General features: G+C 41.5%; 51 protein-coding genes and 3 pseudogenes (1 of these 54 running past the window's edge). 17 read left to right on the top strand and 37 right to left on the bottom strand.

Annotated elements, in window-relative coordinates; all coding sequences use genetic code 11:
* A protein-coding gene (locus HWQ23_RS11350; protein ID WP_292827906.1) for a hypothetical protein crosses the window boundary here: on the top strand, nucleotides 1-258 show its end. It extends 333 nt beyond the left edge of the window; the window shows 258 of its 591 coding nt (coding positions 334-591); the start codon falls outside the window, past its left edge; its stop codon occupies nucleotides 256-258.
* Nucleotides 259-347: 89 nt separating this feature from the next.
* On the opposite strand, the gene HWQ23_RS11345 is transcribed toward HWQ23_RS11350, so the two are convergent.
* Together HWQ23_RS11345 and HWQ23_RS11340 are read right to left on the bottom strand one after the other, a co-directional pair.
* Nucleotides 348-1,295, bottom strand: a complete 948-nt coding sequence (locus HWQ23_RS11345) for a glycosyltransferase family 2 protein (RefSeq protein WP_292827903.1) — start codon at nucleotides 1,293-1,295, stop codon at nucleotides 348-350.
* Between the two features lie 71 nt (nucleotides 1,296-1,366).
* Complete coding sequence (locus tag HWQ23_RS11340; RefSeq protein ID WP_292827900.1) at nucleotides 1,367-1,567, bottom strand: hypothetical protein; 201 nt, start codon at nucleotides 1,565-1,567, stop codon at nucleotides 1,367-1,369.
* Between the two features lie 369 nt (nucleotides 1,568-1,936).
* Between HWQ23_RS11340 and HWQ23_RS11335 the strand changes: the two genes are divergently transcribed.
* The gene (locus HWQ23_RS11335) at nucleotides 1,937-2,371 is read left to right on the top strand and encodes a ketosteroid isomerase family protein (protein WP_292827897.1); all 435 of its coding nucleotides are present in this window, start codon (nucleotides 1,937-1,939) and stop codon (nucleotides 2,369-2,371) included.
* Nucleotides 2,372-2,562: 191 nt separating this feature from the next.
* On the opposite strand, the gene HWQ23_RS11330 is transcribed toward HWQ23_RS11335, so the two are convergent.
* From HWQ23_RS11330 to HWQ23_RS11320, 3 genes are all read right to left on the bottom strand, one after another.
* Entirely contained in the window at nucleotides 2,563-2,988 is a 426-nt protein-coding gene (locus tag HWQ23_RS11330) for an ATP-binding protein (RefSeq protein WP_292827894.1), read from the bottom strand.
* 3 nt (nucleotides 2,989-2,991) lie between these two features.
* Entirely contained in the window at nucleotides 2,992-4,665 is a 1,674-nt protein-coding gene (locus HWQ23_RS11325; RefSeq protein ID WP_292827891.1) for a SpoIIE family protein phosphatase, read from the bottom strand.
* A 164-nt stretch (nucleotides 4,666-4,829) separates the two neighbouring features.
* Complete coding sequence (locus HWQ23_RS11320) at nucleotides 4,830-5,549, bottom strand: response regulator transcription factor (protein ID WP_292827888.1); 720 nt, start codon at nucleotides 5,547-5,549, stop codon at nucleotides 4,830-4,832.
* Between the two features lie 331 nt (nucleotides 5,550-5,880).
* Here HWQ23_RS11320 and HWQ23_RS11315 point away from each other — a divergent pair, with 331 nt between their 5' ends.
* Nucleotides 5,881-6,636 (top strand): WecB/TagA/CpsF family glycosyltransferase, encoded by a 756-nt coding sequence (locus HWQ23_RS11315; protein WP_292827886.1) that lies wholly within the window; start codon nucleotides 5,881-5,883, stop codon nucleotides 6,634-6,636.
* A gap of 502 nt (nucleotides 6,637-7,138) precedes the next feature.
* On the top strand, nucleotides 7,139-7,885 hold the full coding sequence (ftsE, locus tag HWQ23_RS11310) for a cell division ATP-binding protein FtsE (RefSeq protein ID WP_292827883.1): 747 nt from the start codon (nucleotides 7,139-7,141) through the stop codon (nucleotides 7,883-7,885).
* A 189-nt stretch (nucleotides 7,886-8,074) separates the two neighbouring features.
* On the opposite strand, the gene HWQ23_RS11305 is transcribed toward ftsE, so the two are convergent.
* From HWQ23_RS11305 to HWQ23_RS11295, 3 genes are all read right to left on the bottom strand, one after another.
* Nucleotides 8,075-9,187, bottom strand: a complete 1,113-nt coding sequence (locus HWQ23_RS11305; RefSeq protein ID WP_292827880.1) for an acyltransferase family protein — start codon at nucleotides 9,185-9,187, stop codon at nucleotides 8,075-8,077.
* A 394-nt stretch (nucleotides 9,188-9,581) separates the two neighbouring features.
* Complete coding sequence (locus HWQ23_RS11300; protein WP_292827878.1) at nucleotides 9,582-10,379, bottom strand: armadillo-type fold-containing protein; 798 nt, start codon at nucleotides 10,377-10,379, stop codon at nucleotides 9,582-9,584.
* 182 nt (nucleotides 10,380-10,561) lie between these two features.
* Nucleotides 10,562-11,146 carry a hypothetical protein gene (locus tag HWQ23_RS11295; RefSeq protein WP_292827875.1) on the bottom strand — a complete coding sequence of 195 codons (585 nt, stop codon included), beginning with the start codon at nucleotides 11,144-11,146 and terminating at the stop codon, nucleotides 10,562-10,564.
* 515 nt (nucleotides 11,147-11,661) lie between these two features.
* On the opposite strand from HWQ23_RS11295, the gene HWQ23_RS11290 reads away from it, so the two are divergent.
* A complete protein-coding gene (locus tag HWQ23_RS11290) occupies nucleotides 11,662-12,558 on the top strand; it encodes an alpha/beta fold hydrolase (RefSeq protein ID WP_292827872.1) in 897 nt (298 codons plus the stop codon).
* Nucleotides 12,559-12,783: 225 nt separating this feature from the next.
* Here HWQ23_RS11290 and HWQ23_RS11285 read toward each other — a convergent pair whose 3' ends face one another.
* From HWQ23_RS11285 to HWQ23_RS11275, 3 genes are all read right to left on the bottom strand, one after another.
* Nucleotides 12,784-13,371, bottom strand: a complete 588-nt coding sequence (locus HWQ23_RS11285) for a Uma2 family endonuclease (protein WP_292827869.1) — start codon at nucleotides 13,369-13,371, stop codon at nucleotides 12,784-12,786.
* An 80-nt stretch (nucleotides 13,372-13,451) separates the two neighbouring features.
* Nucleotides 13,452-14,153: an ImmA/IrrE family metallo-endopeptidase gene (locus HWQ23_RS11280; protein ID WP_292827867.1), complete on the bottom strand. Its 702-nt coding sequence runs from the start codon at nucleotides 14,151-14,153 to the stop codon at nucleotides 13,452-13,454.
* A 23-nt stretch (nucleotides 14,154-14,176) separates the two neighbouring features.
* Nucleotides 14,177-15,271, bottom strand: coding sequence for a helix-turn-helix domain-containing protein (locus HWQ23_RS11275; RefSeq protein WP_292827865.1), 1,095 nt, complete (start codon nucleotides 15,269-15,271; stop codon nucleotides 14,177-14,179).
* Between the two features lie 565 nt (nucleotides 15,272-15,836).
* On the opposite strand from HWQ23_RS11275, the gene HWQ23_RS11270 reads away from it, so the two are divergent.
* From HWQ23_RS11270 to HWQ23_RS11260, 3 genes are all read left to right on the top strand, one after another.
* Nucleotides 15,837-16,658, top strand: a complete 822-nt coding sequence (locus HWQ23_RS11270) for a PD-(D/E)XK nuclease family protein (RefSeq protein ID WP_292827862.1) — start codon at nucleotides 15,837-15,839, stop codon at nucleotides 16,656-16,658.
* Complete coding sequence (locus tag HWQ23_RS11265) at nucleotides 16,655-18,925, top strand: Piwi domain-containing protein (protein WP_292827859.1); 2,271 nt, start codon at nucleotides 16,655-16,657, stop codon at nucleotides 18,923-18,925. Before HWQ23_RS11270 ends, HWQ23_RS11265 begins: the two co-directional genes overlap by 4 nt.
* 118 nt (nucleotides 18,926-19,043) lie before the next feature.
* Nucleotides 19,044-19,499 carry a nuclear transport factor 2 family protein gene (locus HWQ23_RS11260; protein WP_292827856.1) on the top strand — a complete coding sequence of 152 codons (456 nt, stop codon included), beginning with the start codon at nucleotides 19,044-19,046 and terminating at the stop codon, nucleotides 19,497-19,499.
* 104 nt (nucleotides 19,500-19,603) lie between these two features.
* On the opposite strand, the gene HWQ23_RS11255 is transcribed toward HWQ23_RS11260, so the two are convergent.
* From HWQ23_RS11255 to HWQ23_RS11245, 3 genes are all read right to left on the bottom strand, one after another.
* On the bottom strand, nucleotides 19,604-19,813 hold the full coding sequence (locus tag HWQ23_RS11255) for a hypothetical protein (protein WP_292827853.1): 210 nt from the start codon (nucleotides 19,811-19,813) through the stop codon (nucleotides 19,604-19,606).
* A gap of 131 nt (nucleotides 19,814-19,944) precedes the next feature.
* A complete protein-coding gene (locus HWQ23_RS11250) occupies nucleotides 19,945-20,637 on the bottom strand; it encodes a hypothetical protein (protein WP_292827851.1) in 693 nt (230 codons plus the stop codon).
* Nucleotides 20,638-20,913: 276 nt separating this feature from the next.
* On the bottom strand, nucleotides 20,914-21,876 hold the full coding sequence (locus HWQ23_RS11245; RefSeq protein WP_292827849.1) for an orange carotenoid protein N-terminal domain-containing protein: 963 nt from the start codon (nucleotides 21,874-21,876) through the stop codon (nucleotides 20,914-20,916).
* A 701-nt stretch (nucleotides 21,877-22,577) separates the two neighbouring features.
* Between HWQ23_RS11245 and HWQ23_RS11240 the strand changes: the two are divergent.
* Nucleotides 22,578-22,727: pseudogene (locus HWQ23_RS11240) on the top strand (high light inducible protein); the annotation flags it as partial.
* Between the two features lie 126 nt (nucleotides 22,728-22,853).
* A complete protein-coding gene (locus tag HWQ23_RS11235; protein WP_292827846.1) occupies nucleotides 22,854-23,093 on the top strand; it encodes a hypothetical protein in 240 nt (79 codons plus the stop codon).
* A gap of 545 nt (nucleotides 23,094-23,638) precedes the next feature.
* Here HWQ23_RS11235 and trpE read toward each other — a convergent pair.
* From trpE to HWQ23_RS11220, 3 genes are all read right to left on the bottom strand, one after another.
* On the bottom strand, nucleotides 23,639-25,153 hold the full coding sequence (gene trpE / locus HWQ23_RS11230) for an anthranilate synthase component I (RefSeq protein WP_292827843.1): 1,515 nt from the start codon (nucleotides 25,151-25,153) through the stop codon (nucleotides 23,639-23,641).
* A gap of 99 nt (nucleotides 25,154-25,252) precedes the next feature.
* On the bottom strand, nucleotides 25,253-25,678 hold the full coding sequence (locus tag HWQ23_RS11225; protein WP_292827840.1) for a photosystem I reaction center subunit II PsaD: 426 nt from the start codon (nucleotides 25,676-25,678) through the stop codon (nucleotides 25,253-25,255).
* A 149-nt stretch (nucleotides 25,679-25,827) separates the two neighbouring features.
* Nucleotides 25,828-27,837: a DICT sensory domain-containing protein gene (locus HWQ23_RS11220; RefSeq protein ID WP_292827837.1), complete on the bottom strand. Its 2,010-nt coding sequence runs from the start codon at nucleotides 27,835-27,837 to the stop codon at nucleotides 25,828-25,830.
* A gap of 1,072 nt (nucleotides 27,838-28,909) precedes the next feature.
* Between HWQ23_RS11220 and HWQ23_RS11215 the strand changes: the two genes are divergently transcribed.
* Nucleotides 28,910-31,201, top strand: coding sequence for an amylo-alpha-1,6-glucosidase (locus HWQ23_RS11215; RefSeq protein WP_292827835.1), 2,292 nt, complete (start codon nucleotides 28,910-28,912; stop codon nucleotides 31,199-31,201).
* A gap of 242 nt (nucleotides 31,202-31,443) precedes the next feature.
* Here the strand turns inward: HWQ23_RS11215 and HWQ23_RS11210 are convergent, their stop codons facing one another.
* From HWQ23_RS11210 to HWQ23_RS11185, 7 genes and pseudogenes are all read right to left on the bottom strand, one after another.
* The gene (locus HWQ23_RS11210; protein WP_292827833.1) at nucleotides 31,444-32,124 is read right to left on the bottom strand and encodes a hypothetical protein; all 681 of its coding nucleotides are present in this window, start codon (nucleotides 32,122-32,124) and stop codon (nucleotides 31,444-31,446) included.
* A 67-nt stretch (nucleotides 32,125-32,191) separates the two neighbouring features.
* The gene (locus tag HWQ23_RS11205) at nucleotides 32,192-32,488 is read right to left on the bottom strand and encodes a hypothetical protein (protein ID WP_292827831.1); all 297 of its coding nucleotides are present in this window, start codon (nucleotides 32,486-32,488) and stop codon (nucleotides 32,192-32,194) included.
* Nucleotides 32,478-32,720 (bottom strand): annotated as a pseudogene (locus HWQ23_RS11200) (BrnT family toxin); the annotation flags it as partial. The gene HWQ23_RS11205 and the pseudogene HWQ23_RS11200, both read right to left, overlap by 11 nt.
* A 244-nt stretch (nucleotides 32,721-32,964) precedes the next feature.
* Nucleotides 32,965-33,177, bottom strand: a pseudogene (locus HWQ23_RS33440) (type II toxin-antitoxin system RelE/ParE family toxin); the annotation flags it as partial.
* Between the two features lie 68 nt (nucleotides 33,178-33,245).
* On the bottom strand, nucleotides 33,246-33,431 hold the full coding sequence (locus tag HWQ23_RS11195) for a hypothetical protein (RefSeq protein WP_292827827.1): 186 nt from the start codon (nucleotides 33,429-33,431) through the stop codon (nucleotides 33,246-33,248).
* 174 nt (nucleotides 33,432-33,605) lie between these two features.
* Complete coding sequence (locus tag HWQ23_RS11190; protein WP_292827824.1) at nucleotides 33,606-33,935, bottom strand: DUF2973 domain-containing protein; 330 nt, start codon at nucleotides 33,933-33,935, stop codon at nucleotides 33,606-33,608.
* 317 nt (nucleotides 33,936-34,252) lie between these two features.
* On the bottom strand, nucleotides 34,253-34,570 hold the full coding sequence (locus HWQ23_RS11185) for a DUF2605 domain-containing protein (RefSeq protein WP_292827822.1): 318 nt from the start codon (nucleotides 34,568-34,570) through the stop codon (nucleotides 34,253-34,255).
* 411 nt (nucleotides 34,571-34,981) lie between these two features.
* On the opposite strand from HWQ23_RS11185, the gene thrS reads away from it, so the two are divergent.
* From thrS to HWQ23_RS11170, 3 genes are all read left to right on the top strand, one after another.
* Nucleotides 34,982-36,865 carry a threonine--tRNA ligase gene (thrS, locus tag HWQ23_RS11180; RefSeq protein ID WP_292827820.1) on the top strand — a complete coding sequence of 628 codons (1,884 nt, stop codon included), beginning with the start codon at nucleotides 34,982-34,984 and terminating at the stop codon, nucleotides 36,863-36,865.
* A gap of 66 nt (nucleotides 36,866-36,931) precedes the next feature.
* On the top strand, nucleotides 36,932-37,348 hold the full coding sequence (locus tag HWQ23_RS11175; protein ID WP_292827818.1) for a XisH family protein: 417 nt from the start codon (nucleotides 36,932-36,934) through the stop codon (nucleotides 37,346-37,348).
* Entirely contained in the window at nucleotides 37,336-37,671 is a 336-nt protein-coding gene (locus HWQ23_RS11170; RefSeq protein ID WP_292827816.1) for a XisI protein, read from the top strand. Before HWQ23_RS11175 ends, HWQ23_RS11170 begins: the two co-directional genes overlap by 13 nt.
* 442 nt (nucleotides 37,672-38,113) lie before the next feature.
* Here HWQ23_RS11170 and HWQ23_RS11165 read toward each other — a convergent pair whose 3' ends face one another.
* The 3 genes from HWQ23_RS11165 to aqpZ all read right to left on the bottom strand — a co-directional run bounded on the left by HWQ23_RS11165 (nucleotide 38,114) and on the right by aqpZ (nucleotide 42,106).
* Nucleotides 38,114-38,452: a hypothetical protein gene (locus HWQ23_RS11165; protein ID WP_292827813.1), complete on the bottom strand. Its 339-nt coding sequence runs from the start codon at nucleotides 38,450-38,452 to the stop codon at nucleotides 38,114-38,116.
* Nucleotides 38,453-38,695: 243 nt separating this feature from the next.
* Complete coding sequence (locus HWQ23_RS11160; RefSeq protein ID WP_292827810.1) at nucleotides 38,696-41,221, bottom strand: AAA-type ATPase lid domain-containing protein; 2,526 nt, start codon at nucleotides 41,219-41,221, stop codon at nucleotides 38,696-38,698.
* Nucleotides 41,222-41,407: 186 nt separating this feature from the next.
* On the bottom strand, nucleotides 41,408-42,106 hold the full coding sequence (gene aqpZ / locus HWQ23_RS11155; RefSeq protein WP_292827807.1) for an aquaporin Z: 699 nt from the start codon (nucleotides 42,104-42,106) through the stop codon (nucleotides 41,408-41,410).
* 266 nt (nucleotides 42,107-42,372) lie between these two features.
* Here aqpZ and HWQ23_RS11150 point away from each other — a divergent pair, with 266 nt between their 5' ends.
* The gene (locus tag HWQ23_RS11150) at nucleotides 42,373-43,008 is read left to right on the top strand and encodes a transaldolase family protein (RefSeq protein ID WP_292827804.1); all 636 of its coding nucleotides are present in this window, start codon (nucleotides 42,373-42,375) and stop codon (nucleotides 43,006-43,008) included.
* Nucleotides 43,009-43,569: 561 nt separating this feature from the next.
* On the opposite strand, the gene modA is transcribed toward HWQ23_RS11150, so the two are convergent.
* Nucleotides 43,570-44,472, bottom strand: coding sequence for a molybdate ABC transporter substrate-binding protein (gene modA, locus HWQ23_RS11145; RefSeq protein ID WP_292827801.1), 903 nt, complete (start codon nucleotides 44,470-44,472; stop codon nucleotides 43,570-43,572).
* Between the two features lie 459 nt (nucleotides 44,473-44,931).
* On the opposite strand from modA, the gene HWQ23_RS11140 reads away from it, so the two are divergent.
* On the top strand, nucleotides 44,932-45,654 hold the full coding sequence (locus HWQ23_RS11140; RefSeq protein ID WP_292827798.1) for an IS4/Tn5 family transposase DNA-binding protein: 723 nt from the start codon (nucleotides 44,932-44,934) through the stop codon (nucleotides 45,652-45,654).
* 12 nt (nucleotides 45,655-45,666) lie between these two features.
* On the opposite strand, the gene HWQ23_RS11135 is transcribed toward HWQ23_RS11140, so the two are convergent.
* From HWQ23_RS11135 to HWQ23_RS11095, 9 genes are all read right to left on the bottom strand, one after another.
* Nucleotides 45,667-45,948, bottom strand: coding sequence for an MFS transporter (locus tag HWQ23_RS11135; RefSeq protein ID WP_292827796.1), 282 nt, complete (start codon nucleotides 45,946-45,948; stop codon nucleotides 45,667-45,669).
* Nucleotides 45,949-46,076: 128 nt separating this feature from the next.
* Complete coding sequence (locus HWQ23_RS11130; protein WP_292827793.1) at nucleotides 46,077-46,817, bottom strand: SDR family oxidoreductase; 741 nt, start codon at nucleotides 46,815-46,817, stop codon at nucleotides 46,077-46,079.
* 391 nt (nucleotides 46,818-47,208) lie between these two features.
* On the bottom strand, nucleotides 47,209-47,676 hold the full coding sequence (locus tag HWQ23_RS11125) for a hypothetical protein (protein ID WP_292827791.1): 468 nt from the start codon (nucleotides 47,674-47,676) through the stop codon (nucleotides 47,209-47,211).
* 510 nt (nucleotides 47,677-48,186) lie between these two features.
* On the bottom strand, nucleotides 48,187-49,503 hold the full coding sequence (locus HWQ23_RS11120) for an efflux RND transporter periplasmic adaptor subunit (protein WP_292827788.1): 1,317 nt from the start codon (nucleotides 49,501-49,503) through the stop codon (nucleotides 48,187-48,189).
* A gap of 270 nt (nucleotides 49,504-49,773) precedes the next feature.
* A complete protein-coding gene (locus tag HWQ23_RS11115) occupies nucleotides 49,774-50,028 on the bottom strand; it encodes a hypothetical protein (protein ID WP_292827785.1) in 255 nt (84 codons plus the stop codon).
* 64 nt (nucleotides 50,029-50,092) lie between these two features.
* Nucleotides 50,093-52,171 carry a glycoside hydrolase family 10-like protein gene (locus tag HWQ23_RS11110; RefSeq protein ID WP_292827782.1) on the bottom strand — a complete coding sequence of 693 codons (2,079 nt, stop codon included), beginning with the start codon at nucleotides 52,169-52,171 and terminating at the stop codon, nucleotides 50,093-50,095.
* Between the two features lie 12 nt (nucleotides 52,172-52,183).
* A complete protein-coding gene (locus HWQ23_RS11105; RefSeq protein ID WP_292827779.1) occupies nucleotides 52,184-52,336 on the bottom strand; it encodes a hypothetical protein in 153 nt (50 codons plus the stop codon).
* Nucleotides 52,337-52,358: 22 nt separating this feature from the next.
* Entirely contained in the window at nucleotides 52,359-52,931 is a 573-nt protein-coding gene (locus HWQ23_RS11100; RefSeq protein WP_292827776.1) for an HdeD family acid-resistance protein, read from the bottom strand.
* Nucleotides 52,932-53,451: 520 nt separating this feature from the next.
* Entirely contained in the window at nucleotides 53,452-53,847 is a 396-nt protein-coding gene (locus HWQ23_RS11095) for a hypothetical protein (RefSeq protein ID WP_292827773.1), read from the bottom strand.
* Nucleotides 53,848-54,869: 1,022 nt separating this feature from the next.
* Here HWQ23_RS11095 and HWQ23_RS11090 point away from each other — a divergent pair.
* Nucleotides 54,870-57,617 (top strand): zinc-dependent metalloprotease, encoded by a 2,748-nt coding sequence (locus HWQ23_RS11090; RefSeq protein WP_292827770.1) that lies wholly within the window; start codon nucleotides 54,870-54,872, stop codon nucleotides 57,615-57,617.
* Nucleotides 57,618-57,671: the final 54 nt, after the last annotated feature.

The following is a 57,671-nucleotide window of genomic DNA, read 5'->3' as shown; positions in this document are numbered from 1 at the left end:
GCTTTTAGACAAGATAGATATGCAGAACTAGAAGATGAGCAGATAAATGCTCTCCAATCAATTTTAGAAGAAGCTAGGCGGGAATTGAATATAGTCAATACGGCTTATACACAAGGGAAACTAAGCTTTTGGAAGACTAACTCTTTAGCGATCGCAGTCCTATCTATAGCCTTAACTCTTGGTACATTCTTTGTGATTAATCAACTGAGATCGAATTCAACTTACCAACCTACCCCAACTATTCCACAAAATAGGTAGATTTGCCAACCCCTTTGCGGTTTTCCTCTAGGCTTTGAATTCTCCCCATTCCCTTGTAGCGAAGGGGGCTGGAGGGTTAGGTTTCATGTCTAACCCCGCACCTGTCGCAGTGCATTAAACGCCTTACTTCGCAACCCAACTGGTAACAGCGATAATCCTAAACCAGTCCAAGCTTTAGGAGTTGAAAAAGACTTTCCTGCTAAAACTAGCTCTCTGCCTTTTTGCGTTTCACCCTTTTCAATTAAACGCAAACCTAATAATAATTGCGTTTCAGCTAAACGATTTTTCCTGATTGTCTCTATTTTTCCAGACTCAAACTTATAACTTTCTAAATACCGGATTTTATCAAATAAATAAGGAATGGCTCGATTGATACCTTGCTGCTCTGCATGGTAGCGATATTCCATCAATAACTCTGGTAAATAATAACCATTTTTTCCAGCCAAAGCCAGACGCACAAATAAATCATTATCCTCACAATTTTGCAGATTTGGCTGCATATATCCTAACTCTTGCAATGTTTTACGGCGGAATAATGTTGCCCCAACTTGAAAGCTTTGTTGAATAAATACAACTTCCAATAAATTATCTACAATACCTGCTGGTAAATTCTTTCTACCCCAGCGATGAGAATTTTCTTGAGTTTTTACCTCATCCCGCACATTATCAATATCAATTATCCAATGGTCTGTACCAACAAAATCAATGCTAGAGTCTTGAGTAAGAATAGCTGCGGTACTTGCGAGAAAATCGGGTGTTAGTCGATCATCATCATCAAACTTAATAAAATACTCACCACTGGCAGCATCAAAGCCAGAGCGCATATTATTGCTTTTACCAATATTTTGCGGATGACGGATATATTTAATCCGGTGGTCTGTATACTGTGATATTAACTCAGGCGTGCGATCGCTAGAACCGTCATCACAGATAATTAGTTCAAAGTCTTCATAAGACTGCTTGAGTACACTTTCAATTGCGAAAGGCAGTAAATTAACTCGATTAAAAGTGGGGATGGAAACAGTAACTTTAGGCATTTTTGCAATATGAGAGTAGACACTGCTCACCAAATAAAGGCATGATGAGCAAGGTTGGGCAAAAGCTAAACTTAGAAAATAATTTGATTAACCTTATCCAAAAGTTTTTTTATTAATCGATTGCTTTTAGCCACTATGGTGGGTGGCTTTATTTGCTTCGGCCTTTCCTCTGGTTGCTTAAAAAAGCGATAGTATAAAAATTCATCTTTGTAAAGAATATCAACATCTTCACCTTTACACAAGCGGGTAAATCCAATAGCAGGATAGCCCATATAGTGATGGCGATGAATTGGTTTTAATCCCTGTGGGTTGTATCTATCAGAAGTAGTCTAGATAGTCAAAGCCCACGACGCTTTGCTTCGCCGCCGAATTTTCCTCAGTCTCAGATTTTCGGTGCGTTAGGACTAATGTGCATAACGCACCCTACTAGATTCAAGCCAATGTGGATAAGGTTTTCCGGCTTGTGTGTACACGGTAGCCTTTTTAAGGAGGGTTAGGACTGCCTCCTGCTAAATTCTGCTGTAAAACTTCCATCATAAGGAAGATTTAGGAATATGTGGCAATCTATCTCAATAGCAGCTTTCTTTTTACCTATTTTTGTATTGAAATTAATATTGAGTTAGGATGATACAGGCAATTTTATGACTTCTAGTGAATTTATATCGCCAGCGCAGTTGAAAGAAGAATTCCAGATTGAGGGAATTACAGAACCAAGTATACTGCGCTATTTTGAAACTTTAAATGCCGGAGAATTTGAGGCAACTGCTGCCTTCTTTGCGGTAAATGGTGTGATGCGTCCACCATTTGAATCTGATATTGTGGGGACAGATGCGATCGCAGCCTACTTAAAACAAGAAGGCCAAAACATTAAAGCTTACCCCAACACCGGAATAGCCGAGACTTTAGAAAACGGTGATATCCAAGTCCAGGTAACAGGCAAAGCACAAACTTCATGGTGTAGTGTGAATGTCTTGTGGCTATTTATCCTTAACCAACAACGGCAAATTTCCTATACCAGAATCAAACTTTTAGCTTCCCCCCAAGAGTTATACCAATTAAAAATTCAAAATTCATAAAGCCTGATTTAATCTGGGTTTCCTTGTTTTGTATCTGTCACATTCTTTGGGGAAATTGGTGTTACTTTTTTTACGTCGTCAAAAGGGCAAATAAGTATAATGGCTTAGGCAATGTTTGATTATACCCAAAACAAAAACTAGGCATCGAAAATTCGGATAAATCACATTACTTGAAAAATAGTCACTTTTGTTTATTTGGCTAATTCGGGTAAAGTAGCTTCTAACTTGAGACAGTTAGCACCATTAACCTGCAACTGATACTCGACCTTATCCATAAGACGATTCATAATCAGCCAACCATAACCACCTTCTTGTTTTTCCATAGGGTCTGGAGCGTAGTACGTAGACATATCAAAGCCTTCGCCGTAGTCCCAAACTTCTAGGGCAAGCTCCCGGTCTTTGAGTTCCAAACGCAGTAAAATTGGCAAATTTGGTTTGTCCTTGTGAGCATGACGGACTGCATTTGAGTAGGCTTCTACCAAAGCCAGTCTCAAACGACTTGATTGCCGTGACCAATCCACAGATTCTCCTAACTGGATTTTCAAACATCCCAGCAACCAGTTTTCGACAATATTAAGAAAATTCAAGTCACTTGGTACATGAAGCTCGCTTTTCATCACTTACAAAATCTCCAGTGAAAGTATAGTTTGATCATCTTCTTGAACGTGGTTATCTGCCTGGATGCGAGCTAGTAAATGGTTAAGAGAAAGCGGTTGTTGCTCTTGTTGTAAGAGTTGCCAAAGACCATCTTGATTCAGCATAGAACGGTTAGCTGGCTCAACACTATACACTGTTTTTGCTGCTAAATCAGGATCATTTGATATCATCGCCTCTGTAATTCCATCGCTGGCTAGTAACAATGTGTCTCCAGCAGCGAGAACCAAACGACCAGACTGTGCTTGCCACTTAGGCAAGATCCCCAAAGGAACGCTGCGGACTTTCAGGTAATTGGGATTGTCGGCTAAAGCACCTTGGCGTGACCATAACAGTGGATAGATATGACCGGCATTAGTGTAGACGAGTTCCTTAGTGGTAGGGGTATAACAGGCTAAGACAAGGGTGATGAAATAATTGTTGCTAATCAAGTCTTCACTGAGAGCGTGGTTGAGGTTCTGCATAACCACATTTGGCTCGGCTGGTGTTTCTTGAGATAATTCCCGACGCAAGACTGAAATAATACTAGCCATAAATAAAGCAGCTGGAACGCCCTTGCCAGAAACGTCACCCACTGCCAACCACAAGTCGCCTTTGGGATGAACAAAAACTTCAAAAAAATCGCCTCCTACTTCCCGCGCTGGGTAACAGCAGGCTTGCACTTTCACACCTTTGATGTCAGGTAAAGTTTGGCGTAGCAGGTTGTATTGAATTTGGCGAGCCACCTCCAACTCAGTGTGAATCTGCTGTTGTTTTTCTTGGAGGCGCTGGTAGAGTTTTGCTTGGGAGAGGGCTAAGGCTGCTTGTTCGGCAACACCTGCAATCAGTTGAATGTCTTCGTCTTGCCAGGGGCGATCGCGTCCCCATTGGTTGAGGACCAGCACAGCCAACATATGCTGCTGGTAGCTAAGTGGTACAACCAAGTGGTGAGAGGGATTACCGTTATATACATCTTCAGCAAGTTGATAATGACGGGTTTCTAGCACCTTTTCAATTAAAACACTGGGGTCGAAGAAGAAATCTGATACATCGGATTCAGGATCGCGGTAAAAAAACTCGTCTTGTGTGAGGCGATCGCCCTCTACTGGTCTGAGCAAGCAACTGGTAGCTTCAAATGTTTGTCCAAGAGTTGCTACAATTTTTTGCAGCATACTGTCGTAGTCTAAAGATTCCCGAATTGCTGTTGTTACCGCATTAAACAAAGATTCTCGCCGTAGGGCGCGACGCAACTCTTGCGTGCGCTTCTTAACTAGGCGATATGTATCAGTGGCTTGCTCAACTAACGCTCTGAGCCGATCCGGATTCCAGGGTTTGGTAATGTATTTAAATACTTGACCGGAGTTAATCGCATCCACCAAATCTTCGACATCAGTAAAACCAGTTAACAAAATCCGAATAGTATCTGGATAGTGCTCTACGGTGCGACTAAAAAATTCAGTGCCACTCATTTCTGGCATTCTTTGGTCAGAGATAATCACTGCCATTTCGCCAAATTTCTCCAAGTTTTCCAGAGCAGCAAAGGCATGATTGGCTTTATATACTTGAAAATCTCGCCTAAAAGTGCGGTAGAGTAGATCTAAGTTATCTGGCTCATCATCTACCACCATGAGCTTAAGTTTTTCCAACCCGATCTCAGACATATTTGACTTCAGTTTTCACATATTTGAATGGCGAGATAGCGTGATGTTTATCCCACCTGATAAATAACAGAAAATTAGAATTGCCATTAACTTTGAAAGTATAACTTTCTCAAAGTTGTGATCTCTTGTTCATCTTAAATAATTACTCCATACCAAAATTAACTTTATCCAACCAATCCAGAACGCAAGGCGCGGACTGCTGCTTGGGTACGGTCATCGGCACATAGCTTATTCAAAATATTGCGAACGTGAGTTTTAACAGTCCCAACAGTGATGTAAAGTCTTTCCGCAATTAGTGCATTACTACAACCTTCGACAATCAACTGTAACACTTCTAATTCCCTTTCTGTCAGGGTGTAAGGTTGAATTCCTTCCAGATTCTCGACATAATCAGGGTTAGAGCCAATAGTCTTGGAATCGGCTTTTGTCGATTCCAACTTTTGGGGATTTTGTTGCGCTTGTTGTAATACAATCCGAGCGATCGCCGGATCGATCCAGGCGTTGCCATTGTAAGTTACTCGCACTGCTTCCAGCAAATTATCGAATTTGATATCTTTCATGCAGTAAGAGTCTGCGCCAGCCGCAAAAGCTGCCAACACCGCTTCTTTGTTATCCCGCAGCGTCAAAATTAATACTTTTGTGACTAGCTGCTGCCCATTAGTAGTAGATTTTACCTCCCGTGTTAACTCAATGCCATCCTTATCTGGTAAACCAATATCTACAATGGCAATATCTGGTTGTACCATTTTTAACATTTTTAGTCCCTCAACAGCATTGGCAGCTTCACCTACAACTTCAATTTCATCCCTTTGCAGTAGTGCTGTCCGAATACCCACACGAGTTAGGTCATGATCTTCAATCAGAGCGATACGAATTTTACTCATAGCCAACTTCAGCCCGTTACACTACCTTAACCGTAAAGTCGAGTTTCGTGACATACTCCCACACTAACTGCAAACAGTATAGTGGGGGCTTGTGTTCTCGGAACCAGAGTTGCGTGTTGAGCGTTTTATACTGAGTGAATATTACACTTTAACAATAATAAAATTTGCACTGGTTCAGTCCAAGTACAAGCGCCCAAGACTAATTAGGTCATTATGCTTTCTATTGTTGCAGGGCAATGGGGAATCTCTCCTGCCTAAGTTCTAATCTAAAAAAATTTGATAAACTTAACATTCAAGGAAATCTGGTGTGATGGTTAATCAACAATAGGCTATGTCTAACGGCAATCAAGCATTTTCAGTGTTGGGAATACCAGTTCATGTGATGGCTAACTATCCAGGCTGGTTGTTAGAATGCCTGGACGCAGGCAAAGGAACTCATGTAGTAACGCTGAATGCAGAAATGACTATGCAGGCAGAGCGAAATCAATTATTAGCTCAGGTGATTAAAAATGCTGAACTAGTGATTCCAGATGGAGCCGGGGTTGTTCTGTATTTGCGGTGGCTGTTATGGCAAAAAGTGCAGCGTTTTCCGGGGATTGAATTAGCAGAAAAACTTTTGCAAGAACTTGGGCAACAGAAGACAGGGGCAAAGGTATTTTTCTATGGAGGGGCGCCTAGAGTGGCCTCAATTGCAGCAGATTTTTGGCAGCAGCAAATTCCAGATTTGAATATAGTAGGCACTCACTCAGGCTACCATTCCCCAGAAGAAGAAGCACAATTGCGACAAACTCTGGCTCAGTTGCAGCCACAAGTGATTTTTGTCGGTTTGGGAGTGCCACGTCAAGAGTTATGGATTGCCGAAAACCGCCATTTGTGTCCTCAAGCAATTTGGATTGGCGTTGGTGGCAGTTTTGATATTTGGTCGGGAACTAAAACTCGTGCTCCCGCCTGGTTAGGAAATAATAATTTGGAATGGTTGTATCGGCTTTATCAAGAACCTTGGCGTTGGCGGCGGATGTTGGCTTTGCCAGCGTTTGCGGTGAAAGCGTTTGTTTATCGTTTGACAACAAGGGGTGCAATTAGTTAAGAGTGGGGAGCGGGGCGTTTAGCCCGTGCTGAGTTTTGAGTGTTATTACTTATATTATTTCAGACAAAGTTTGATACATATAGATTTTTCGTAGGGGCACAGAAAAAGCTCATAAGTGTCAACTTAACATAAAACTCATGTCCCACAAGGAACTGAAGTTCCTTGGCTTTTAGCTCAAGTAATCTTCATATTACTAAATAACTTGAAAAATCTTTAGTCTACTGAAGTAGACTTTGGCTATGAGCCGCCGAAATTCATTTCTGGGCGGGCGTGGAAGCCAACTCCCTAAGCGATTTCTACTTTAAGTTGACACCAATGAGCATTGCTCTGTGCCCCTACTAAGGTATTTGTATCATTATTAAATTAAAGCCTTCAAAAAATTTTAAATTTTCTTTGTTAAATTTTAAATTCCCAGGCGAAACCTGGGAATCCTTATTTTTGAGAGGAATGTGGGATTTAATCCGGCAAACTGTTTGGTTGTGGGTATGAGGAAAATTTAACAATGCCAGTATTAACAACTCAAGTTAAGACAGATAAATCAGTTCCTACACAGGACAGTAAAACTCAACAGCACGGTAGTAATACTACTGCAAAGGTGCAATTGCAATCTGTAACCAAGACCTATACTAACGGCTGTCATGCCTTGTTGAATGCGAACCTTGAGGTAAAAAAGGGAGAATTTCTGTTTATCACAGGGCCAAGTGGTTCTGGTAAATCAACGCTCTTGAAACTGTTGTATGGCCAGGAGTTGCCTACACAGGGAGAAGTAATTGTTGATGGATGTAATGTCGCGGGTTTACGGGGCGATCGCTTGTCATTATTGCGGCGACGGATTGGCATTGTTTTTCAAGACTACAAATTGATTAGCCAACGAACAGTAGCGGAAAATGTGACTTTTGTGCTGCAAGCTCAAGGGTATACTCGTAAAGAAATTCAACGACGTTTACAACCAACCTTGAAACTGGTGGGTTTGCTGAATAAAGCTGACTGCTTTCCAGATCAACTGTCTGGGGGAGAGCAACAACGGGTGAGTATTGCCCGTGCGATCGTTGGTACACCACCCCTGCTGTTGGCAGATGAGCCTACTGGAAATCTCGATCCAGATAATTCCTGGCAAGTGATCCAGATTCTCCAGAAGTTAAATTCCTTTGGAGCTACAGTAATTGTTACCACCCACGATGAACAATTGGTGCGGCGATGCAATCATCGGGTAGTGCAAGTTCGCAATGGACGGCTGTCTCCCAAATAAGCATTTGTGATTTGTGATTTGCAAATGGCAAATCACAAATCACAAATTTTGTTTTGTTTCCCTGAATATAAATTAAGTAAGTGGATCAAATTAAATATAAAACCTCACCCTGCCTCCGGCTTCCCTCTCCTTAATAAGGAGAGGGATTGAGGGTGAGGTTTGATCTTATATTTAATTACGCCTACCTACTTATTTCAACAACAACATAGAAAGCAAATTCGAGTTATTCTGACCAAATTTGGTTTTCCTAATTATTCCAGAAATGATTTTTTTCTGTAGATAAGTGACTGCGATCGCTCCTACAGTTACCACTGAAAAGGCAATCAGAAAGTGAGTGGCAAATTTTGGTAAATATACCACCAGGGTTTGCCAATAATAAACAAAGAATATATGCCACAAATATATCCATAAAGAGGATGAACTGATAAAAATAATTCCCCTAATTAAGACATGATTATTGTTAGATAAATTATACTTAGAACAAATTCTATCTATTGCACAAAAAGCAAACAAAGACATAAAAATTCCATAGGAAACAAAGTACATTCTGGGTGGATATTTAAAATCTGAGGTAGATACAAAATGTCCTAGAGTCCGGTAATAGAAACCAGTTAATAATAAGAATATAGTCAAGAAAATTCCAGAAATAAATAATATTTTTTTGAATTTCAGTTGGAGTAAGACTATGCCCAAGCCAAATAAACATCCGTAGGGAATAAGATAAAATAAGTAATCATCGATCAATTGTATAATGATTTGACTGTGTAAGTGAAAACGACCAATTTTAAGAAATAATATTTCGTATCCCAGATATATTAAAAATAGCAAAGCTAAAAATTTATTTTCCGACTTACATAATTTGTATAACTTCAATAAAGGATTTGCAAAAATAGCAACGAGAGTAAATACACGAATAATCCAGACATATCCAATCCCTTTTAAGAAGAGAAATGTTTCAATTATTTCTGGAGACGAAAATGGATAAGGTTTAGCTAGCAAAAGAAATATCAGATAAGCCGAAATGAAGAAAAAAGTCAAAAATAACCATACCGGGGCAATCAGACGAGGCAATCTTTTTTGCAAATAATTCAAAAAAGATATATTTTTATTGTTAGCTGAATAGTAATATAATGTTCCTGATGAAATAACCATCAGAGGCACATCAAAACGTCTGATGTCAAATAAAATATTATTTTCAGGCCCTACATGGGCAAAAATAATACAAACCAGGGCGATAGTTTTTAAGATATCAAATCTAATATCTCGCTGTTTGTCTAGAGTTTTTTCTATCCTATTTATCATTGTCTACACAAAAGTAATTAATGTTTATGACTTTTTAGTAATTATGTAAAGTTGCTTCGCCAAAAGTATGGAAATTTTGCCAGACAATAAAAAATAACATTATTATCTAACATTGGAATATTTTGTAAAAATTGGGGCGTTATACCCTTGATTTTTAAGTAAAATTTGGATTTTGATGTTTAACTAATATAGGAATGCTATTTTATTTTTGAACAAGACTCAGTACACATTTATCCCTTCTTTCCTGTTTTCTGTTCCCTGTCAGGCAAGTAAATTCAGGAATCAAATTGGATTGCTATAGTTTGGCATACTGTATATTAAATAACCACATTTATTTACAGATATCTTGCCTGGTTGACCCGAAACTCGCTTTCGTACTGCTTTTGAGCCATAGTTAATAAACGTGGTGCTTGACTTTTGTAGATACGGGTACGAAAGTTGCTGCTGTTTTGGGTGGTAGCAGTTGTAGGCGATGGTCTCCGACCGACCGGAGGCGATCGCAAGCTTGTAAACTCTTAAAAGCTGCCTCTCGGATTACAACTTCCTCCTCTCGACTGAGTAGGAGTTGCAAGCATTCGATAACATCTTGCTGCACTGAACAATCAACTCGCTTACGGCTGATAAATTTAGTTAGTTGACGTAGGGCAATCAACCGTTTCAATGGATCTTTTTCTGTTAAATTGACCAACAACTGATCGAGGTGGTCTTCTTCTCGATTTCCATAGAAGTTGACAATTTGCCATACCAATAAAATTAAAGTTAACAGGGTTCCCACACCTTGCACAATAGCACCAGCAGCAATCCAGGGACTGTGAGAGTCAACCCAAATTGCAGCTGCCATGTAAGTGCTGACTGTAGCAAGACCACCACTGACGACTGCTAAGGCTAACCGACGATTTGAACTGTTTAAGAACTTACGTATCTTAGACCAGTGCAATTGCCAGTCCCACTCCTGCATTGAGTAAACCAATACCATTACCCCAACGCCGATTAAGAGAGCCAATAGCAGTTTCCAGTTCCACAACAACATGGCAACGACGATTGTCAGGAACCCAAGAAAGCCCCCAGGCCCAGAGAAGCGCTTAAATGTTTGCTGCTTTGTGGCTCCCTTGGTCTTGAATTTTGTCAGCGGCCAGTTCCATCTGGGGATCTGGTTGATCAATTGCTGCCAAGAAGACGAAGCCTGTGCCACAGTGTTTACCTACTTAATTACGAAATTACCTATTGTATTGTATAAGTTTTACTAAGGATGAAGAAAGGGTGAAGCCCAAACTACAAGATACCCGGTTTTCATGGACGGATAGTAGACTAGTACAGCACGGCGGAAATCAAGATACCATTTTAGATGGCTCAGAGCAAGGGCATAAAGGCTTTTTAAAGACAAAAACGAAAGTTATCGAGGGTGAATTGACCATCAAAAGCACAGAAGCTAACGCTGTATATGTTATTCACAGTTATAGATAATAAAGTATTGGGGGAAATTGCTGAATCTGAATTGGCAAGATTAGCGCTTGGTAGTACAGTTTGACCGAGCAGTTGCCGATCGCGATCGTAGGCGGAAAGCACTAGCCGTTGCGAACTAGTGACAAAGGCGCTAACCGAGTTAACCGGATGCAAGAAACTAGCTTCTAAAAATCCGCTTTTAGGCGCTCCCATTAAAACTGTTAGCCCTGAATAGGTTGGAAATGCTGGATTTGATGGCTGTATTGCTAGAGAATTGTGAAAAATTACTCCCCAGCGTTCATAATGGCGCTCTACTGTTTCAAAACACTTCAATTCTTCTAAGTCTAAACAAATACAAGTAGGTGCAGTCACTCTGGCAGCATCAATAGCTGGCTCAACCTGACCCCGCCAAGCTGAAGCTGTAATTTCGTTTTGTATATCAAAGTTGTCAAGCGCAAATTTAGCGTCTTCAATCCTTGGTAGTTTATTTGATTGAAGAGTAGCCTGCTTTACCATGACATCCCGCCTTACCATTACTTAGAGAATAATTAGAGTAGTTATACATAAAAAGCTATTGTTTCTACATATAGAAGTAGAATTAATAGTTTCTTAAAATGAGCCTTTTGACTCTTATTGACGCTTAAAATTATTTATGAGTTTTTTGATAGACTAGCATAAAAACTTATGTTTGATTCACGCCTTATTGATAGTCGCTACCAGGAAAAACCCTTATAAAACAGTAATTACAACCTTAAATTATTTTCTATGATCAAAAAAAAATCACCAAATCTTTACAAGGAATCCAGTAATTTTATATCTACTTAATCTGGCGGTAGCGAGAAGTCTTAGAGTGATTGGTTCGCCGATAATAACAATGAGTGGGGAGTTGGAACTAAATACGTAAGCATTCAGAGTGACTAAAGAAACGCGGGGACGCAAAGAAATTATCACATACTCTCTTTGCGTCCCCGCGCCCCAAGTCTCTTCTTCCACTTGTGCTAACTAATCACCACAGTCAACAAAAAATACTTATGTTTCAACCACTAGGATTTGAACAACGCTCCATAAATACCTCACTAGGTAGAATGGCATACTATACTGCTGCTGGGTCACCTTGGCTGGACAATCTAACCGCCAAAGATGATCGGGAAACTTTGGTGTTCCTGCATGGTTTTGGTGGTGGTTCTTCTGCTTATGAGTGGTCGAAAGTTTATCCGGCTTTTGCCGCCGAATATAGGGTGATTGCGCCAGATTTAATCGGTTGGGGTAGGTCTGAGCATCCGGCGCAAAGTTATAATATTGAGGATTATTTGACCACGATTCGGGAGTTTTTCGAGCAGACTTGTACTGGGCCAGTAAGTGCGATCGCTTCTTCTTTGACGGCAGCATTTACAATTCGAGTGGCAGCAACTCATCCTGATTTATTCAAGTCTTTAATTCTCACTACCCCCGCCGGACTTTCCGACTTTGGCGAAGACTATTCCCGTAGTTTTTTTGCCCAGTTAGTCAGCGTTCCCCTTGTTGACCGTTTACTTTACAGCACTGGAATAGCTACGAGTGGGGGTATTCGCAGCTTCCTAGAGCAACGGCAATTTGCCCAGCCTAATCGAGTCTACCAAGAAATTGTAGATGCTTATTTAGAATCGGCCCAACAGCCTAATGCTGAGTATGCAGCACTGTCTTTTGTCCGTGGCGATTTATGCTTTGATTTATCTCTTTATATTCAACAACTAACAACTCCCACCGCCATTATTTGGGGACAAAGGTCGGAATTTACAGGGCCATCAATTGGTCGCCGCCTTGCCGAAATTAATCCCCAAGCGATCCGATTTTTTCAACAGTTAGAAGATGTGGGGTTAACACCGCAGTTGGAATTACCAGCAGTGACAATTGGGTTAATTCGCAAATTTTTGCCTTTGCTTAATTAGTGGTTTGCTCAATTGTCAAAGCCTCATCTAATTTCAACCATAATTGTGTAGCTAGACTTGGGATTGTCGAGGCTTAATAAATTAAATTTAGGGCGTTACTGAATCATATTTTGATTTTAGAACGCCCTTAATTTTACCTTAAACTCACTCACAGGTTGCTTGTGTATACTGCAAAAGCATCTCGCTAAAAAGAAATGTTGCGAAAGTGTATCTTAATTAATAAAGCTATATAATCTGCTGTAAATCTAACACAAATCCAGGTAGTACATTTTCTCCTGATAAACTAGCAGGATTCTCTAATATCTCTACATCTTTACCTGGACGATAAATTTCTACTCGCTTGTTTTTACGATCAATTAACCAGCCTAATTGAGCGCCATTTTCGATATACTCCTGCATTTTATCTTGCAATTCTTTCAATGAATCAGTACGAGAACGCAACTCTACTACAAAATCAGGACAAATTGGGGCAAATTTTTCTTGTTGTTCTGGGGTTAAAGCATTCCACCGCTCAATTTTTACCCAAGAAGCATCAGGAGAACGTTCTGTACCATTGGGTAATGTGAAACCAGTTGAAGAGTCAAAACCTTTGCCTAATTTAGTCTGTTTATTCCAGATTCCTAATTCAACAACCATATCAAAGTTACGGTTGCCAGTATCACTACCTGTAGGTGGCATAATTAATAATTCCCCTGATGCTGTACGCTCAAATCGGTAATCGCGGTTTTTCTGACACATCTGGAAAAATTGCTCATCAGTCAAGTCAATTTTCAATTTGAGGACAAGAGGTAAGGTAACTGTAGCAGCGTTCATAGGCTATCCTGAGCATCTTACTTTCTAGTGTAGTGGTGTGTGAGGTGCGATCGCGTTTTGGAGATGATGGCGATCGCACTTTACCTATTAAATAAATTTGTCTGCCCATTCGGTGCAGCTTTACCGAGATATATTTGCTTAGAACCCTTGGGAATGTGAATCCAACCAACGTCTTGCAAACGATAAACAAGATTAGATATGGTTACACCAATATCCTTTTGCATTGCATAAAGGTGATGCCAATTAGTTAAATCACGTCCTTTTCGTTTAGCTTCCAAAATTTCTCTAGGCATTAACAGACAGCTAGCAAAATACTGAGCTTGCCATTCTCGCCAGTCATCCTGAGTTTCAGGACGGCTCTTATAAATCTGCTCACTAACATTACGACATAGAAATTGCTGTTCAATTGAGTCAATACTTAGGGTTAGCTCTAACTGCTCCACAGAACCTCTGGCTACATCTTGATTTATATGAAGTATCCAATGTCCAATTTCATGAGCAATTGTAGATGCTTGAAAACCCTCTTCTTTTAATTTCTGTATGTTCTTGTTAAGTACTATCTTTGGTTCTTTTTTAGGAATTATTTTAGCTACGATTTCTCCTTTATCATCAGGAAGTATACTTTGCCAATCAATCATTATTCCCAAAGCATCAGCAGTACAATTAGCGTCAAAAGGCCACTTCGGAGTAAAATTTTCTGCCTTCATCCTCTCTAGAACTTCATAAGCTTTCTGCTCAATTTCTGTTTTAGAATAGTATCTATATGCCTTGAAGATGCTCACGTTATTTTTTCCTCACTTTTTCCTCATAAATAATACATTCTTGGCTGCTTAGGCTCTAATTCTATTTTTCCGGGATAGATTTGCTTAGAACCTTTAGGTATATAAATCCAACCTAGATTTTGCAAACGATAAATAAGACTGGATGTTGTTACACCAAGCTCCTTTGTGATTGCATAAAGGTGGCTCCAATTAGTTAAATCACGTTCTTTACATAATTCTTGTAGAACGTAACGAGGCATTAATAGACAACTAGCAAAATACTGAGCTTGCCACTCAAATGCTTCAAATTTATCAATTGGGCTACTAGCACTACGACATAGGAATAAAATTACTTGATTTTCATCATCACTATTTCCGTTAATTTCTTCTGATAAAATCTCACTATCTTCTTGGTTAATATGAAGTACCCAGTGACCTATTTCGTGGGCAATTGTAAACTCTTCAAAAGTCCCTAGCATTTCTGGAAGACCTGAATTTACCAGTATTCTTCTTTCTAATGGTAAAATTTTAGCTACTATTAACCCATGTTCATCAGGCAAGATTTCCCCAATATCAACGCTTAAATTCAAATAATCACATACTCTAGTAGCATCAATTGGTATTTTAGCGGCATCATTATGTAAACTTTGCATCTGCTGTAAGATTTCATTAGCTTTCCTTTCTATCTCCTCTTGAGAGTAAAAAATGTAAGGCTTGAATAAGGTAAGTTTTTTTTGAAGCTTTTCTACTTTAGTTCTCAACTCCGCATTTTCTTTTTGTAATCTTACAATTTGCTCATCTCTTGCTTTAACTAAAGAATCAATACCCGGACTTTCCCTCATTCGACGAAATAAAGCAGGCATTTCTTTGTAGTTAGCCTTAACCATGTTCTCAAAAGCTTCCGAGTCATTTTGAGTCATGCGTCCAGCTAGATACATCAGCTCCTGTGCATTCAAACTAAGATGTTCTGCTAGCGAACGGATCACCTTCTCGCTTGGCTCAACGTGGTCGTTTTCTAGTTTGGACAAATAGGTGTAGTCCACCCCTACCTTTACTGCTAGCTCACGCTGACTTAATCCCTTCTTTCTACGGGCTTGCCAAATACACCTGCCAAAACTCTGACTCTCTTGTTTATCCATAATCATATTCAACTGCCTAACGCATTTCCTGAAGCATACATAATAATAAACCTTCTATCGGTTTGAGTCATAGTAGGCTGAAAGCCTTATTTTAAAAAGCTTTTCAGGAGTCGCTGGGCTATAAGTCACCCAAAATTTTTAGCCTTTGAATCACTCATAGATAAATAGTACCAGTATTGAATATATAAATCAACATAATTTTATTATTAATTATGTAGTTGACAAAATTACTACAAGTTGAATAATATGATTCAATACTAAACAACTTATATCTTGCCTTGTTGAAATTATATAGCAATTCAGGCGGCTATACTGATGTTCGTTGAGTCCAATTCCGTTACACAAGAGCAAAAATATGAATAAACAATCGTTGAACCCTGAACAACTAAGTTTCTCCGTTGGTAGACCTTTACCCGCAATCCACAACTCATAAAAGCTGCGGAACAGATGCTAGAAGGCTTGCATACCTTGGAAATCGCCACCGAGATTGATGTATATACAGCAATCTACGAAATCCTAACCAAGTAAAACTTTTTTCTCTGCTAAATTCTGGAACTTGACATCAATGAGCCAAAATTGGCTACCATTTGCCAGCTACAACTTATGGTTGCAATTTTCCCCGCCAATAGGGAAAGAACACTTACACTGTGACATGAAACGAGGTTTTACAAAAGCGCGATCGCAAGAACCTGCGGTTGCAGCAATCTTGGCAAGTGATAGCACTCCTGTGCGAATTGGATTACTAGCACAAAAGGGAGTTTATGAGTTTCATGAAAACTCCCCGATGTTACATCAAGAAGACGCTGTAGAAAAATTGATAGAGATTCTGGAATTGCGGAAAGAGTCAGATTTGGTTCAGCAGCGAGTATTTCAGATACTGACAAACTACCAGCAAAATCCAATTCTTGCTGAGAAGAAAATTATTCAACTTAGCCGAGGTGATGAGGGTTTTCCAGAACCAATTTTGATTAAGCAAGGTAATCAGTCTTTTAACTTCTATGCTGCGATTGACTGTATTTTTGCCGAAGAAGATGATACTTTGCACATTTTAGATTTCAAAACTGGTCACTCTGATTTTGATCGGCGGCAAGGGTATATTTATTTACTAGCTGCTAGTTACCGATACCCCCAGCAAAAAGCAGTAGCGTCTTTTTATAACTTAGAAAATGGTAACTGGTCAGAACCTATCAGTGCAACATCTAACACTCTTAAGGCTTTTCAGATAGAACTCGCTTTAATAGCTCAACGACATCAAGAAGATTTGAGACGCTACCGTAAAAATTCTGCTGATTTCAGTCAAATATTTCCCCAAAACCCGGGTGTAAGTTGTCGCTACTGTCCGTTTAACTCAATTTGTGAATTTACTATATTAGAGGTTTCTACATGACTGCTGGTGTGCTTCAATCCCCCTTAAAAAATAATATATCCCCAATATTTTTGGCAGAGATATTTTTACTAAATATTCCTCAACCTAACTTAATTTGCTTTCGACTGACTCCCAGAGTAGATACTGAAATAGGAAATCGTTTAAGTTGGCGCTTCAGTCAGAAATTTCCTGATATTATGGCCATCTTTGCAGATGGAAATTTCTGGGTTTTAGCTAAACCTGATCAAGCAATGCCAAGTTTAGATGAATGGCGAAAAGCTTTAACAGTAATTCAAGAGGAATTGAAAAAAGATATTGGCGATCGCTATTATTCAATCCAATGGGTAAGCCAACCACAGATATCTGCTGATATCCTTTCTGAACTAGCTATAAGAATATTAAAAATTAGACGACCATTTTCATATTTTACTATTCCATTTAACAATATTGAAGTTAGGCGAGAAGCAAAATTTTGGGCAGAAGCAATTGAAATTAAAAATATTTCACACCCAGCTATTGCTATAACCGTTCGGAGTTCTTTTGTATTTAAAGGAAAATTGTCTGAATTCTACGAAAATCATCCTTATAGACAAAATCCAAGAGATTTATTAATTGGTTTAAATGTTCGAGATATTGAAAAGAATAGTTCAGCTACTATTGTAGATATTGAAGGAACTATTGGTGAGCGTGAAGAAGAATTACTCGACTATAAGCCTGCATCAACCAGTGAAATCGCTATTCGTGAAGCACCTAAAGATCAACCTGTTGTAGTTGTGCAGTTTGGTAAGAATAAAAAATTGTATCCTTATGCAATGGCTGCTCTTATTCCCTGTATCACAGAGGATACTGCCAAACGATTTGATGTAAACTATGGGGATTTACTCAAAGAAGCTAAGATTCCTTATCAAGAGCGGCAAAATAGTTTGGCTTCATACAAAAAAGAAGCCGCACTAGCTCTAAGTATTTATGGATTTGTATTATCAGAAAACTGTATTAATAGTAGAAAGAGTGGCAATTGCTCTGAATTATTCTTACCACTAAAATTTAAGCTTGAAGATACTCAACTTTTATTTGGAAAGGATAAATCTGGTCAAAATTTTATTAGTAGGAGAGGAGATGTTCTTAAAGGACTATCAAAAGCAGGCGTTTATCGTCGTCAATTTCAATATGAAGATAAAGCAAGACCGATTCGGATTGCAGCTTTGAAACTTTGTGATTTGAAGGTAGATCCTTTTATCAGGGAAGTTCAGAAACGTCTAAAAGACTATGGGTTTGAAAGCATAATTGTTCATCGAGTTAGTGTATCAGTAAGTAGTTCAAGTATCTCTGATGATAGAGAAAAAGCTGAACACGCTATTAATGAATTAATGGCGATTCCTACTGATATTGTTTTGACATTTTTACCTCAGAGCGATCGCCATGCTGATAATACTGATGATGGTAGCTTTTATTCTTTTATTTCTTCACGCTTACTCCGGCGTGAAATTGCTAGTCAAGTAATTTATGAAGATACATTAAAAAATACCAGCAATTATGGCAATATCCTTAACCAGGTAATTCCAGGAATTCTCGCAAAATTAGGAAACTTACCCTTTATTTTAGCTGAACCTTTAGAAATTGCTGATTATTTCATCGGCTTTGATGTTTCCCGAATTTCTAAAAAGAAGGGAATCGGAAGTAGAAATGTCTGTGCGAGTGTGCGTCTCTATGACAAGCGAGGAGAGTTTATTCGTTATCGACTGGAAGATGCTTTAACCGAGGGTGAAACAATTGATAAACGAACACTAGAGAGGTTTCTACCATCTGCTGAATTAAGACAAAAAACTGTACTAATTTACCGTGATGGACGTTTTTGTGGTGATGAAATAAAGAATTTAAGAGAAAGAGCAAAAGTTATTGGTTCAAAGTTTATTTTGGTAGAGTGTGTAAAATCTCAGATTCCACGACTATATAAATTTCAGCAGTCTGTAGTGACAGCACCAACTAAAGGGTTAGCTCTTCGCTTATCGCCGTATGAAGTAATTTTAGTCACTACTGAAGTTAAGTCTGAGAAAATGGGTTTACCTTATCCTCTGCGTTTAAAGGTTATTCCCGATCCTGAACATGAACAGCAAGTATCAATTGAAAGTATAATAGAAGCTACACTTAAACTGACATTGCTACATCACGGAGCGTTGAAAGAACCTCGCTTACCCGTCCCATTATACGGTTCTGACAAAATAGCTTATCGGCGGTTACAAGGAATTGCTCCAGGTACAGTGGAAGGCGATCGCCAGTTTTGGTTGTAGAATTAACATCAATGCTACAGACATTCTGCATCCAATCAAAACCTAATTTTTTGCAAGAGCGAGGTTAAATCTTACTAATGCTCTATGCCTTGATAATTTAGAGGGTAGAAAAATCTAGATGCTTTGGTTGTCTCGATGGCTAGTATTAGGAACTATATTTGTTAGCTTAACTTTTAGCACACCTTTATTTGCCAGTGAGTCTATGAACCAAGAAGATATTCAGATATTAATAGAAAAAGCTAAAGATGCATGGGTTGCTCAAGATGTCGATGCTCTTGCACAGTTATTTACAGTTGATGGGGAACTAATCGTACCTGGTCAATCCTGGCGGGGGCAAGAAAGAATTCGAGAAGAAGTTACCCATTTTAAACAACAGTATTCAGATGTCAATATAGACATCCACCGGATTATCGTTGGAGCAAATCAGGCAGCAGTAGAATGGCACTACGAAGATACGGAAAAGGCGACAGGTCGTCGTAATAAAGCTGATGATGTAATTGTCCTAGATTTCAGGGATGGTAAAATTAGTCGTTGGCGTGAATATTTTGACACACAAACGCCAGCTAACAGATAGTTGCAGTAGCTGTCATAGTCAAATCTCCTTACTTCAAAATGAATTAAGGAGATTAGATCGTCATAATTAAGTTGCAATTTAAAAGACACAATGCGTTTACCACCTTAGACCGCTCTGATGAAGAATTTAACCTTCCCTTGGTGATAATAAAGTGGAGGAAGCGATAAAAACTCCACACCGTCAATGCCTTTGATTGATTTACACTGTTCGCCTTTGATTGATTTACACTGTTCAAACATCTGCGATCGCTCTCCTTCGATGTCTGATAATGGGTCACAGCGGCATAACACCCATACAATGTTGTTTGTTTTCATTTATAAGAATAGCTAACAGTTGGGTGAAAACCCTCACTCTAGGGTAGGAATACTAAGTAGCCAAGGGAGAGAGCTATATTCGTTATACAAGCCTATCTAAAGTAATATTTTAATTGTTTATTTTTGAATTGTTAGTTGCTCATTTGACGACGTTGGGACTGTGCTTGGTTGAACTGCTTTTGTTCTGGTGTTAATTCGTTGTAATCACTTGAGGATTGCATATCCCACTGTAATTCCGCTAGTAACAGTAAACTAACGCTTATAATTAGCCCGGTTGAGAGAAACTGCATGACACCGCAGTAGGGTAAAACTAAGATTCCTAGCAAATGAATAAACCCCATCAGAACAAATGTGCGTGAACGCATTCCTACCCCCGTGCAAAGGTAGCCGATGGCACTTAATCCTAACCACAGTGGACATAGACGAATCAAGACCTCTCCCCATCCCAAAAAAATGCTCAGATCAGTCAGGATTAAACCCACTAGGATTAAAATCGCCCAGCAATAAACAACCCAGCGTAGCTGTTCTACAGTTGCCCAAAACCAAGTTAAACTTACCATGCCGACTGAACCGAATAAGGTAAGCACTGACCACAAAATCGCTTGGCTACTCCAACTAATGGGTAGAAACTGGGCGGTTACGAAAATCCCAGATGAAATTAGTCCCCAGAGAATAAATGCTTGATCTACCTGAGTATAAAACTTTGAAAAGAGGGTAAAATTTCCAATTTGGTAGTTTAGACACACTAGACCTTGAATATCTTGAAAATCTAGCTCTTGCTGTTTTTCACGTAGGAGTGGCTCAGAGGAATTGAAAAAAGTCATTAATAATCTATTACTATCGGTAGATAGAAAAACTTGTAACTCTATCCAAAGAGGTATTGTTATTTAAATATTAACAAGTAAATAAAACTTACGCATTCATAGAAAAGCCTAAATGACAGATATGCTTTTCAAGGCTTTTAGCTAGATTTTTCAACTACCTTTTGGCGATCGCAGGACGAATATCCCAAAGAAGCGTGGATGAGTGGCGATGTCTACGACGGACGTAGCTGCGGCTGCTTCACTCATCCAAGCTTAAGCGGCGACTAATCTAGCGCTCTACTTACGTGCTAGGTTGAGCAGTTCTTTAGGAGAAGCAAGCAAGTCAATCGCTACAAAGAAGACTTTCCCTTGGGGATCTAGCAAAAACCGCCATGCAATATTCATCCCCACACTGGCACCGAACCAAGGGCTTTGAACTTTACCTGTGACTTTAACTTGTGTATAGCCATCTTCCACTGGCTCAGATACACCGCGCTCTGGTATCATCTTCAGACCCTGGCATTCTTCACGCATATAAGCGCGGATTGCCTCTTGACCAACAATCGGTCTTTCAAAGGGAGGTTGCAAGGCACCTTCAGAACGAAACAGAGCAACCGCAGCATCAAAGTCATTGGCATTCATGTTGTTGATATAGCCCAGCACCGTAGCATTGTTAATGCCCTCGATGGTGACTTTAGTCCGAAACGCTGGTGCAGTGGGAGGGGACACCGGCTCTGAGACTTTTTTGTAACTACCGGGAGCGTTCGGGTCAAATCCCATGCTAATTACGGTATTGCGTAGGATGGTGATTTGTTGACCGGAATCAGCATTGCGGATGGCTTGCAACACATCGGCAGCTTTCGGAGAAAGCTTGTAACCTTCTGGGATCGGAGCAACGATTCCCTGAGCCATCCATTCTCCTAACTGATACCAGAAGCCCAACTTGATGTTGACAGTGAAGGATGCATAGGAACGGCACAGGGGAGTGTCAGCACGATTAGCCAAATCGTACATGACTTGCGTTTGAGCCTCAAAAGGCATCTGCTTAATTTGTTCGAGTAAGCCTTGCGCCAGGATCATGTTGGCTGCCCCAGGAGCAGCAACCGTAATACTTCTACCCATCTCGGTATAGGCAAACCAGAGTAATGCTAGTTGATCTTCAGCATTGAGCTGAGAGAATGATTCGACAACAGTTGGAACAACGTCAGCAATTAGGGTGCCGGGAAAAATACTTTGAGCCGACTGGATGGTAAAAGACATAGCAGAAATTCCCAAAAGAAAATTACGGTTCTATCGAATCTGAAAATCAAATGTGTAAAGACGGAGGGGAAATGCGTTTAGCTGTTAACAAAGGCACTCAGCAGTCTTTGCGTATGCGTAGCTCGTCGTAGACATCGCTTTACCAAAAGGCATAGCGATTTTGTTGCCGTTGAGTTTGGATACTCGGCAAAGCAGATTGCAGGCTTAAGTACTTAGTTATTTACAAAGCCTTGATCAACAGTGGTTTAACGCATTTATCTTGCTTTATATCTTTATGTAAAGAAACATAACAATTTCGTTACAAATAAGCAATACTCTCTCAGTTATACACTGATAACTTCTGTTTATAGGAGTTATAAGTTTTCCTGAAGTCAGATTAAACGCAATTGATGCTTTTGTGCATATTCACTTAATCGAGCATAGACATCGCACATCTCTACACGCATCAAACTTCCGTAAACAATCCTTAATTGAACCATAGCGGTTCTCAGTTGGCTGCAATACTTCCGCTTATTGCAAAATCAGAAGCCAGAATTCAGGTAAGAATCGGTATATTGCGATGCCTATTTTCTCGCAGAAATCCAAAATACCCTACTTGCTTAGTACGGATTTCACTACCTTTATCTTTATGTCAAGCACTTGTAAAAAATATTTACAATAGTTAATATTCATTTACAGATAACAAAAACAGGGAGTAAAAGATGACAAATAGGGGCTTTACGATTAACGAACGCGGTCAACTCAACAGATTTGCGATTGAACCGAAGGTTTATGTTGATTAAACCCCACGGACAGGCTTCACCGAATATGCCGAAAAATTGAATGGGCGTTTGGCAATGATTGGTTTTGTCTGACTCATCGCTTTGGAAGTTTTCACCGGACACGGTTTGATTGGATGGCTAACCAGCCTTTAGATAAGACACTTCAGATTTAGGAATTTTCCTTATTTGACAAACAAAACAATTTAGAGAGAAACTATGAAAACTGATTTTGATTACCCCAAAAAAGATTTAATTGGGACCGTTGTTTTTAGACCTGATTTCAATAACTTTGAGATTGTCAATGCAAATCAAGCCTGGTCATTGTTTTTCACAGTCGGTCAAGACGACAAGGGACTGGGACAAGAAATTGAATTCGGCAGATTTTTCACTAACCTTTTAATTGCCATTGGAGTAACTGGAATTCTTTGGACGATTTACTTCAGCCAATTGGGATGAACAAGTTTGTTCATTTCTAGTGTGTAGTAACTTCAACTGAGGTCTTGGATTTGGATACCAGGACTTCTTTTCAGTTTTCACTCTTGTCTAAAAAACTCTGTTTAGCTTTGGAAAAAGTTTGATGTTGATTGGATTTATAAAGCTTCCCAATTTGTCACGGTATTGTGGATACGTGGGCTTAGAAGTAGCAGAAATTGTTTCTAAACATCTTGCAGTTCAAAGTAAAACCTATGTAATTCAAAATAGAAGGATACTGGTATATCAACTTTTAAAATCTGGACTGGATTCTCATACAGCAAATCGAACTGTTACTGTGCTTATATCAAGCCCGGTTTTACAATTAAACAACCAAAACCAGTGTGCTATTAATTGGCGAAAGTAACCATAGCCCTACTTAATCATTCGTGAACAAGCAGCTCCCCGACTTCTTAGAGAAGTCGGGGAGCTGCTTGTTGCAATTATTACAAATCAAATAAAATTGCTATAAGTAGACTAGCGCTCTTTTAACGAGAGTAATATAAGAGCGCTAGTCCCCACTCCCTAGTTCAACGCAAACAACGAATCGCCTCTAATAGACCTCTAGCTTTATTCAGCGTCTCTTCGTATTCTTTCTCTGGCTCAGAATCAGCCACCAAACCGGCACCAGCTTGCACGCTCACCGTATTATCATGGACTACCATTGTGCGAATTGCGATCGCAGTATTTAATTGCCCTTCAAAATCATAATATCCATACACACCGGAATAAACTCCCCGACGACTAGACTCTAACTCGTGGATAATTTCCATCGCCTTAATCTTGGGTGCGCCACTTACCGTACCGGCTGGGAAGCAAGCTTTCAATAAATCCCATGCTGTTTTACCAACTGCTAATTTACCCACAACATTGCTGACAATATGCATCACATGGGAGTAGCGCTCAACTACCATTAATTCATCAACTTTGACGCTACCACTTTGGCAAACACGCCCCAAATCATTCCGTCCTAAATCCACAAGCATTACGTGTTCGGCAATTTCCTTGGGATCTTCGAGTAAATCCTTCGCAAAGGCTGCATCTTCCTGGGTAGTTTTACCCCGTGGACGCGTCCCGGCAATTGGGCGTACTGTTGCTATCACTCCACCATCGGAATCGGTTTCCGCTTTCACCATCACTTCCGGACTGGAACCGATAATCTGCCAATCTTGGAAGTTGAAGTAAGCCATGTAAGGCGAAGGATTAATCTGACGTAGGGAGCGGTAAAGGGCAAATGGGTCGCCTGTGTATGTTGTTGATAGTCGCTGGGAAATTACTACTTGGAAAATATCCCCTGCTTTAATGTGAGCTTTTGCTTTTTGGACACTGGCGCAAAAATCAGGACGGGTGAAGTTGCTGGTGTATTCCTCTGCTTCTTTAGATACGAGACTTCCGAGCGGTTTCCATTCCAATCTGGTTTTTTGCGGTGATAGCGGTAGAGATAGCTTTTCCAGCATTTGGGTGACGCGATCGCACGCTTGTTGATATGCTGCTTTGATATCTACTTTCGGATCACGTAAATCAGCATAAGCGATCGCCCAAATTTTCCGCTTCACCTGGTCAAAAATCAATAGGTGGTCTACCTGCATCCACAACCCATCAGGGATATTCCGCTCATCTTGTGGATAAATTGGCACACGCGGCTCAATCCAGCGAATCAATTCATAGCCCCAAAACCCAAACAAACCGCCAATTCCTGGCGGTAACTGTGGTAACTTAACTGGGTGAAAAGGTGCTAAACATTCGGCTAAAGCTGCAAAAGGGTCGCCTGCAAAAACGACCTGTGAACCGTCACGGTTTTTCTGAGTCGTGCGATCGCCCCTTGCTTCCAAAACCCAAAGCGGATCACAGCCCACTAAACTATAGCGTCCCAGCTTTTCCCCGCCTTCTATCGATTCCAACAAAAAGCTGTAGGGCTGACCTGCACATACTTTATACCAAGCAGATACGGGCGTATCTAAGTCCGCTACCCATTCTTGATATACCGGGACGAAGTTGCCTTGTTGCACTAGGGTGCAAAACTGGGAGAAATCCGGAAACATCATTATTTTTCAAAGGTAATTGGTAATTGGTAATGGGTAATGGGTAATTGTTTTTCTTACCATTTACCCATTACTAATTACCCATTAGCTACTAACAGCTAATTATGGAGCGTCGTAGGTAGTAACACCGCTAAACTTAACTTTAGAGGGACTGGGGTTTTGTCCGATCCGGCGGTCTACATAACGCACTTTGTCACGGCCTTCGGTAACCTTTTCGGGGAAGACACCATCAGCTGGGTGAAGTAAAGTGGTTTCTCCGTTGGGTAAAATCCGGTAAATTTTGTAGTCTGTAATTTTGAGTTTCCGGAGTTGTTGACCGCCCAAAAAGATTCCATATTCTTTACGAGCTATATACAGCAGGTTTTCACCTTTCCGCATAGTAGCAGCACCACCTGTAGGCAATTCAAAAACTTGCTCTTTCGGGCTAGTCCAGGTGATAGCGTACTTTTCTTCGACTTCTGCTTTTCTGAGCAAGCCACCGGTGCTGCCACCGTATAGGGGGGTTTGTCCAGAGAGTGTTTCTGCCATAAGTGATTCTCTCAACGTTTTTAGGGAATCCTAACACCGCAACCAGGATCATATTGCGATCGCGTCATAGACTGTAACAGTTTTTAGTCATTTGTCCTTTCTCCTTTGTCATTTGTTAAAAACTAATCCCCCATGCCCAATACCTATTTCTATTTACTCTTGACTTTTGTCCGCTTTTCCTCGTGGCTACTCTGAACAATCGGGATGGTGAAGTGAAACTGACTACCCTGGTCTTTGCCAGTTGACTCTGCCCAAATTTCCCCACCCCAGCCATTAACAATTTGACGGCAAATTGCTAAACCAAGTCCAGTCCCGCCAGTGGTGCGGCGTAGCGCTCCCTCTTCTTGATAGAAGCGGTCAAAAACTACTTCTAAACGATTCGGTTCAATGCCGCGTCCAGTGTCAGCTACAGTCACCTCGACCATTTGACGGCTGTTGTAAATCGCTTTAATCGTAATTTCTCCTTGGGGTGGCGTAAATTTAAAAGCATTGTCCATGAGTTTTGCCAGTACCTCTACTAGCCAATCACCGTCAGCTCTTATCAGAGGTAAGCTTTCGGGAATTTTAGTCTTGATTTGGGGCGGTTTTTCGGTTGAGGAACGCGTGCGATTTCGGCTGAGTGCTAAATCCACACACTCTTGTAAGGTGAGGGATTCTGGATGCCATTCCACGCGGCCGCTTTCCAAGTTGGAAAGTGTGAGGAAATCTTGTACCAGTTTTCGCATCCGCTCTGAGTCGGAAAGAGCAGTGTTGAGCATGATCTGCTGCAACTCCAAGGGCATATCCGGCTCACTAGCGAGGCTTTCTAGGCAGACTTGAATTGTGGATAGGGGGGTACGCAGTTCGTGCCCGGTGATGGCTATAAGGTTGCTGCGGGTGCGGTCTAGGGCTTCTAGCTGCTGGTTAAGTTCTTCTAGGTTGGCGTAAGCTTCTGCTTGGATGAGAGCAGCTCCTACTTGGGTGGCGATCGCTTCTACCAGATCCAGTTCCCCAGGTTGGCACTCATGCGGTGGCATCCGGCAATAGTGCAACTCCACAATGCCCAATAATCGCCCTTGATAGAATACTGGTTCTATTAGCCAAGAACGAATCGCAAACTTTTTGGCGATCATCGAGAGTCCTGGCGAATTGGTAACGCGAGGTTCACTCAGCGTATCGCTCACACAAACGCCTTCGCCTTGTTCCACTATGTCCCGAAATAGGGAATTTTTCTCTAACTCCCAGGTTTGCCCACGAACAGATAAAACTCCAGGATTCAAAAACTCGTGTTCAATTATCGCTTGGGTATCTGTGGCTTGAGCGCGGTAAATTAAACAGCGACAAGCTTCTAGATGTTGTCCTAATTCTTGTGCCGCCACTTGCAGAACTTCACGAGGATCGAGCGATCGCCGAATCGCAGTGCTAATCGAGTTGACTAATTGTTCTTTTCGTGCTTGAACAGCAATTGAACGGTAGGCTTTGTGCAATTTGTACTGGCTAGCTTGCAAGTAAGTTACTAAGCGTTGCACAAAGGGGTCTGTATCGATGTCACAAGCATATTCGTTGACCTGTTCTGCTCCAGAGTGGTTTCGCGGCTTCCCGATGCCAAACCTCTGACGTGCCTCCTCAATTTTACTTACCAGTTCTGGTCTATAAACCGAAATCCTGTCTAACAGCAATTCGGCGGCTTTCAGGCTAACTCCCCTTTCCGATGTCCAAATGCCCTCAAATCTTCGCGCTGTGTCTATATCCAGATTAGGGCTTAGTTCAGGTAGTTGCTTATTTTTGGCAATAGAACCAAGGTTTTCCCGGCAAACCAGACAAGTAGCATAATTGTCAGCAATCACTACCAAATGCCACTCTTGACTTAAGCCATCCTTTGAATCAAAAGCCACTTTTTCGTAGTGTTCCGAACTATTGGCGAAATCAGTTTCTGGAGCAGATAATACGTATATTTGATTACTTCGCAAGGCAAGTCGTTGGTAGCGATGAGCTTCTTGGCGGTAGAATCGCTCTCGCTGGAAACTAGCAATTACAAGGGGTTGGACTAAAGTCCCAGCCAAAACTTGATCTTCCATTGCGTGGGAGAGTGCCGTTAGTGAAGCCTTGAAATATAGCTGGGGCCGCAAGTAGGGTAGGGACTTTAGCAGATCACTCAGCACAGAAGTCGAAATGCTCATGAATTATTGTTAAACGCTCAACCTCGACAAGATCCACGTCACAGCTGCATTGTACAAATTTCCAAGGACTGTCAAGTTAAATAGACAGTTGCAATATGTAAAGAAGGCTAAAAAGCACTTTTCGCCAAAGCAGGCGCAATACTTTGTTACCAACTAGGAGGAGTGCGTACAACTTGATTTGTTGATTGACAACCTACTACGCCCAATATACATTCTCGACAACTTATGCTTTTGCTTGCACAGGTAAAATATTTTAGGACTAAGTACTAAAACACTAATTGTTGTCTGGTTTAAACTATTTTATTCACTAATAACTACTGATGATTGATTGATAGTCCACGCGTAGGCAAAGTAGCACGTCGTAGACATCGCCTACTTTGCCTACGTTGTAAAGAAATTTTCTTGCCCAAAGATCATTCCTGCGACATTCACATAATTTAAATTTAATCAATTAATTGATTATTATAAATTAGTCTAATCCAATACCAAAGATATTTAAGACAAATCGTAAAATGGTAGGTAACAAATGCTCTCTATACCCAATAAAACTCTAAATTTCGCATTTTTGCTGAGTATACTATATATCTTGTCTCTTGAGAAAGTTCAATGACTAATGAATTATCTCAAAATCCTCAGTTTTCAGTCTTGACTTCAGACTTGTAAAATATAGATTTATCAAGATTTGCTTAATAAATTTCAGGGCTGCTATTTTGTCAGCAGTATGTAAGGATTATTTGGGCTAGAATGGCTCAAACGAGTTTTAGAGAGCGGCTTTTTTCGGAAGTTGTGAGGATGAACAAGAAGCAGAGAGGATGGGGGCAGAGGAGAAACCCATACTTAAAAGCAGGGGCAGGATAACTGACCTGACTCCGCACCTTCTATCTTTTTACGATACGCTGTTCTTTGTTTGTGCTACGTGTCTCGACACAAATCTTTCTTTTTTCGAGCTAAATAAATTTAGTTGCTCTGTCCCAAAGCAACAGGGTATTTCTTTTTTCCCTGTGCCTCTTGGGTAAGAGACTTCTACTCAAAAGACGACAAAAATATAGACCTGTACACGGAACTTTGGCTAATGACATCGGATACGATAATGACCCCGGAAAAAATTTTCCTGGATGGAAAAACTTTTATTCCTGCCGAACAATTACCTATTCCGGAGTGGCCTTGTGTTGTGAGTGAAAGACCACAACCGACACTGACGGTTAAAGATGATGATTTATTTTTTGTCACAGATACTATCGGGAATATTTCTGGCTGTTCCCTCAACGATGGGAATACCAGCATGGGACTGTTTTGTTGTGATACGAGATTTCTGAATCGCTTGGAGTTGCAAATTGAAGGGCGATCGCCTGTACTCCTCAGTAGTACTGCTGAAAAAGGGTTTTCACTCTCAGCTTTGTGTACCAACCCCAGAATCGACGAACGCCTAAGAGCCGAAACTGTGGGAATTCGTCGCGAAATCGTACTGAATGGGGCACTATTTGAAGAAATAGAAGTATCTAACTACAGCACAACCACTGTCAATTTTGAAGTAAGCATCAGCTTTGATGCAGATTTTGTTGATTTATTTGAAGTCCGGGGTTATGACAGAGCAAAACGAGGTCGGCTTTTACGCCTAGTGGAACTGACGGCTGAGGAAGGAACATTTTCTGTCGTCGATGGCGTTGTGCCTGTACCGAAAGAGCCATTCGCCTCTAGAGAAGAATCCTTAACACTCGCCTATCAAGGTCTGGATGGCTCGGTGATGGAATCCCGGATTCTATTTCAACATCGGCAACCAGACTCTTTCAAGGGTTACACTGCGGTTTGGCAGCTAGAGTTGGCTTCTCACGAAACTCAAAAGCTGGGCTACCGAGTGAATATGTTGAGAAACAACCAATCCAGTTCAACTGTGAGCGCCGCCTTCACCTTAGGACAGGCGAAAGCCGCTGAGTTGATGGAGGAGCAAAACTGGGTACAACAAATTACACGCATTAGCTCAGATAAGAATACCTTCAATCGAGTGATTGAGCGGGCTGAACAAGATATGTATTTGTTGCGCCAATCTTTTGGTAAGCATAAAACTGTTTCCGCCGGAGTGCCGTGGTTTTCGACACTATTTGGGCGAGATTCGCTGATTACAGCTTCTCAAACCCTGATGTTAAATTCGCAAATCGCCAAAGAAACCCTGATATTACTGGCGACATACCAAGGTAAACTCGACGACGAATGGCGCGAAGAAGAACCGGGTAAGATTTTGCACGAGTTGCGTTTAGGAGAAATGGCTCGTTGTCAAGAAATTCCCCATACACCTTACTACGGTACAGTTGATGCGACTCCCCTGTGGCTGATGCTCTATGCCGAACATTATGCTTGGACTCACGATCAAGAACTCCTAGAGCAACTTTGGCCGAATGCTCTAGCAGCAATGGAGTGGATCGATCGCAATAGCAAACAAACCAGCTACCTGAGTTACTTCCGTAAATCTAAACGCGGTCTTGTTAACCAAGGTTGGAAAGATTCTGGTGACTGTATCGTAGACCACAAGGGAGAATTAGCCAACGGCCCAATTGCCCTCTGTGAGGTGCAAGCTTACGTCTATGCCGCAAAAATGCGCCTAGCAGAAATAGCTAGGATGAAGAAGCGGCTTGATTTGGCAGATCGTTGGCAAGAAGAGGCCAGAAATCTTAAGGTTCGTTTTAATCAAGATTTTTGGGTGGAAGACCAGGATTTCTGCGCTATAGCTTTGGATGGAGATGGCAAGCCAGTAGACAGTATTAGCTCAAATCCTGGTCATTGCCTGCATTTGGGTCTGTTCACACACGAAAGAGCCTATAGTGTGGCAGAACGGTTGCGGGCACCAGATATGTTTAATGGTTGGGGCATTCGGACTCTGAGTAGTTTGTCACCTGCTTACAATCCAATGGGCTATCACACTGGTTCAGTTTGGCCCCATGATAACGCTCTGATTGCAATGGGATTGCGATCGCTCGGTCTAATCGATCAAGCCCTGGAAATATTCCAAGGTTTATTCGACATGACTGAGCAGCAACCCTATCAACGTCCTCCAGAACTTTTCTGCGGCTACGAACGGAACGGTGATAATACCCCTGTGCAGTATCCAGTTGCTTGCACTCCCCAAGCTTGGGCTACTGGTAGTATTTTCCAACTACTACAAATGATGGTCAACTTGGTGCCTGATGCTCAAAATAACTGCTTGCGAATAATCGACCCCGCTTTGCCAGAATCGATTAATCGCCTGTCATTTCATAATTTGCGAGTCGGCCCCACCATTCTCGATTTGGAATTCGAGCGTTCTGGTACTACGACTGCTTGTCGCGTTGCGAAAAAACGGGGCAATTTGCGGGTAGTTATCGAAGCTTAGGGAACTCCAAAAAATAAATTATTCCATCTTATGGGATGGGCATCTTGCCCGTCCTTGGTGATTAGCGGGCAAGATGCCCGCACCACAAGAAATTTTTGGATATTTTTTTTATTTGGAAGTCCCTTAGAAATCGACTAGGGAGTAGAGAATTCACTACTCCCTATTTTATCCTTGGTGCGTGCGATCGGCAGGATGACCTGAAATTCAGCTGTCGCCTACCATCCGCTCTAACCAACGCAGTGTTAGCCGACTTCATCGCCAGTGTGTAGAGTTCTCAAGAGCTGCTCTGTAAGCTCGATCAATTCATATACAGAATTTTGCGTAATTTGTGTAGTTTTGAAGCCATGAGCAATAGAATTACGTAATGGGAGTGAATTCATTAGTAACTGATACTCAGATTTTGAAATTACACCTTCAGTTGCTAATTGCTTCACTAAGTACAGTGGATCAAATCTTTCTAAACTTAGCTTTTCCTTTTGGGCAATAAGTCTCAAAGTTGCTTCTACTAAAGGCCAGGAACATAGGAGAGCTAATTCTGGATGTTGCGTTGTAAGTTGCCTTGCTGCTTGCAACTGTGATTCTATTTCATGCTCTTGAAGAGAAGCCTCAGCTTTGGGAGAATACGTTGTATCCTCCGGGTTGGTCATTACTAATTCAAATCTCCAACCAGGATGTTTTTCTACCGCTTGAGCTAAATTACCTAAATATTGATTAGAAGAAGAGTTCAGTGAGGAGCGTGACTTGACTTCAATAACTACATTTTCTTCTCCCCGACGTACTATCATGTCAGGGCGATAGTGATTAAGGAAGTCAGGCAAGTCTTCTGGATTTGGATGAAAAAAAACTTCGTAACCCTTTTCACGATACTCCTCTGCTAGTTTCAGCAATCGCTCTCTTTCTAAGTTTGCGGTTGGAGTTTCCATCAAATAATTACCTCCTGGTTAGGAGCATCAATTACAACAGGATTTAGCTTTTCTCTTACTGTCGTTACTAACTGTTGCTGTGTCGCTCAGTAGCTTCGTTGAGTGCTTCACGAATTATCTCATCACTCACACCATGCCGTTTCAGGCTGGCAATCAATATAGAAACTGTATCACCTTCAAGTCGCTCAAGATCGGCTCTAAGTCCTTGGCCGATGTAAGCACGAACTAATGGCTGATAACCAGAAAACCCTAACAATGGTGCTACTCGCTTCAAATCCTCAATCACATCTTCGGGAATGCGAATTGTGATTGTCGTCATTGGACGATTTTTATCGAGTCGCTTTTTTAAGACTTCAGCTTTCATAGTATTCATGTTCCTTGCGCGTCGCTTTCCGAGCGGAGATGATCCGAATCATGTCGTTTTTACGCTGAATGTAGACGACGTACAGAAGATTCCAGCGTCTGTCCAAGCCAATCACAGCATCCCGTTCCTGATCATTGCGGCTTGCATCAACCAGCACTAGAAACGGATCGAAGAAAGCTTCTACGGCTTGCTGAAATGTTACGCCGTCATGATTGCTGGGATTAATCCAAGCTTTCTCCTCGTTCTAAACGAAGGTGACACCATTAAGGAATAAGAATTAAATAACATACAATTTATGTCCCTGGATTACCTCACCCTCAATCCCTCTCCTTATAAAGGAGAGGGAAGCTAGATACAGGATGAAGTTTTGTATTTTATTTAATTTATGTTCCTAAGTATGAAAAACACATCCATACCTGATAGTCTAGGCAAGATGTATTTACGTTGTCAATACGTTCTGTTGTAAAAGTTTACAATTACAATTCTGGGCTGAATCTTGATGCGTGCCAGAACCTTGCAATGCTCACCTGTTTTTTGTCTTCGTCAACCCGATAAATAATGCGATACGGCTTTAGGATTAACTGGCGAATGTTAGGTTCATCAAATTCCGAAACCTTTTGCCCCTTAAATGGAAATTGGCTTAGTTCTTTCGTTTTTGCTAATAACCGCTTACCAAGCTCTCTGGCAGCTTCAGGATTATCTTAAGCAATGTACCGAATAATAGTCTCTAAATCTCCAACTGCTTTTGGCGAGAGAATTACTTGGTAGTCCATGTATCCATTATCTGCTCAACCTGCTCAATTGGAATCCCCTGCCCTTGGTCAATCTGGTCAAACCCTTCCCGTATAGCTGCAATAAACTCAATTTTCTGAACAATTTCTCTTAGGGTTACATCCTGGGGTAAATGTTTTACCAACTCAATAACGGGTTCTTTGTCACTCATAGCAACTTAAACCTGCGCCAAGTGGACAACACAATGTTAACTTACCAGCCTAGTGACGCGATCGCCTCGAATTCAAGGATGGTAATAAATTTCTGCTAAAAAAGGTTAGGGATGTAAAAATAACAATAATTTACACCCAAACTGCTAACAGACGCGATTAATCGTGTCTCTACGTTATCCTTCCTCGGAATTATCTCTTTTATGTCCTGGGGATGCTTCGTAAAGTGCATCGAGATGTTGACGCGCATCTTCAACGTTAATCGAACGCATTACCAAAAGTGGCTCTTTAATTAAGTTACCCGCGTTATCTAATAACTCTGGATGGGGTACAAACTGTTTTTTTGATGAATAATAACCATAGTTGCCTTGATTATTCATTGGCGAGGAATTCGCTGGGTAAGTTCGCTCCCGATCAAAACTGAACATGATCAGGTTACGAATTAAGTTGCCAACAGCTATAAATGCAAGGATTGTAAAAGCAAGAATGTAAAGCAGGTGTAACATTAGATTTTCCTCCAGGGCAGCAATTTTTAAAACTTTATTTTGTAACGCTTTGCTTCGCCGATACTGTGGCTCACAGTTAAGACGAGTAGTTGACGCACTCTTTGTGGGCTATTTATATGGAGCTATTTGTCAACCGTTATTTTACTTACGGTAACATAGGATACATTATTTTGTTAGCCCAAATAATGTTAAGCAATTGTTAAGAATTTTCTACTATCTCTTTAACGATTGTTTTACCGTCTTGCGTAGACGCAAACCTGTTTGTCATTAGACATCGCTAAGTAGTCTGCTGAAATTTAGCAGATGCTCGCAGCTGCTTAGACTTCACGCCCTTGACGAAAGCGCATTGCGACATTCCAACATTCTGTTACTAATTCATGCCAAGGCATTAACGTTGCCATTTCAATCCCGACTTGTTTATCAGTAGCAGCAAACAGCATCTTCACCGTGTTTAGTTCATCCTGTGCTTGCTTAACCCGCCAGAGCAAGTCAGATTGCTCTTGGTGACTCATAAATGATAGTTGCTCAGTTTCGAGTAAATGGCGCGATCGCCTAAACCATTGCTGAAAATCTTCCAGCAGGGGTTCTAAAACCGTTTTCAGCAACTCAGTTCCTGGTAAATTCGAGTCTGACATAAATTAAAAGCATATTTCAAACTTGCTTACTAATATTAACGTTATTTATCTTTCTTAACATTTTTCTAATTTCTCTCATAATTCTCAGGATGTAAAAATATGTAACAAAGAACACATAATTCATTATAAAGTCTTGATATCGGGTTTATACACTGCCTTTGGAGAGGCGTCTATAGGTATATCTGACACCGAGTTGCTAAATTAAGATAATTTAGCGATGTCTACGACGGGCGTAGATGCAGCACCGAATCCTGAAATTGACACTCAGGTAAGCAATAAAAAATTTATCTTTATCCCCGATTAAAAATTAATCCAGTAGTGGGAACATGAAGCCTACAGGGCAAAAATCAAAGTCGTTATAGTTGAATAAGCCTACAAATAGATAAATCACCTTTTGTAATCACTTCGCCAATGGTTCAGCAGCCAATGTCGCTAAAATCATCGAATCAGTCAGAACACTCAGAACAGCCAGAACAAGTTGAAAAAATTTATTTACCGCGTACCAGCGAATCGGAGAACTTAAAAAAGATTCGCCACACTGCTTCCCATGTAATGGCAATGGCAGTACAAAAGCTGTTCCCCAAGGCGCAAGTTACAATCGGCCCTTGGATTGAAAACGGTTTTTACTATGACTTCGACAATCCAGAACCATTTAGTGAAAATGATCTCAAAGCCATCAAGAAAGAGATGGCAAAGATTATTAATCGCAAGTTGGCAGTTATTCAAGAAGAAGTCAGCCGCGAAGAAGCCGAACGCCGGATTCAGGGAATTAACGAACCTTACAAGCTAGAAATCCTGGCAGATATTAAAGAGGAACCAATTACGATTTACCACCTGGGGAATGAATGGTGGGATTTGTGTGGGGGGCCTCATCTGGAAAATACCAGTGAATTAAATCCGAAGGCAATTGAACTAGAAAGCGTTGCTGGCGCTTATTGGCGTGGGGATGAAACTAAAGCCCAATTACAACGCATCTACGCCACCGCTTGGGAAAGTCCAGAACAACTCGCTGAATATAAGCGACGCAAAGAAGAAGCACTACGGCGAGATCACCGAAAACTAGGTAAGGAACTGGGATTATTTATATTTTCTGATCTAGTCGGGCCGGGTTTACCTTTGTGGACACCCAAAGGCACTCTGTTACGGAGTACTTTAGAAGACTTCCTCAAGCAAGAACAGTTAAAACGGGGTTATTTATCTGTAGTAACGCCTCACATTGCCAGAGTAGATTTATTTAAAACCTCTGGCCACTGGCAGAAATATAAAGAAGATATGTTCCCTTTAATGGCAGATAACTCCGAAGCTGCTGCACAGGAACAGGGCTTCGTCATGAAGCCGATGAACTGCCCCTTCCACATCCAAATATATAAGAGTGAGTTACGCTCTTATCGGGAACTACCGATGCGCTTGGCGGAATTTGGTACTGTTTACCGCTACGAACAATCAGGGGAATTGGGCGGTTTAACGCGGGTGCGTGGTTTTACTGTGGATGATTCTCACCTGTTCGTCACCCCAGAACAGCTAGATAGCGAATTCCTGAGTGTGGTGGATTTGATTTTGTCGGTGTTTAATAGTCTGCAACTGAAGAACTTTAAAGCTAGACTCAGTTTCCGCGATCCAGCTAGTGATAAGTACATCGGTTCTGATGAAGTTTGGGACAAAGCCGAAGGTGCAATTCGCCGTGCAGTTGAAACCTTGGGGATGGAACACTTTGAAGGTATTGGAGAAGCGGCTTTTTATGGCCCCAAACTTGACTTTATCTTTAGTGATGCCCTAGATCGGGAGTGGCAATTAGGAACTGTGCAGGTAGATTACAATTTGCCAGAACGCTTTGATTTGGAGTACGTTGCCGAAGATGGTGTTCGCAAACGCCCAGTGATGATTCACCGTGCGCCTTTTGGTTCACTGGAAAGGTTGATTGGGATCTTAATTGAAGAATATGCAGGTGATTTCCCTTTGTGGTTAGCGCCGGTGCAAGCTAGATTACTGCCAGTGGGTGATACACAGCTAGACTTTGCTAAAAATGTGGTGGCGAAGATGAGAACGTTGGGCATCCGTGCAGAAGTTGATACTAGTGGCGATCGCTTGGGTAAACAGATTCGGAATGCAGAGAAAGAAAAAATACCCGTGATGGCAGTGGTGGGAGCTAAGGAAGTGGAAACCAACACCTTGAGTATCCGTACCCGCGCTTCTGGAGACTTAGGTAGTATTTCTGTAGATCAAGTTTTGGATAAATTACAAGAAGCGATCGCTAACTTTGATAACTTTCACATCGATGTCACAAGCGCAGATTAACTTCAAATAGCAAACAGTCGGCTGGGTAATGCCCAGCCTCAAAAATTAACTGAAAAATCACAATTAATGCCAGCCAAAGACATTTATCATGATTGTGTGAAAAATGCACTCATCAAAGATGGGTGGAAGATTACGGATGATCCCCTTAGCCTCAAAATTGGTAAGAAGGATATATTTATTGATTTAGCAGCCGAGAAACTGTTAGCCGCAGAAAAACAGGGAAAGAAGATTGCTGTAGAAGTAAAAAGTTTTATCGGCATATCGGAAGTAGAAGACCTTAAAAATGCCCTTGGTCAGTACATATTGTACGAAAAAGTTCTCCGACGAATTGAATCAAAAATAATTCTTTATTTAGCAATTCGTGACACAGTATTTATCAAAATTTTTACAGAAGAAATTGGCAAAATTTTATTAGAAGACAATACTTTAAAATTGATTGTATTCGACTCACAAGAAGAGGTGATTACCAAATGGATAAACTAGAGCTTTACCGGAATGTAATCCGCAATATACTTGGAGTATATCTCAATATTTCCTATGCAAATGCTAATATCCGTAATCGAGCGGCATTTGACTCAGAAAATGATCAATATCTAATTATTTCCGAGGGCTGGGACGATAAACAACACCTGCATAGCTGTTTAATTCATGTCGAAATAATTGACAGTAAAGTTTGGATTCAGTCCGATAATACCGAAAATGGTATTGCGAATGAACTCGTTCAAGCAGGTATCCCTAAAGAAGATATTGTTTTAGGATTTCACGAACCTAACGTGAGAAAACATACGGGATTTGCTGTTGCTTAGAAATTCAATTTAAATTTTAAAACCTAACCGCAGACGCATACCAATTGTGATTAGTGTGCGTTTTGTCTAGTAGGGGCACAGAAAAAGCTCATTGGTGTCAACTTAAGCTGAAAGTAGCTTAACTGAAGGCTTGACTCACCCGCCTGGAACTAATTAGAAGAATTAGAAAATCTCGGTGAAGCATTGTTGGATTTTCAGGCGATGCCGAAGGCGGTAAACTACGCGGATTTAGAAACCTGGTTTAGTAGATTAGACATAGGAGTAAAAATAACGTAGATACAATTTATAAATTATGCCTACCAAGGATTTCGGGCAACGCATAATTAATTTCACTCCTATGTCTATTAGATGAATTTTTCCATTTGAGCCAATGTCTGATGGCGCTAGGGGAAAAAATAGTTTCAGAAGAACGAAAGCGAGTTGAGCTTGTCAGATTGCCACATTAAAGTTCAATTAACTTGAAGCCCCAAGGTTTGAGAGCCGCTAAAGCTATTTCTTCATTTACACCCTCATAAGCCTCCCATTCCAACGGGTGTTCTTTAGGATGTCCGTCACCGACATTACCTGCAACTTTGATGATCGGACAGTTGGCGATGCGATCGCGCTCTAACCCTTTTGGAATTGCTAGCTCGATTTTGTGACCGACAAACTTCGCTGTACTATCATTAGCTACAGATTCACGGATTAAACAAATATCACCAGCAGTCCCCCAAGTAGTTTGGTAAATGTGGAGAAACGATATATAGGTTGCTGGTTTGATGGATCTTTTTAGAACGTGCATTATCTGTAATCCTTACACTATGAGGGAAAAATCATAAATCATATGAGTATTTTGTATCACCTTCGTAGGGAAGAATGTTTTTAACTCACATTTTGCATCTAAGCCAGGCGATTATAAATTCCTCGTTCCTAGTCAGAGACTAGGAATGCCTAGAATCAGGTGCTTCCCACACAAGTGGCAGCAGCCCAATAAAGAGCATTTCCAGGTTGAACCTGGAAACGATATGAGGTTTTGGGTAATTCGTTAAAACACGATAATCGCCCACAGACTAACTCCCAACCCAATGGCTGCTAGGTGTTGCGGTATGAGCGATCGCACTGGTTGCTTTGCAATCTTTTGCGTTAATAATATAGTCAGCAACACTGAGAAAATTATCGTTGCACCTTGCAAAAAGGCAATCACAGCCGGATGAGCAACCAATATTGGCAATTGTTCACCACTCAAACCAAGAGTAGCAAAGGTAACTGGTAAAATCCGCCCGCCTTCGCCTAAGCCCAAACGTAGATAGTGAGCCAAGTTGCCCCCCAAAACTAATGGTAGGTAGCCATAGGCAAGTTCTACAAATGATCGAGGCTTACGGTTAAAGTTGAACACTTGCAGCAAGCCATAAGCCGCAAAGGTAAAACCTGCTGGGATAATTAACACTAGCAGCGATAATCCCAAGTGCTGCCAAAACTGAGTTAAATCCAGTTGTAACCCCAACCAAGATCGCAATTCTGGCAAGCGATGCAGATATATACCACCCAACAGCAAAAACAATAATGCTACTTCATAGGTACGGGGTACATGAGTTGTCCACAGTTCTATACCAGGGGGGCGCAAGTTGAATTCGACGGAACGATGCGGACAGGCTTTGAGACAAGTCATGCACAGTACACAATCTCTGTTATCTTCTAACTGCGCTGGGTGCGAATATAAAGGACATCCATTGGTTTCCATCCCTTCGCCCTTTTGCGGGCCACCTTTATAACACTGATACGTGGTGCAACTGGCAGAACAAATACCTTGCTGTGCCCGGAGTTCCGTCATTGAGAGTTTGGCAAATAAACCATTCATCCCGCCGATGGGGCAGAGATAGCGACACCAAAACCGTCGCTCAAAAATGGCGGAGAAAATCATCGCCCCGGCGGTAATTAAGAGCAGCAAACAAGCGCTGAGGTAGGCAGTATTTTCTAAATGCCAGAGTTCTTCCCATAAGAAAATTAGGGTGAACAAACCAAACATGAACCATCCGCCCCATTTCTCAGCTTGCTGTCTGGGCCAGCGCTTGAGTTTTCGAGGCCACAGCCAGAGAGAGAGCTTTTGGGTAATTTCCCCGTAAATCATGAAGGGACAAACAGAACACCAGATACGTCCCAAAAAGGGAAAGAGAAATAAGAAGAAAGGCCACCACCAAGCCCAAAATAGATTTAAGACGAAATTGCGATCGCGGGTTTGAGGGCCAATAAATAACACCGCAACAATAATCGCAAAAGCCGTTGCAGTAAAACCATAGTTAATGCGATCGGGCCACCAGGGACTACGCAAAAACTGCCGCAAACGAGGATAGGAATTTAACAGATTCACCCGAAATCGTTTTTTCTTCGTTTCGGCTGGCCAGAAAATTTCTTCTGTTAATTCATTAGCACCCTCCGCTTGCACGATCGCTCTTTCTACGAGATTTTTTAATTCCTTGAGATTGCCAGGAAAATCATAAGACTGTAGGCGACGTAAAGCTTCTGGGGTAATGTGCGGTTTCGGAACGCCTCTAGCCCGAATGTAGAGACTAGTATAATATTCAACCTGTGCCTGAACATCGGCTTTCCGCACTCGTAGCGGCGGTACTTTAATAATGTGACCGATACAGCGTTCAATTGTCGGCTGAGTTTTTTCTGAAACAATCAGAATTCTGGCTCTACTGGGGCGAGATTCAGGTGCTGGTTCTCCAGAACGACTAACGGGGGTATATGTACCCGTTTTCAGCAACTGTGCCACAGAAGGTAATAATTCTTCGGGCAATTCTTGGATGTTGTTGAGAACCAGAGTACCTTCTCCCAACCATTCCAACAATCCTGGTTTCCCGCCAGCGCGACCGAATAAATCTGCACCGCTCGTTTGGAGAATACCGCAATTTACTTTAATAATTGGTTGTCGCCGTTTTGGAGAACCAAAATGGATCAGGGCTGCTATATTGTCTTTTTCTAACCCTGGTTCTCCAAAAATATCCACTGATTTGCGATCAGCCGCCGCTTCTCGAATTTGCTCCCGCAGACGCACAGCATAGCGACTTGTACCGACAATACCGCGTTGCGCCTTGGTGACTAAATATGGTCGCAAAGCTACGGAACGTTCTTGTTCATAGCCAAGTGCAGATGTAGCCTGAGCTAATTCTTGAGCCAATTGACGCGAAAAAGCCTGAGCAATTTCCGGGTATTGGGTGACTAATTCCCGAAATTTATCACCAGGCACAACCCACAAATGACATTCGGTTACCGTAGTAATTGTGAATGGAGTTAATTCATCCAACAGCAATTCTTTGAGTTCAATCACTGCACCGGGAAGGAATCCACAAGCTAACGCTGGGTTGGTTTCATTGGTGCTATTGCTTTCGAGTTGACCTTCTTGGAGAATATAAAGGGCTTCTGGACGACTGCCTTCGCTAACTAAGTCAGTTTTGGCACTCACTACTTGTTCTTCAATTACTTGAGCGATCGCATTTAACACCTCAGATGAGAGAATTCCTAAACTCGTCCGTTCTTTTAGCCATGTAACCGTTTCTGGAGATGTCATATTAAGTTCTCCGTGTAGGCTGCTGTATAAGAAGATTATCGCTTGAAAGCCACGTCACGTTGCTTCTGTGCGAATTCAAAATTCACGCATTCACGCATTCGGGACTGACAAATAAAAAAATACTCAACTACTTCTTGTGGGGTGGGCGACACGAGCGCTCACGCCTCAGTAAAGTTGTGAGTAGTATTAGATGTCTGGTTCTTGCAGCCATCGGGCGACCATACCCGCCAAAACTCCACCTAAAATGGGGAAGACGATGAAAATCCAAAGGTCAGCCAATGCCCAATCTTGAGTAAAGAGAGCTGTGGCTAGCGATCGCACGGGATTGACGCTAGCATTAGTCACCGGAATCAGGATAAGATGCGCCAAGGTAAGCCCTAAGCCTATGGGGATGGGTGCAGACTGCTTGAGGGCGGGAGAAGATGTTACGCTCAAGATCAGCAGCACAAAGCCACAGGTAACAGTCAATTCGGCTAATGCACAAGCCCACCAGCTATAGTTACCAGGGGAGTGAATTCCTACTCCATTAGAACCAAAGTTGGCTGTTGTAAACTCAGGCTTACCCATGCAAATCAAAAATAGGATAGTAGTCCCCCAAATTGCGCCGAGAACCTGACTTCCTATATATGGCAAAACGTCTCGGAAAGAAAATTGCTTGGCTACCCAAAAACCAATTGTGACTGCGGGGTTGAGATGACATCCACTGATAGAACCAAAAGTATAGGCAGCAGTCAACAAACTTAAGCCAAAAGCGATCGCCACCCCAGTAACTCCAACCCAAGGTACTGTACCAGAGATAACCGCAGTACCCACGCCCATCAGAACCAACCAAGCTGTACCTAGAGCTTCCGCAAAACATCGTTTTGCTAACGAGTAACGATTCATGAGATAATGCCATAACTGGCTAGACGTGATTGATATTTGTACACATTAGCCCAATGACACTAAGATAAATACTCGCTTCTGGATTATTAAGTAGAAAAATTACAGCGCTTTTCATTTCCATAAACTACAAACCAGATGGTAAGGACATAACATTGCTGTGCCCTTACAGCCAACAATCATTCTATCCAATTAAAAACTGTTGTAACTTATCACGAATCATATACAGCTATTGCATATTAATATCGAGAAATTGATCGGGAGAAATTATGGCAATTTATCTAGACTCAGCGATCGCATCTGAAGCTGAAGTTGTTAAACTTTGGGGATGGGTGAAAGGCATTACAACAAATCCTACGCTGTTGTCTCAAAGCGATACGTCACCAGAAACCACGCTCAAAAAATTGCTTACCTTGACAAATGGCCCGTTATACTATCAACTTGTGGCATCTGATAAAACCGGGATGCTAGCTGAAGGTAGAAAAGCTTTTGAGATTATTGGTTCACAAACAATTTTGAAGATTCCCGCAACACCGTTAGGTTTTGAAGTGGTGGCGAGTCTATCACCAGAAATTACCTGTTCGGTGACAGCGATTTACAGTGCAGCACAGGCAGCAGTAGCACGGGAAGCAGGAGCTAAAATTGCCATAGCTTATATAAATCGCGCTACGCGGTTGTTAGGTGATGGTATTACTTTGGTACGGGATATGGCTAGCGTACTCAAAGGCAGTGATACTGAAATCTTGGCAGCTAGTATCAAATCGCCAGAAGAAGCAGCCGCTTCATTGCAAGCCGAGGCGAATCATTTGACTTTACCACTGGCAATGTTGCAGGCGATCGCAACTCACGAATTCTCACAGAAAACTGTTGAAGAATTCGCTAAAGGAGGTATCGGCTTAAGATAATTCGTAATTAATAATTGAATATAGGATTCCCCACTCCCCACTCCCCACTCCCCACTCCCTGACTACGCAAAGAAGTTCAGAAATCAAATCGGATTGCTATATGAGTTTGTCAGATATGCCTAATCTCTGGGTTCCTTTAGCACTTTTAGGTTTAATTGTTATAGCTGCTGTATTTTTCAGCCGCAGCAGTTGATATTCAAGTATTACAGTGAAGGTGGAGGTTCAATTTTATGTTCGCTGTTGTCACACCAGAGAAAATTCATTTACCCCAGGCACGGTAGTAAGCCTACTGGGAAGTTGGCAGCTTTTTAGAGGGACTTAACGGGAAAAGTCAACTTTATTAGTAATAATGTAGTAACAATTACACATTTTTATTCATTGCTTCAGTTGTCAAACCATAAATCCAAAATTCCACAAGATTGCTTCACGGCTCATAGTGTGTATTAAATAAATCCCACCTAACCATGAGACACAAGAGCAAAAAAAACCCAGATTATACCTGGGTTGATTCCTATTTGCAGTTGTGAGTTGAATTTTGATTGAGAATACAGCCAAAAACCTTTAATTCACTACTGATTTAGCTTTGGCTTTTGCTTTTACCTTTCGCTTCATCATAAGGCCGACTATACCTACTGCTATTGAGCCACTAGTAGTCATAGGTTCGGGGATAGTAGAGAATCCAAATCCCTGAAACACGGGTGACGCTAGAGGGCTGCCCAGAAAGGAGTTGAAGTCCCTAGCTGCGTCTAGGTTTTGAGTTTGTTGGAGTACAGCAGAGCCATAAACAATCGGAGAGTAAGCGTTGATCGGCGGAGTGTATGCAATTTTGACTTTATCAAGTGCTGTTAGAGCGTCTGTGGTGTAAACAACGCCCGCATCTATACTATCATTAGTGGCGCTTGACACTTTATCTAGTACATCACGCACACTCGATCCGAAGACAAGTTTGGGTTGGATTTGCTGCGATATCCCGGATTTGGTAAATAATTCCTGGGCGAATACTCCTGCTGGAACAACCGTAGGATCACCAATAGCCACTTGACGCACCTGTGGCTGTAATAGGTCTTGAACGCTTGATATAGATATGGTTGAATTTATAGGCGTGATTATAGCCAAGGTGTTGTTTAGTACGTTTTGCCTGGTTCCTGCTATTAGTTTGTTGGCATTTTCCAGAGTATTTAACGGTGTTTGGGATACTGAGAAGAAGATATCTACTGGATTTGCTCCCGCTAGAATTTGATTAGCGAGAGTACCAGAAGCCCCGAAGGTATTGATAAAGGTGACGTTGGGGTTGCTTTGCCGGTAAAGTGCCTCAACCTGGGGTAGAGTGTCGGTCAAGCTGGCAGCAGCATAGATGTTAATCGGACCACTAAATGTGGCAGCTTGTGCTGGTTTAGCTTGGATTATACCAAAACCCAAAGCAATGCTAGCGGTAGCCAGTGCTAATTTGTACCTTTTCTTCATAAAATATTTACGTAGATTTAATGTGCGAGTTACTACAATTTTTGAAATTCCAAATCTTGCACCCAGCCTTGAAAGTTTGCTTTTCACTCCATCCAAAAGATAGGGTAAGAAGAAGTCATCGCTGGTAAGCAATCTTTGTTAGTTATGTATTTAAACCTACTTTAATGTCCAATCAATTACAACTAGTTTGAAAGCATCTTTATATAAAAAATACAGTCATCTATGTACTTATACTGGCATAAAACCGCTTCCAATACCAGGAAAGTAGGTTAATTCATCTGTACTATAGAGAAAATTTTGTATAAAGTTATTTTAAAAATATAATTTTTCGATTTAAAGAAGTATATGCATCTGACTTTTGACGGCAACTGTTCAAAAGCAATCTCTCAAACGGATTCTATATCAAGTATATTCACTGATAGTACAGTTGGGAAAATTGGGTGTTCAAGGAAACAAACAATGTCGCGCTGGTGGTCAAAAAATTTTGCTTTGTCTCAACTGGGCGATCGCAGACTAAATCGACAAGCCACAGAAATTGGTAAAATATTGAGTCAAGGATTTGGCGCAACTTACTTTCAAGTAAACAGAAAAGGAGTGCCTGGACAGATGGGAAAAGGAAGGTTAGAAGCATTCAGCGATGGGGTGATTGCCATCATCATCACCATTATGGTGCTGGAAATCAAAGTGCCGCATGGGTTCGATTTAGCCGCGCTGCGTCCGCTAATCCCGGTATTTCTGAGTTATGTGCTGAGTTTTATTTTTATCGGCATCTACTGGAACAATCACCATCACCTACTACAAGCAGTCCGGCACGTTAATGGGCGTATCCTTTGGGCTAATCTGCATTTGCTATTTTGGTTGTCGCTAATTCCCTTCGTCACTGGCTGGATGGGTGAGAATCACTTTGCCGCCTTGCCAGTTGCCCTTTATGGTACGGTGTTGTTGTTGGCTGCGATCGCATTCTTCATCCTTACCCGCGCCCTGATTTATCATCACGGTAACGATTCGACTCTAGCGATCGCAGTGGGTCGAAATTTCAAGGGAAAAATATCGGTGGTCTTTTATGCACTGGCAATTCCCCTTGCCTTTGTAAACTCATGGTTTGCCTGTATACTATACGTTTTGGTTGCAGTTATGTGGCTCATCCCCGACCGTCGCATTGAGAAGACTCTCACTCCCTAAACGAATTACGAATTACCTACAAGTGCAATACCTAAATACAAAAAATATTAGAACTGCAAAACTAGTCGCTGCATAAAATACGCTACTAATACCGCCAAAACCAAAGGCATAGCCCATCAACAACGGCCCTAATGTTTGCCCTAATCCATAGAATGTCCCGTTTACCGATATGATTGTTGCCAAATATTCTCTTGGTGCTAAATCTGCTAAAAGTGTTTGGATAGTAGGAAAACTAATACCAAGTCCAATACCAAAAATTGTACTAGGGATTAATAGTAACCAGATATTTGACACAATAGCAGTCTAATTTTCGCTTACCCTAACTAGATGAAAATGAAATAGCCCTGCGCTAACAGGACTAGTAATGCCCACGTTACTGGCTGAGGTTTAATATCGCATTCATCAGGAAAGCTTTGATCATCTCAGGCGATTCCACCGTTTACACGGATGTTTTGCCCAGTGATCCACCTGGCTTCGTCGCTAGCGAGAAATGCTACTACATCGGCGATTTCTTGCACATCTCCCAGCTTTCCAAAAGCAGCCATTTGGGCTAAACGGTCTATCTGTTCTGGTGTTTTGCCTTCTCGAAACAGTTCTGTATCGGTGGGGCCAGGAGAAATAGCATTAACTGCGATCGCCTTTGCACCCAATTCTTTAGCTAATACCCGTGTGATTTGTTCAACAGCACCCTTGGTTGCTACATAGGCACTATAAGTTGGCAGCATCATCACCGTAGTTGATGAGGAAAAGTTGATAATCCGTCCCCCTTCTGCCATGTGTTGCGCGGCTTGTTGACAAGCAAAAAAAGTGCCTTTGACATTAATCGCAAAAATCGTGTCAAAATCTTCTTCACTCACCTGATTAATTGGTTTATAGAAGGCGATTCCAGCATTATTGACCAAAATATCCACTTTACCGAAGCGTTCAAGTGTTTGCTCAAATAACCGTTTGATGTCGGGTATTTTGCTAATATCAGCTTGTACGGCGATCGCCTCTACTCCCAACTTTTCAATTTCCGCAACAACTTCCTGTGCTTTGCCTGCATTACCCGCATAATTAACGACAATAGATGCGCCGTTACCTGCTAATTTTAGTGCAATCGCTCGTCCAATTCCCCGCGATGCACCAGTGATAATTGCCACTTTTCCGGCTATTGATGCCATAGATTAATCTGGTTTTGTTTTGGTTCACTAAAGTGATTATCTGTTGTTAAAGTACTGTATTAAGGTTAAATTTAGCGATCGCTGCTAGAAGACAATACGGTTCGGATAAGACACGATCCCCCCAACCCCCCTTTTTAAGGGGGGCTAAAAATCGCTCTATTTCCCCCAATTTATTGGGGGACTAAGGGGGATATTTAGGGATTATGCACCTTAACCGAACCGTATTGTGAGTGTTGTTTGATCTAAACGCAATCGCCCTACCGAACTTGACAGAATTTAAGTGCTGATGATGCAGCTATTGTCTTGACCATAGTCTACAAACATCTTTTATAAGTTGTCTGTCTTCGTTAACCAAAAGCTCATCTGGTTGATCATATCTGCGTAGATTAAATTATTTTAAGAAGGGATTTTCTCGACTTATCCCGAATTGAAGATCGGCTGGATTTATCGGCAATTCACCCGGACATGTTGGTTCAGATAACAGTGTTCCATTAAATGTAAAAGTAGTGCCGTTAGAATTGAGAGCACTACCACTTATCGCCAGAGCTGGAACAAAGTCTCCTTGTACTACACCCTTAAGTGAGATACTTACTAATGGTGAAGGTGGTTTTGTGACTGCTTCCCAACTTGCCTGATCGTTACCAACGTTATAAGTAGCGTTTTGTCCAAGGAAGTGTAGGGTACTGTTGGGATCAAATTCAAAACAAGCAGTAAAATTATCTCCCAAACTCGAATTAACATTAACATTGTAGCTTTTGCCCTGGACTCCAGCTTGTACTGGCACAGCAAACAACATTATCTGTCCAAGTAAACAAGTTAAAACTAAACTATATTTAGATTGGATAATTTGCACTAACATAATTGTTTATCTCCTTTACATAATTAAGTAATTGCTTACCTTTACCCGTTAGTGACAGGTTAAGATAATTAACGATTTGTCAATAAGTAATGATGCTTAAAATTAAGTCATAATCGAGGTGGAAAACAGAAATTTCCAGCCTGTGATGCTTACAGTGGGCTACGCCTACGACGCATCCATGATATTTAAAATTATCGTTTATTCTTGTCCTTAAAGCTTAGTATAAAGCTTAATTAGATAGATACTCGATAGGATGGATAATTTACAGCATAATCACTATTGACAAAAAGAATTATACCTTAAACTTTCACCAATGCTCCCCTAAAAGGAGAAAGGTCAGAGCGATCGCGCCACAAACAGCGAATCTGCGAGCCTTCTCCCAACGCGAAGCGATCGCGACTGTGCGTAGCGTCACCCGTAGGGCTTGTCGTAAGACATCGCTATAGTTAACGCTCTTGGGTGGGCATTGGTAAAAGACAAGATTGAGGACTTGTGCCCCACTCCCCTTAATTAAGATTCTGGAACGATCGCAACGCCATCCCTGAGATTGAGCAACCCTGAGATAATAACTTTATCTTCTGGCTGTAATCCTTCAATAACTTGGTAATTATTACCTTTGATCTCGCCTAGCTTCACTCGCTTTTGCCGAGCTACTTGTTGGGATACACCTTGGGGAGATTTTTCGGTTTCAACTACATAAACAAAAGTGTCCCCAGCTATACGAGTCATTGCTGTTGTGGGGATTAAAACTCCGGGGCGCTGATTCCAGAACAATCTAGTCCTTACCAATTGATCTGCACGTAGCTGACCATTAGGGTTGTTAAAAAGTGCTTTAATCAGTATCCCTTGTGTTTCATTACTGGCATTAGGTGCAATAAAAAATACCCTACTTCTACCAAGCTTCTGACCTTGTGTGTTCATCACCTCCACTGGCATTCCCTTACGCAATAGGGTCCCTTGCTGTAGTGGCACAGAGATATTGACTTCTAAAGGCCGATTTTGCGTGATATTAACTAATTGTGTGGAAGTATTAACTAAATCACCTACTTTCACGGTGATGTTGCCAACTGCGCCAGCAAAGGGAGCGGTAATTCTGTCGTACTGGAGGTTCCCTTGTTGATTTGGAATATTTACATTACCTTGCTGTAAAGTTTTTTCAGCCTGCAATATGAGCGATCGTTGTGCTTGAATTCTAGAATCAATTGCATCAAGACTAGTCTTAGCAACGGCGAGCCGATCAGCAAACTGATTGCGAGTCTGTCGAGACACGGCTCCTTCCTCGGCTAGGGTGACAAACTTTTCGTAGTTCTGCTGGTACAATTGCACATTTGTAACGTAGGATGGCCGTTGTGCTTCCAGAGATTGGAGTGTAGCGCGAGCATTTGCCAGTTGCACTAAAAATGCTTGAGGCACAATATTGCTTGCATTTACACCTGCTTGTGGCGTAGAATCTACTTGGAGAATTGCTGCTCCTGCTGCGACTGGATCTCCCGATTTAACAAATATCTGGGTAACTTGTCCCTGAATTCTCGGCTGGAGCGTGACTGAGCGCTGGGATTTTAGGCTAGCAATAAAATCTGAACTTTCCTCAATTATGCCGCTTTGTACTGTCGATATTTTGACTCTTACCCCTTGAGGTTGAGCATTAACAATTGGAGGTGCTGAATTTTGCGGAGTGAGCAAACGCCAAACTATAGCTGTTACGCCCCCTAATAATAGTAGTGCAGGTAAAAATAACCAAAGCCACCGCCGTTTTCCAGAAGGTGGCTCAAATGAGTTTTGTGGAGGTTCGTCTCCAAAATCAGTTTGAGGCTCAGGGGATGTCATGGCTTTTGAGGAACTTAAGGAACAAGTTAACTAGAATTCTATTAAAATTTCATCTGTTGATATTGAAATTACTGATTTAGCATGAGGTTTTGGGGCAAATTATGTGTTACCCCATCCAAATATACAGTTTTGATAATTCTATCTAAATCTACCGAAAGGTGAATCCCTAATTTTCCATCCAGTGATCATTGACAAGCTTTGGTGATGCTGGCATATCGATGATTCCACCGCCCAAAGTCGGTGATCTGCCTGAATCAATATATAAATTAATCATACGGCTAGTCTTTTGGTCAGGCTTACTATTTTGGTTAATTTTGTATAATACTCAGCAGCTACAATCAGGTCAAAAGCTGCTGCCAGTGATATACCAGGATTGGTAGCAGTACGTTTGGCATTTTCCAAAGCTTGCTCAACCAAAATGGAGGTTAATGCTTCTTCATGAGGATTTACTTCCAGAGCTTTCACTCTTCCTAAAAGGTTGACTATCCAATCGGCTTTAACTGGTTCAGGTTGATTACTTTGCACTATTCTTTAAAGATGCGATGTCTACGACGGGCTGCCCCTACGCACTCATAGACAGCACTTTTATTCAACTAACTGTAATAACTGTTCCCACACTCTCATTCGCCAATCTATCTACCGCACACACGGCATAGGTTCCCGCTTGTTGGACAGTTGCGAAGGTTGTACCAGCAGACAAAATTCTCTGAATTGTCCAAGTATCGCCACTTTGCCGATAAAGTGTCCAAGAACGAACTGGCCGATTATCACCAGGCTGCCAACTCAGTTTGCGGTTATTTACTTGTAGTTCAATGGGGGGAGGGAGTGGTGTTGTATCCTGCCAAGACAAAATTGGCGGTAATGCAGGTTTGTTATAAAGCAGACTTTGGAATTTATCAGCAATGCCCTGACTATTTTCCCTCAAAACACTGAGATTAAAGAAGATATTCCCCAGTGACAACTGTCCAGCTTGGCTACGACTAATTTTCACCTGCTTTTCAATCTCATCAGTGTCCCGACTCTTGTTGCTTGGTTCTGTCAGATTGTTACCAGCGTAAATGTGTCTTTGCTTTGTATTTACCTGTGTCCACCACTTTAGCAACGCCGAATAACTTTGTTGTGGTTGATCTGTGCGCCAGTAAAGTTGAGGAGCAATATAATCAATCCAGCCTTGTTCTAACCATTTCTTCGAGTCAGCATACAGCACGTTGTAAGCATCCAACCCAGTAATCCCAGCAGGTTGTCCGGGGCGATAAATCCCAAAGGGACTAATACCAAATTTAACGTCGGGTTTGGTTGTTTTAATTCCCTGCCAGAGGCGTTGTACCATTTTGTTAACATTGTCCCGTCGCCAGTCGCCAAGGCTGAGTGTACCACCGGCTGACTTATATGCAGTGTAGGTTTTGTCATCGGGGAAAGACTGTCCCTCGATGGGATATGGATAGAAATAATCATCTAAGTGAATGCCATCAACATCGTAGCGCTTCACTACGTCGATAATTACGTTGTAAGCTCTGTCCTGAACTATTTTTAGTCCTGGGTCCATCCAGCGTTGAGTTTTCCACAAATAAACGCTTTCTGGATTGGTAGCTGCTATGTGGGGACGGACAGTTTTGGCTGAGTCGGTGGAAGTGCTAGCGCGGTAGGGATTAAACCAAGCATGAAGTTCAATATTGCGCTTGTGACATTCTGCGATCGCAAACGCTAAAGGATCATAAAATGGTTCTGGTGCTTGACCCTGAGTTCCTGTAATCCAAGCACTCCAAGGCTCTAATTTGGATTCATACAAAGCGTCTCCCTCTGGTCGCACCTGGAAGATGAGGGCATTGAAGTTTAGCGCTTGTAATTTACTAATAATCTCGCTGAGTTCGGCTTTTTGTTGGGCAACAGAAAGTCCCGCTTTGGAAGGCCAATCACCATTCCATACTGATACTACCCATGCCCCCCGGAACTCCCGGCTATGATTTACCCTAACGCTACCGACAGGTATCGGTGTGGGTGTCGGTGTGGGTGTCGGTGTGGGTATCGGTGTGGGTGTCGGTGTCGGTGTGGGTATTGGCGGCTGCACTAGGTAACTAGAGACAATTTTTTCTGCTTTACCTAAATACACCAAAGCTTGATAAATAATCACTGCCACATCTGCACGGGTGGCTGCGAGATTGGGATTGAGTAATTTCACATTTGGGAAACTAACCACCAATCCAGCCCTGGTGGCAATAGCTACGTGATTTATACCATACCCAGGAATCTGAATAGAATCTTGATAAATTTGTGGGAGTTGTGAGAGGAGGTCAGGTTTTACCTTGGTGGCAATTTCTAAGCCTGCTACCAAGGAAACGAAAACTTCTACTCTAGTAATTCGGTTAGCGGAACGGAAACTTTTATCAGGAAACCCGCTAATAAATCCTTTTTCGTAAGCTGCTTGAATGGCGGCTGCTGCCCAATAATTTGTGGATACATCAACAAAGGGGACATACTGCCGCTTCTTGGAAACTGTCCCAAATGCGTTGGCAATAATGGCGGCAAATTCAGCGCGGGTGAGTGAGTTGTCGGGGCGATAAGTGCCGTTAGGCAACCCACTGACAATACCACGTTGGGCTAAGGCTGTAATAAATAAGCGTGCCCAATGGTTTTGAATATCCGAGAAGGGAGTAGCAATAGATACCATTGTTGATTGCAGCTAGCTGGCCTTGATTTTGATTTCCTTAGTTAATTTAGCAATTTTGTTGGCGTAGGCGTAGCCAACCGTAGGCATCGCTGCTGCAATATCTGATAAACTTTGACTACTGAAGTTTGGGCATGGGGCATTGGGCATTGGTTTTTTCTGGCTCATTTCCCCACTCCCATCTATTAAGTTAAGTGGCTTTTGCAGTTTGGTCAGGAGGATTCGAGGTAGAACGCGCATTCAACGCCAGCATTACGCGGGAAACGCCGGTGAAAATAATGCTGACACCAACTAGTGTCCCAATCAGCCAGGGTGCATTGAAGGGCCACTGGAACCAAATCATTGCGCCTAAGACCAGGGTAATAATGCCATCACCTAGTATCCACGTCCAGTTCTCTTGCGGACGTAACCGGAATGCCAGAATTAACTCGAATGTACCTTCAGTCAGCAAAAAGGTGCCAAGCAACAGAGTTAGTGTCAGCACACCTGTAAAAGGATAAACAAACAGCATTATACCGGTTGCAATATATAGTCCGCTCAATAGAAGTTTCCAAATAAAACCGCCTCGATCGCGGGTTTGAGTGGCATAAACTAGTTTTGTAAATCCGGCGAAAATCAAAATCGCTGCAATCCAAGTTTCGGCGAATATGGTGCTGAAATTAGGCGCTGCGATCGCAATAACTCCCAAAATACTCAGCAGAACACCACTTAACAGCGCTCCATTAACATTTTTGTTAGTATCTCTAGAAATGTCGGTTGTCATAAAAATCTTTTCCCTATTCTTAGACTAAACTCTACATTTAGATTAGGGAATTTCTAGCTTACAAGGTATGAACCCTAAGATAGACTCATCAGTATTAATTTAATCCTGATCATGACTAACATTCACCAAGCACCTCGCGCCGAGGAAGCCCCTGAGTCTAGAACTTCTTTATGCCAAAGATATGCAAGCATTCCCCTAAACATTTGACATAGGTGTGAAAAAGTAGAGACGTAGCAGTGCTACGTCTCTACAAGGGTTCTGGGTAACGCATATTTAATTTCACGCCTATGTCTGTTTGGATGCAACAGGTAGTAGGGGCGCACAGCTAGCTATGCGCCCCTACTAATGGACTATATTTTATTTATGCAACTGAAAAAGGCTACAATCTTTCATCCGCAAGGGTAAGCGCGTTACCCAAGTATTATAAGAGTTCGGTGGTTAGACACCAGCATCCCTATTGTTACTCATTTCTTGGCGAAAAGTTCTTAGTACTTGCTGCCAATAGACTATGCTAACGCATTTAGCGCCGAACTTTATTAGAGATATCTTTGGCTGTCTCTGCCGCACTGTCCCCTACATCACTAGCAGTTTCCTGAGCACCATCTACGTACCCACCTCCAAATTCTTTAAAGGCTTCTGCTGACTGTTGTCCAATCTTCTGAAGTCTTTCACCAGGAGAACCTTCCGTTTCACGAGCGTCTTTCTTCCACTGCCCTATTGTTTTCGGTCTTTGAGCATCATTTTGCTCTACCTTTTCGCGAACTCTCTCGCCTAATCCTTTGTCATTTTCCCCATAACTAACATTCGTCGTCAGCACTAGAAAACCAACTAGGACAACAGCCAAAAAAGATTTTACCTGAAGTCCTTTAAGTAGGGAGCTGATCTGACCAATCGTCCTAGAAATCAAATTTATCATGGCAATTAGCTTGTTTTTTGAGTACAAATTAAAGATTAACTATAAAAAGGTAATTATCCTTCTAACAAAAGGCATATCTCAGTTATGAAAAATAAAGGGTTTTTGAATCTTGGGGAAGAGGTGGCTTGTTAAATACATGGATATTTGCAATTCGTCTATGGGCAAGAGCAACGAGCAATACTGGCTTTCTCTGGAGAGTTTGCATAACAAGCCAGAGATTTGCCACAGACTTACCACAAGCAAACTGGGATGGAGTTAAGTAGTTCTCAAATCAGGAGAATATTAAAGCGAAAAACTATAGCTATTATAAATATGGGACATAAGTAGAGCCGCTTAGATAAATATCATCTCGTACAGCCCTGGACTAGAAGACATTGCCAAACGTAATCTATTCGCTCTGCAATATTTACAGGACTTACGCATTGACAAGAAATACCAAATAGGTATAAATGAAAAACCACATCTTTCGTAGGGGTTTAGCAATGCTAAACCCCTACAGCATCGTCAATTTACGACCAAAGGATAATTAAGAAAAGCCTGAAACAACCTATTTTTGTTAACGCACATCATGATGAATTTGTACAGTGCGTAAGTACTAATTTAGTCACCCACGATATTTTTCATGTCTTACTTGATTTTGACACCACCAAAGCGGGAGAAATTGGTGTACTTGCTTATGCTACCGCACAAATTACCTTTATAAATCATATTTGAGATTGCTTAGGTTGCCAAATGTAGCACTAAATACATTTTTAATGCTACATTTGGTTTTTAATACAGATAGAACTTAAAAAAACATATATCTTTAGTTGTAGACAGTATCTACCTTTAGAGATAGATATTTTATGGGTAATTCCTAGAGAGCTACTAATAACAATCAATAGTTATACTTTTAGGCTAGAGGCAAAGTTTTGTCTGAGTGGACTTATACCCTAATCCCTAAATATTTGAGGGAGTTGCAGACAACAAATTAATCAGATTTTTCCTCAACAAGAGAACTGGTTCAGGTGGAAAGCCAAAGGATGAAATACTGGATAAGGAAATTAGCAATCTGTATAATATTAGTATTTTATAACTTATTAATAGGAACGAATTACGCAGCAGCAAACCAAGTTTCAAATATTGATGTGCAGCAATTAAATGCAATCCCAGTAGTTGAAAACTTAGCAATTGCTGAGAATAATCTTGCTAAGAGTAGAAAGGAAGATTTTTACCGAGTTAGTCAGAGAGTCAGAAGGATAGATAAACTAGAGGGACTCTTCAAACTTTATTGCAGTGATGATTCAGGTGAAATTTATTTAGAAATTAAACCAGAGCAGCTAAATAAAGACTACCTAGCTATAGTGACATTAGAATCGGGCATCGGGGAAAGTGGGATTTATAGTGGATTACCTCTTTCTGATTTTCTCTTCTACTTCCGACGAGTAAACAATAGATTACATTTTGTGGTGCGGAATGTGAAATTCCGTGCAGAAAGTAGACCAGAACAGCGAACGCTTGCTCGTTCATTTAGCGACTCTGTTCTTTATTCAGTCGAAATAGTCACGATTGATCCACGCAGTAAAAATATTATAATCAGCCTGAATGATTTGCTAATGCAGGATTTTCCTGGATTAACTCCTTTATTGAAATACTCTTTGCAGGCTGATTACCATTTGGAAGAAAGCAAGTCATATTTGGGTGATGTTAACAGCTTCCCAGAAAACGTAGAGATTGATTCTATTTACGGTTTTTCATCACCAGAAGGAGGAAATATAGTCACATTACCTGATAGCAGGGCACTCACTCTAAAGGTACACTACAGTTTTTCTCAGCTTAGAGAAAACAATGGTTATACTCCCAGACTTGCCGATGACAGAGTGGGATATTTTATTACTGCTTTTCAAGATTTATCTAATGCTCACGAATCATTTGTACGTTACATCAATCGTTGGCATCTGGAACCATCCGACCCTAATGCCCGCTTATCTCCACCCAAAAAGCCAATTGTGTTTTGGATTGAAAATGCTGTGCCACTAGAGTACCGCAATGCGATTCGTGGAGGTGTTTTGATGTGGAACAAAGCATTTGAGAAAGCCGGATTTCAAAATGCCATTGAAGTGCAGCAAATGCCAGATGATGCTGATTGGCAACCCGCAGATGTACACTACAACACTATTCGCTGGTTCAATTCTTTGGATGCAGGTTTTGCCAGAGGGCCAGTGCGCGTCAACCCATTCACTGGGGAAATATTGGATGCAGATATTATCGTCGATGCGAATATGGTGCTATCAATTCAGCAAGAATATCGCGCACAGATGGAAGCAAATTCATCTTTCATGGATGGACACTTTCCCCAACTGGCGAAAAACCCATGTCCAGGTAATTTATCTGCAATATTCTCGAAAGGTTTTAAGGCTTTTCCTCAGCAACATTTAGCAGACAACGATCTCTGCTATGGCATGGAGTCTTCATCTCAAGCAGCTATGGGGGCGCTGGCATTGTCAATTTTGGAAAACACTACACCCAGTAGTGAAACGATGAAGGAATATGTGCAGCAATATTTGCGTTCTCTGATCGCTCACGAAGTCGGACACACTCTCGGTTTGCGCCACAACTTTCATGGCAGCACCATGTTAGCACCCCAAGAATTAAATAATACTGAAATCACTCACACTAAAGGTTTAGTGGGTTCGGTGATGGACTATCTACCGGTGAATATAGCACCACAGGGAGTACAGCAAGGTGACTATTTTCCAGGAGTTGTTGGCCCCTACGACGAATGGGCAATTGAATATGGTTATAAAAGAAGCCCATCAGTAGCACTTGAAGGAATCATTCCAGAATCAGAAAAAAGTTTTTTGGAGCAGATTGCACTGGCGTCGCCTCAACCAGAATTATCTTATGCAACTGATGAAGATATCTGGGACATAAATCCTTTGGCAAATGTCTGGGATATGAGTAGTGATGTGCTAGTTTATTCGCAGTGGCAAATGGATAATGCCCGTTTTATGTGGCAGCGCCTTGACAAGCGTTATCTATCGAAAGGCGAAAGTTATAGTAACCTACGCCTCAGATTTAATAGAGTACTTAAATATTATTTTCGCAACGCCACTTTGCTTTCTAAATACATTGGTGGACAATCGTTTCGGCGTCTCCATGCTAGTGATGATGCTGCTTGGGCATTTGTACCAGTTTCACTTTTAAAACAACGTCAGGCATTGGCGAAGTTGCAAGAGTATGTATTTGCTGAGGATGCTTTCAGTTTTTCCCCACAATTACTCAATCAACTAGCACCGTCGCGCTGGGAACACTGGGGTAGTTCTGCACCTAACAACCGCCTTGATTATCCAATTCACGATCGCATTCTGAGTTTTCAAAGTGGGGTACTGCGATCGCTATTAGACAGCGATCGCCTCAATCGTTTACAAGATATAGAATTAAAAACCCAGCCTGGGCAAGCACTTTCCATTCCAGAACTGTTCGACACCCTGCAAACAGGCATCTGGACAGAAGTTTTCGCCCCAAAAGAACCAAAGCCAATTTCTAGCATCCGCCGTTCATTACAACGAGAACATCTGAATATTTTGTTAGAGATGATCTTAGGTACTACTGATACACCTGAAGATGGTCGTACATTAGCTTGGTATGAATTGTGCCAACTGCAAAAAGCCATTAGTGTCAGGCTCAAACAACTTAGTGCAAGCCTTGACATTTACACCCTAGCCCACTTAGAAGCTTCTGGCGATCGCATCACTAAAGCATTAAACGCACAGTTGATTTCTAAGTAGGAATAGGGAATAGGGAATAGGGAATAGGGAATAGGGAATAGGGAATAGGGAATA

It is taken from the genome of Nostoc sp. JL33, from assembly GCF_017114985.1.
GTDB lineage: Bacteria > Cyanobacteriota > Cyanobacteriia > Cyanobacteriales > Nostocaceae > Nostoc.
The sequence above is the reverse complement of the archived record's forward strand: the minus strand, read 5'-3'. Positions and strand labels throughout refer to the sequence as shown.

Coding starts and splice junctions, on each gene's coding strand:
- HWQ23_RS11255 (WP_292827853.1), bottom strand. CDS start 19,813: ATGAAAACAAACAACATTGTATGGGTGTTATGCCGCTGTGACCCATTA.
- HWQ23_RS11210 (WP_292827833.1), bottom strand. CDS start 32,124: ATGGAAACTCCAACCGCAAACTTAGAAAGAGAGCGATTGCTGAAACTA.
- HWQ23_RS11095 (WP_292827773.1), bottom strand. CDS start 53,847: ATGATAAATTTGATTTCTAGGACGATTGGTCAGATCAGCTCCCTACTT.
- HWQ23_RS11235 (WP_292827846.1), top strand. CDS start 22,854: ATGAAAACTGATTTTGATTACCCCAAAAAAGATTTAATTGGGACCGTT.
- HWQ23_RS11305 (WP_292827880.1), bottom strand. CDS start 9,187: ATGATAAATAGGATAGAAAAAACTCTAGACAAACAGCGAGATATTAGA.
- HWQ23_RS11220 (WP_292827837.1), bottom strand. CDS start 27,837: ATGAGCATTTCGACTTCTGTGCTGAGTGATCTGCTAAAGTCCCTACCC.
- HWQ23_RS11250 (WP_292827851.1), bottom strand. CDS start 20,637: ATGACTTTTTTCAATTCCTCTGAGCCACTCCTACGTGAAAAACAGCAA.
- HWQ23_RS11320 (WP_292827888.1), bottom strand. CDS start 5,549: ATGAGTAAAATTCGTATCGCTCTGATTGAAGATCATGACCTAACTCGT.
- ftsE (WP_292827883.1), top strand. CDS start 7,139: ATGCCAGTATTAACAACTCAAGTTAAGACAGATAAATCAGTTCCTACA.
- HWQ23_RS11295 (WP_292827875.1), bottom strand. CDS start 11,146: ATGGTAAAGCAGGCTACTCTTCAATCAAATAAACTACCAAGGATTGAA.
- HWQ23_RS11330 (WP_292827894.1), bottom strand. CDS start 2,988: ATGAAAAGCGAGCTTCATGTACCAAGTGACTTGAATTTTCTTAATATT.
- HWQ23_RS11150 (WP_292827804.1), top strand. CDS start 42,373: ATGGCAATTTATCTAGACTCAGCGATCGCATCTGAAGCTGAAGTTGTT.
- HWQ23_RS11175 (WP_292827818.1), top strand. CDS start 36,932: ATGCCAGCCAAAGACATTTATCATGATTGTGTGAAAAATGCACTCATC.
- HWQ23_RS11160 (WP_292827810.1), bottom strand. CDS start 41,221: ATGACATCTCCAGAAACGGTTACATGGCTAAAAGAACGGACGAGTTTA.
- HWQ23_RS11325 (WP_292827891.1), bottom strand. CDS start 4,665: ATGTCTGAGATCGGGTTGGAAAAACTTAAGCTCATGGTGGTAGATGAT.
- HWQ23_RS11125 (WP_292827791.1), bottom strand. CDS start 47,676: ATGTTAGTGCAAATTATCCAATCTAAATATAGTTTAGTTTTAACTTGT.
- HWQ23_RS11275 (WP_292827865.1), bottom strand. CDS start 15,271: ATGGATAAACAAGAGAGTCAGAGTTTTGGCAGGTGTATTTGGCAAGCC.
- HWQ23_RS11345 (WP_292827903.1), bottom strand. CDS start 1,295: ATGCCTAAAGTTACTGTTTCCATCCCCACTTTTAATCGAGTTAATTTA.
- HWQ23_RS11340 (WP_292827900.1), bottom strand. CDS start 1,567: ATGGGCTATCCTGCTATTGGATTTACCCGCTTGTGTAAAGGTGAAGAT.
- HWQ23_RS11090 (WP_292827770.1), top strand. CDS start 54,870: ATGAAATACTGGATAAGGAAATTAGCAATCTGTATAATATTAGTATTT.
- HWQ23_RS11265 (WP_292827859.1), top strand. CDS start 16,655: ATGACTGCTGGTGTGCTTCAATCCCCCTTAAAAAATAATATATCCCCA.
- HWQ23_RS11195 (WP_292827827.1), bottom strand. CDS start 33,431: ATGAGTGACAAAGAACCCGTTATTGAGTTGGTAAAACATTTACCCCAG.
- HWQ23_RS11215 (WP_292827835.1), top strand. CDS start 28,910: ATGACATCGGATACGATAATGACCCCGGAAAAAATTTTCCTGGATGGA.
- trpE (WP_292827843.1), bottom strand. CDS start 25,153: ATGATGTTTCCGGATTTCTCCCAGTTTTGCACCCTAGTGCAACAAGGC.
- HWQ23_RS11170 (WP_292827816.1), top strand. CDS start 37,336: ATGGATAAACTAGAGCTTTACCGGAATGTAATCCGCAATATACTTGGA.
- HWQ23_RS11315 (WP_292827886.1), top strand. CDS start 5,881: ATGTCTAACGGCAATCAAGCATTTTCAGTGTTGGGAATACCAGTTCAT.
- HWQ23_RS11120 (WP_292827788.1), bottom strand. CDS start 49,503: ATGACATCCCCTGAGCCTCAAACTGATTTTGGAGACGAACCTCCACAA.
- modA (WP_292827801.1), bottom strand. CDS start 44,472: ATGAAGAAAAGGTACAAATTAGCACTGGCTACCGCTAGCATTGCTTTG.
- aqpZ (WP_292827807.1), bottom strand. CDS start 42,106: ATGAATCGTTACTCGTTAGCAAAACGATGTTTTGCGGAAGCTCTAGGT.
- HWQ23_RS11110 (WP_292827782.1), bottom strand. CDS start 52,171: ATGGTATCTATTGCTACTCCCTTCTCGGATATTCAAAACCATTGGGCA.
- HWQ23_RS11130 (WP_292827793.1), bottom strand. CDS start 46,817: ATGGCATCAATAGCCGGAAAAGTGGCAATTATCACTGGTGCATCGCGG.
- HWQ23_RS11165 (WP_292827813.1), bottom strand. CDS start 38,452: ATGCACGTTCTAAAAAGATCCATCAAACCAGCAACCTATATATCGTTT.
- HWQ23_RS11225 (WP_292827840.1), bottom strand. CDS start 25,678: ATGGCAGAAACACTCTCTGGACAAACCCCCCTATACGGTGGCAGCACC.
- HWQ23_RS11190 (WP_292827824.1), bottom strand. CDS start 33,935: ATGTTACACCTGCTTTACATTCTTGCTTTTACAATCCTTGCATTTATA.
- thrS (WP_292827820.1), top strand. CDS start 34,982: ATGGTTCAGCAGCCAATGTCGCTAAAATCATCGAATCAGTCAGAACAC.
- HWQ23_RS11205 (WP_292827831.1), bottom strand. CDS start 32,488: ATGAAAGCTGAAGTCTTAAAAAAGCGACTCGATAAAAATCGTCCAATG.
- HWQ23_RS11290 (WP_292827872.1), top strand. CDS start 11,662: ATGTTTCAACCACTAGGATTTGAACAACGCTCCATAAATACCTCACTA.
- HWQ23_RS11100 (WP_292827776.1), bottom strand. CDS start 52,931: ATGACAACCGACATTTCTAGAGATACTAACAAAAATGTTAATGGAGCG.
- HWQ23_RS11285 (WP_292827869.1), bottom strand. CDS start 13,371: ATGAACGCTGCTACAGTTACCTTACCTCTTGTCCTCAAATTGAAAATT.
- HWQ23_RS11270 (WP_292827862.1), top strand. CDS start 15,837: ATGAGCCAAAATTGGCTACCATTTGCCAGCTACAACTTATGGTTGCAA.
- HWQ23_RS11260 (WP_292827856.1), top strand. CDS start 19,044: ATGCTTTGGTTGTCTCGATGGCTAGTATTAGGAACTATATTTGTTAGC.
- HWQ23_RS11105 (WP_292827779.1), bottom strand. CDS start 52,336: ATGAGCCAGAAAAAACCAATGCCCAATGCCCCATGCCCAAACTTCAGT.
- HWQ23_RS11335 (WP_292827897.1), top strand. CDS start 1,937: ATGACTTCTAGTGAATTTATATCGCCAGCGCAGTTGAAAGAAGAATTC.
- HWQ23_RS11245 (WP_292827849.1), bottom strand. CDS start 21,876: ATGTCTTTTACCATCCAGTCGGCTCAAAGTATTTTTCCCGGCACCCTA.
- HWQ23_RS11140 (WP_292827798.1), top strand. CDS start 44,932: ATGTCGCGCTGGTGGTCAAAAAATTTTGCTTTGTCTCAACTGGGCGAT.
- HWQ23_RS11185 (WP_292827822.1), bottom strand. CDS start 34,570: ATGTCAGACTCGAATTTACCAGGAACTGAGTTGCTGAAAACGGTTTTA.